Origin of the sequence: Aeromonas sp. RU39B (genome assembly GCF_900156095.1) — a bacterium.
Classification (GTDB): Bacteria; Pseudomonadota; Gammaproteobacteria; order Enterobacterales; family Aeromonadaceae; genus Aeromonas.
Map to the genome: position 1 here is coordinate 1 of NZ_FTMJ01000002.1, position 54139 is coordinate 54139.

61 protein-coding genes and 1 riboswitch (1 of these 62 cut by a window edge) are annotated in these 54139 nt (G+C 57.9%); of the genes, 36 read left to right on the forward strand and 25 right to left on the reverse strand.

All coding sequences use genetic code 11. The annotated features are described in order from the left end of the window. Positions 1 to 126 precede the first annotated feature (126 nt). Positions 127 to 711 (reverse strand): superoxide dismutase [Fe], encoded by a 585-nt coding sequence (gene sodB, locus BW958_RS02775; protein ID WP_076574137.1) that lies wholly within the window; start codon positions 709 to 711, stop codon positions 127 to 129. Between the two features lie 286 nt (positions 712 to 997). On the opposite strand from sodB, the gene BW958_RS02780 reads away from it, so the two are divergent. After that, positions 998 to 1333: a Grx4 family monothiol glutaredoxin gene (locus tag BW958_RS02780; protein WP_076574139.1), complete on the forward strand. Its 336-nt coding sequence runs from the start codon at positions 998 to 1000 to the stop codon at positions 1331 to 1333. Positions 1334 to 1388: 55 nt separating this feature from the next. Here the strand turns inward: BW958_RS02780 and BW958_RS02785 are convergent, their stop codons facing one another. Continuing rightward, positions 1389 to 2600 carry an RsmB/NOP family class I SAM-dependent RNA methyltransferase gene (locus tag BW958_RS02785; RefSeq protein ID WP_076574141.1) on the reverse strand — a complete coding sequence of 404 codons (1212 nt, stop codon included), beginning with the start codon at positions 2598 to 2600 and terminating at the stop codon, positions 1389 to 1391. A gap of 145 nt (positions 2601 to 2745) precedes the next feature. Between BW958_RS02785 and pdxH the strand changes: the two genes are divergently transcribed. The 3 genes from pdxH to BW958_RS02800 all read left to right on the forward strand — a co-directional run bounded on the left by pdxH (position 2746) and on the right by BW958_RS02800 (position 5260). After that, complete coding sequence (pdxH, locus tag BW958_RS02790) at positions 2746 to 3384, forward strand: pyridoxamine 5'-phosphate oxidase (protein ID WP_076574143.1); 639 nt, start codon at positions 2746 to 2748, stop codon at positions 3382 to 3384. Positions 3385 to 3476: 92 nt separating this feature from the next. Next, positions 3477 to 3998, forward strand: coding sequence for a GNAT family N-acetyltransferase (locus BW958_RS02795; RefSeq protein WP_076574145.1), 522 nt, complete (start codon positions 3477 to 3479; stop codon positions 3996 to 3998). A 245-nt stretch (positions 3999 to 4243) separates the two neighbouring features. Next, positions 4244 to 5260, forward strand: a complete 1017-nt coding sequence (locus BW958_RS02800) for a permease (protein WP_218641732.1) — start codon at positions 4244 to 4246, stop codon at positions 5258 to 5260. Between the two features lie 70 nt (positions 5261 to 5330). Here the strand turns inward: BW958_RS02800 and BW958_RS02805 are convergent, their stop codons facing one another. From BW958_RS02805 to rluE, 6 genes are all read right to left on the reverse strand, one after another. Next, positions 5331 to 6461 carry a ribosomal protein uL16 3-hydroxylase gene (locus BW958_RS02805; protein WP_076574147.1) on the reverse strand — a complete coding sequence of 377 codons (1131 nt, stop codon included), beginning with the start codon at positions 6459 to 6461 and terminating at the stop codon, positions 5331 to 5333. Positions 6462 to 6531: 70 nt separating this feature from the next. Then, positions 6532 to 7902, reverse strand: a complete 1371-nt coding sequence (gene purB / locus BW958_RS02810; protein ID WP_076574149.1) for an adenylosuccinate lyase — start codon at positions 7900 to 7902, stop codon at positions 6532 to 6534. Between the two features lie 125 nt (positions 7903 to 8027). After that, the gene (gene hflD, locus BW958_RS02815; RefSeq protein WP_076574151.1) at positions 8028 to 8642 is read right to left on the reverse strand and encodes a high frequency lysogenization protein HflD; all 615 of its coding nucleotides are present in this window, start codon (positions 8640 to 8642) and stop codon (positions 8028 to 8030) included. Positions 8643 to 8671: 29 nt separating this feature from the next. After that, entirely contained in the window at positions 8672 to 9778 is a 1107-nt protein-coding gene (gene mnmA, locus BW958_RS02820) for a tRNA 2-thiouridine(34) synthase MnmA (RefSeq protein ID WP_076574153.1), read from the reverse strand. A 97-nt stretch (positions 9779 to 9875) separates the two neighbouring features. Further along, entirely contained in the window at positions 9876 to 10325 is a 450-nt protein-coding gene (locus BW958_RS02825) for an NUDIX domain-containing protein (protein ID WP_076574155.1), read from the reverse strand. 3 nt (positions 10326 to 10328) lie between these two features. Beyond that, the gene (gene rluE / locus BW958_RS02830) at positions 10329 to 11054 is read right to left on the reverse strand and encodes a 23S rRNA pseudouridine(2457) synthase RluE (protein ID WP_076574157.1); all 726 of its coding nucleotides are present in this window, start codon (positions 11052 to 11054) and stop codon (positions 10329 to 10331) included. 223 nt (positions 11055 to 11277) lie between these two features. Here rluE and icd point away from each other — a divergent pair, with 223 nt between their 5' ends. The 6 genes from icd to arsC all read left to right on the forward strand — a co-directional run bounded on the left by icd (position 11278) and on the right by arsC (position 16694). Further along, positions 11278 to 12531, forward strand: a complete 1254-nt coding sequence (icd, locus tag BW958_RS02835; protein WP_076574159.1) for an NADP-dependent isocitrate dehydrogenase — start codon at positions 11278 to 11280, stop codon at positions 12529 to 12531. Between the two features lie 149 nt (positions 12532 to 12680). Continuing rightward, positions 12681 to 13049: an ArsR/SmtB family transcription factor gene (locus BW958_RS02840; protein WP_076574656.1), complete on the forward strand. Its 369-nt coding sequence runs from the start codon at positions 12681 to 12683 to the stop codon at positions 13047 to 13049. Between the two features lie 4 nt (positions 13050 to 13053). Then, positions 13054 to 13416 carry an arsenite efflux transporter metallochaperone ArsD gene (gene arsD, locus BW958_RS02845; protein WP_076574161.1) on the forward strand — a complete coding sequence of 121 codons (363 nt, stop codon included), beginning with the start codon at positions 13054 to 13056 and terminating at the stop codon, positions 13414 to 13416. Between the two features lie 8 nt (positions 13417 to 13424). Continuing rightward, positions 13425 to 15173, forward strand: coding sequence for an arsenical pump-driving ATPase (gene arsA, locus BW958_RS02850; RefSeq protein ID WP_076574163.1), 1749 nt, complete (start codon positions 13425 to 13427; stop codon positions 15171 to 15173). 35 nt (positions 15174 to 15208) lie between these two features. After that, complete coding sequence (gene arsB, locus BW958_RS02855; protein WP_076574165.1) at positions 15209 to 16276, forward strand: ACR3 family arsenite efflux transporter; 1068 nt, start codon at positions 15209 to 15211, stop codon at positions 16274 to 16276. Beyond that, positions 16269 to 16694, forward strand: a complete 426-nt coding sequence (gene arsC / locus BW958_RS02860; protein ID WP_076574167.1) for a glutaredoxin-dependent arsenate reductase — start codon at positions 16269 to 16271, stop codon at positions 16692 to 16694. Before arsB ends, arsC begins: the two co-directional genes overlap by 8 nt. Before the next feature lie 69 nt (positions 16695 to 16763). Here arsC and BW958_RS02865 read toward each other — a convergent pair whose 3' ends face one another. Beyond that, on the reverse strand, positions 16764 to 17954 hold the full coding sequence (locus BW958_RS02865) for an amino acid aminotransferase (protein ID WP_076574169.1): 1191 nt from the start codon (positions 17952 to 17954) through the stop codon (positions 16764 to 16766). A 176-nt stretch (positions 17955 to 18130) separates the two neighbouring features. Beyond that, on the reverse strand, positions 18131 to 19087 hold the full coding sequence (locus BW958_RS02870; RefSeq protein ID WP_076574171.1) for a hypothetical protein: 957 nt from the start codon (positions 19085 to 19087) through the stop codon (positions 18131 to 18133). Between the two features lie 103 nt (positions 19088 to 19190). Between BW958_RS02870 and BW958_RS02875 the strand changes: the two genes are divergently transcribed. The 4 genes from BW958_RS02875 to ltaE all read left to right on the forward strand — a co-directional run bounded on the left by BW958_RS02875 (position 19191) and on the right by ltaE (position 22380). Beyond that, on the forward strand, positions 19191 to 19886 hold the full coding sequence (locus BW958_RS02875; protein ID WP_076574173.1) for a TIGR01621 family pseudouridine synthase: 696 nt from the start codon (positions 19191 to 19193) through the stop codon (positions 19884 to 19886). After that, positions 19886 to 20533 carry a haloacid dehalogenase-like hydrolase gene (locus BW958_RS02880; protein ID WP_076574175.1) on the forward strand — a complete coding sequence of 216 codons (648 nt, stop codon included), beginning with the start codon at positions 19886 to 19888 and terminating at the stop codon, positions 20531 to 20533. The genes BW958_RS02875 and BW958_RS02880 overlap by 1 nt, the downstream gene beginning before the upstream one ends. A gap of 108 nt (positions 20534 to 20641) precedes the next feature. After that, complete coding sequence (maiA, locus tag BW958_RS02885) at positions 20642 to 21271, forward strand: maleylacetoacetate isomerase (protein WP_076574177.1); 630 nt, start codon at positions 20642 to 20644, stop codon at positions 21269 to 21271. 95 nt (positions 21272 to 21366) lie between these two features. Further along, the gene (ltaE, locus tag BW958_RS02890) at positions 21367 to 22380 is read left to right on the forward strand and encodes a low-specificity L-threonine aldolase (RefSeq protein WP_076574179.1); all 1014 of its coding nucleotides are present in this window, start codon (positions 21367 to 21369) and stop codon (positions 22378 to 22380) included. 52 nt (positions 22381 to 22432) lie between these two features. On the opposite strand, the gene BW958_RS02895 is transcribed toward ltaE, so the two are convergent. The 3 genes from BW958_RS02895 to BW958_RS02905 all read right to left on the reverse strand — a co-directional run bounded on the left by BW958_RS02895 (position 22433) and on the right by BW958_RS02905 (position 24868). Next, the gene (locus BW958_RS02895; RefSeq protein ID WP_076574181.1) at positions 22433 to 22864 is read right to left on the reverse strand and encodes a PAS domain-containing protein; all 432 of its coding nucleotides are present in this window, start codon (positions 22862 to 22864) and stop codon (positions 22433 to 22435) included. Positions 22865 to 22872: 8 nt separating this feature from the next. Then, positions 22873 to 23904 carry a response regulator gene (locus BW958_RS02900; RefSeq protein ID WP_076574183.1) on the reverse strand — a complete coding sequence of 344 codons (1032 nt, stop codon included), beginning with the start codon at positions 23902 to 23904 and terminating at the stop codon, positions 22873 to 22875. A gap of 70 nt (positions 23905 to 23974) precedes the next feature. Further along, positions 23975 to 24868, reverse strand: coding sequence for a LysR family transcriptional regulator (locus BW958_RS02905; RefSeq protein ID WP_076574185.1), 894 nt, complete (start codon positions 24866 to 24868; stop codon positions 23975 to 23977). A gap of 621 nt (positions 24869 to 25489) precedes the next feature. Here BW958_RS02905 and BW958_RS02915 point away from each other — a divergent pair. The 5 genes from BW958_RS02915 to BW958_RS02935 all read left to right on the forward strand — a co-directional run bounded on the left by BW958_RS02915 (position 25490) and on the right by BW958_RS02935 (position 31386). Further along, positions 25490 to 27436 (forward strand): putative bifunctional diguanylate cyclase/phosphodiesterase, encoded by a 1947-nt coding sequence (locus BW958_RS02915; RefSeq protein ID WP_076574189.1) that lies wholly within the window; start codon positions 25490 to 25492, stop codon positions 27434 to 27436. Positions 27437 to 27590: 154 nt separating this feature from the next. Next, on the forward strand, positions 27591 to 29156 hold the full coding sequence (locus BW958_RS02920) for an AbgT family transporter (RefSeq protein ID WP_076574191.1): 1566 nt from the start codon (positions 27591 to 27593) through the stop codon (positions 29154 to 29156). 71 nt (positions 29157 to 29227) lie between these two features. After that, positions 29228 to 29953, forward strand: coding sequence for an oxygen-insensitive NADPH nitroreductase (gene nfsA / locus BW958_RS02925; RefSeq protein ID WP_076574193.1), 726 nt, complete (start codon positions 29228 to 29230; stop codon positions 29951 to 29953). 125 nt (positions 29954 to 30078) lie between these two features. Continuing rightward, positions 30079 to 30846, forward strand: coding sequence for a DNA repair protein (locus BW958_RS02930; protein ID WP_076574195.1), 768 nt, complete (start codon positions 30079 to 30081; stop codon positions 30844 to 30846). A 3-nt stretch (positions 30847 to 30849) separates the two neighbouring features. Next, complete coding sequence (locus BW958_RS02935) at positions 30850 to 31386, forward strand: VOC family protein (protein ID WP_076574197.1); 537 nt, start codon at positions 30850 to 30852, stop codon at positions 31384 to 31386. 3 nt (positions 31387 to 31389) lie between these two features. On the opposite strand, the gene BW958_RS02940 is transcribed toward BW958_RS02935, so the two are convergent. Further along, positions 31390 to 32601 (reverse strand): MFS transporter, encoded by a 1212-nt coding sequence (locus BW958_RS02940; protein WP_076574199.1) that lies wholly within the window; start codon positions 32599 to 32601, stop codon positions 31390 to 31392. 93 nt (positions 32602 to 32694) lie between these two features. On the opposite strand from BW958_RS02940, the gene BW958_RS02945 reads away from it, so the two are divergent. Next, on the forward strand, positions 32695 to 33573 hold the full coding sequence (locus BW958_RS02945; RefSeq protein WP_076574200.1) for a LysR family transcriptional regulator: 879 nt from the start codon (positions 32695 to 32697) through the stop codon (positions 33571 to 33573). A 33-nt stretch (positions 33574 to 33606) separates the two neighbouring features. Here BW958_RS02945 and ribA read toward each other — a convergent pair whose 3' ends face one another. Next, positions 33607 to 34200 carry a GTP cyclohydrolase II gene (gene ribA, locus BW958_RS02950; protein ID WP_076574202.1) on the reverse strand — a complete coding sequence of 198 codons (594 nt, stop codon included), beginning with the start codon at positions 34198 to 34200 and terminating at the stop codon, positions 33607 to 33609. 234 nt (positions 34201 to 34434) lie between these two features. On the opposite strand from ribA, the gene cmk reads away from it, so the two are divergent. The 11 genes from cmk (at position 34435) to BW958_RS03005 (ending at position 42546) form a co-directional block, all read left to right on the forward strand. Beyond that, entirely contained in the window at positions 34435 to 35127 is a 693-nt protein-coding gene (gene cmk, locus BW958_RS02955) for a (d)CMP kinase (protein WP_076574204.1), read from the forward strand. A gap of 96 nt (positions 35128 to 35223) precedes the next feature. Further along, entirely contained in the window at positions 35224 to 36897 is a 1674-nt protein-coding gene (gene rpsA, locus BW958_RS02960; protein ID WP_076574206.1) for a 30S ribosomal protein S1, read from the forward strand. A gap of 87 nt (positions 36898 to 36984) precedes the next feature. Then, complete coding sequence (gene ihfB, locus BW958_RS02965) at positions 36985 to 37269, forward strand: integration host factor subunit beta (RefSeq protein ID WP_076574657.1); 285 nt, start codon at positions 36985 to 36987, stop codon at positions 37267 to 37269. A gap of 169 nt (positions 37270 to 37438) precedes the next feature. Beyond that, positions 37439 to 37726, forward strand: coding sequence for a LapA family protein (locus tag BW958_RS02970; RefSeq protein ID WP_076574208.1), 288 nt, complete (start codon positions 37439 to 37441; stop codon positions 37724 to 37726). A gap of 9 nt (positions 37727 to 37735) precedes the next feature. Continuing rightward, entirely contained in the window at positions 37736 to 38902 is a 1167-nt protein-coding gene (gene lapB / locus BW958_RS02975) for a lipopolysaccharide assembly protein LapB (RefSeq protein ID WP_076574210.1), read from the forward strand. A 24-nt stretch (positions 38903 to 38926) separates the two neighbouring features. After that, on the forward strand, positions 38927 to 39637 hold the full coding sequence (pyrF, locus tag BW958_RS02980) for an orotidine-5'-phosphate decarboxylase (RefSeq protein ID WP_076574212.1): 711 nt from the start codon (positions 38927 to 38929) through the stop codon (positions 39635 to 39637). 93 nt (positions 39638 to 39730) lie between these two features. After that, positions 39731 to 40336 (forward strand): tRNA-uridine aminocarboxypropyltransferase, encoded by a 606-nt coding sequence (locus tag BW958_RS02985; RefSeq protein WP_076574214.1) that lies wholly within the window; start codon positions 39731 to 39733, stop codon positions 40334 to 40336. Positions 40337 to 40359: 23 nt separating this feature from the next. Continuing rightward, positions 40360 to 41085: a 7-cyano-7-deazaguanine synthase QueC gene (gene queC, locus BW958_RS02990; RefSeq protein WP_076574216.1), complete on the forward strand. Its 726-nt coding sequence runs from the start codon at positions 40360 to 40362 to the stop codon at positions 41083 to 41085. Beyond that, positions 41085 to 41759: a 7-carboxy-7-deazaguanine synthase QueE gene (queE, locus tag BW958_RS02995; protein WP_083687221.1), complete on the forward strand. Its 675-nt coding sequence runs from the start codon at positions 41085 to 41087 to the stop codon at positions 41757 to 41759. Before queC ends, queE begins: the two co-directional genes overlap by 1 nt. Then, positions 41759 to 41989 (forward strand): DUF3820 family protein, encoded by a 231-nt coding sequence (locus BW958_RS03000; protein ID WP_143232998.1) that lies wholly within the window; start codon positions 41759 to 41761, stop codon positions 41987 to 41989. The genes queE and BW958_RS03000 overlap by 1 nt, the downstream gene beginning before the upstream one ends. After that, a complete protein-coding gene (locus BW958_RS03005; protein WP_076574218.1) occupies positions 41986 to 42546 on the forward strand; it encodes a cob(I)yrinic acid a,c-diamide adenosyltransferase in 561 nt (186 codons plus the stop codon). Before BW958_RS03000 ends, BW958_RS03005 begins: the two co-directional genes overlap by 4 nt. A 51-nt stretch (positions 42547 to 42597) precedes the next feature. Here the strand turns inward: BW958_RS03005 and BW958_RS03010 are convergent, their stop codons facing one another. Continuing rightward, positions 42598 to 42996: an H-NS family histone-like protein gene (locus BW958_RS03010; RefSeq protein ID WP_076574220.1), complete on the reverse strand. Its 399-nt coding sequence runs from the start codon at positions 42994 to 42996 to the stop codon at positions 42598 to 42600. Between the two features lie 293 nt (positions 42997 to 43289). Beyond that, positions 43290 to 43461, forward strand: a riboswitch (Lysine riboswitch). An 89-nt stretch (positions 43462 to 43550) separates the two neighbouring features. Between BW958_RS03010 and BW958_RS03015 the strand changes: the two genes are divergently transcribed. The 3 genes from BW958_RS03015 to mltB all read left to right on the forward strand — a co-directional run bounded on the left by BW958_RS03015 (position 43551) and on the right by mltB (position 46999). Continuing rightward, positions 43551 to 45125, forward strand: coding sequence for a Na+/H+ antiporter NhaC family protein (locus BW958_RS03015; RefSeq protein WP_076574222.1), 1575 nt, complete (start codon positions 43551 to 43553; stop codon positions 45123 to 45125). An 81-nt stretch (positions 45126 to 45206) separates the two neighbouring features. Beyond that, complete coding sequence (locus BW958_RS03020; protein WP_076574224.1) at positions 45207 to 45794, forward strand: thymidine kinase; 588 nt, start codon at positions 45207 to 45209, stop codon at positions 45792 to 45794. A 128-nt stretch (positions 45795 to 45922) separates the two neighbouring features. Beyond that, positions 45923 to 46999 (forward strand): lytic murein transglycosylase B, encoded by a 1077-nt coding sequence (mltB, locus tag BW958_RS03025; RefSeq protein ID WP_076574226.1) that lies wholly within the window; start codon positions 45923 to 45925, stop codon positions 46997 to 46999. 46 nt (positions 47000 to 47045) lie between these two features. Here the strand turns inward: mltB and BW958_RS03030 are convergent, their stop codons facing one another. The 4 genes from BW958_RS03030 to BW958_RS03045 form a co-directional block, all read right to left on the reverse strand. Then, a complete protein-coding gene (locus tag BW958_RS03030; protein ID WP_076574228.1) occupies positions 47046 to 47525 on the reverse strand; it encodes a hypothetical protein in 480 nt (159 codons plus the stop codon). After that, on the reverse strand, positions 47518 to 48249 hold the full coding sequence (locus BW958_RS03035; RefSeq protein ID WP_076574230.1) for a transcriptional regulator: 732 nt from the start codon (positions 48247 to 48249) through the stop codon (positions 47518 to 47520). Before BW958_RS03035 ends, BW958_RS03030 begins: the two co-directional genes overlap by 8 nt. Before the next feature lie 205 nt (positions 48250 to 48454). Next, the gene (locus tag BW958_RS03040; protein WP_076574232.1) at positions 48455 to 49030 is read right to left on the reverse strand and encodes a hypothetical protein; all 576 of its coding nucleotides are present in this window, start codon (positions 49028 to 49030) and stop codon (positions 48455 to 48457) included. A gap of 46 nt (positions 49031 to 49076) precedes the next feature. Next, a complete protein-coding gene (locus BW958_RS03045; protein WP_076574234.1) occupies positions 49077 to 49505 on the reverse strand; it encodes a hypothetical protein in 429 nt (142 codons plus the stop codon). A 442-nt stretch (positions 49506 to 49947) separates the two neighbouring features. Between BW958_RS03045 and BW958_RS03050 the strand changes: the two genes are divergently transcribed. Beyond that, positions 49948 to 50289 (forward strand): DUF805 domain-containing protein, encoded by a 342-nt coding sequence (locus BW958_RS03050; protein ID WP_076574236.1) that lies wholly within the window; start codon positions 49948 to 49950, stop codon positions 50287 to 50289. Between the two features lie 70 nt (positions 50290 to 50359). Continuing rightward, positions 50360 to 50842, forward strand: coding sequence for a hypothetical protein (locus BW958_RS03055; RefSeq protein ID WP_076574238.1), 483 nt, complete (start codon positions 50360 to 50362; stop codon positions 50840 to 50842). A gap of 25 nt (positions 50843 to 50867) precedes the next feature. On the opposite strand, the gene hisIE is transcribed toward BW958_RS03055, so the two are convergent. The 5 genes in view from hisIE to hisB are tightly spaced (at most 10 nt apart) and all read right to left on the reverse strand, a layout consistent with a single transcriptional unit that may run on beyond the window. Next, positions 50868 to 51485: a bifunctional phosphoribosyl-AMP cyclohydrolase/phosphoribosyl-ATP diphosphatase HisIE gene (gene hisIE / locus BW958_RS03060; RefSeq protein ID WP_076574240.1), complete on the reverse strand. Its 618-nt coding sequence runs from the start codon at positions 51483 to 51485 to the stop codon at positions 50868 to 50870. A gap of 10 nt (positions 51486 to 51495) precedes the next feature. Beyond that, a complete protein-coding gene (gene hisF, locus BW958_RS03065; protein ID WP_076574242.1) occupies positions 51496 to 52269 on the reverse strand; it encodes an imidazole glycerol phosphate synthase subunit HisF in 774 nt (257 codons plus the stop codon). Beyond that, positions 52269 to 53015: a 1-(5-phosphoribosyl)-5-[(5-phosphoribosylamino)methylideneamino]imidazole-4-carboxamide isomerase gene (gene hisA, locus BW958_RS03070; protein WP_076574243.1), complete on the reverse strand. Its 747-nt coding sequence runs from the start codon at positions 53013 to 53015 to the stop codon at positions 52269 to 52271. Before hisA ends, hisF begins: the two co-directional genes overlap by 1 nt. Positions 53016 to 53020: 5 nt before the next feature. Continuing rightward, positions 53021 to 53623, reverse strand: a complete 603-nt coding sequence (gene hisH / locus BW958_RS03075; protein ID WP_076574245.1) for an imidazole glycerol phosphate synthase subunit HisH — start codon at positions 53621 to 53623, stop codon at positions 53021 to 53023. Further along, positions 53624 to 54139, reverse strand: partial view of a bifunctional histidinol-phosphatase/imidazoleglycerol-phosphate dehydratase HisB gene (hisB, locus tag BW958_RS03080; protein WP_076574247.1) — the final stretch only. Its footprint extends 594 nt past the window's final position; the window shows 516 of its 1110 coding nt (coding positions 595–1110); its start codon lies off the right edge, out of view — the gene reads right to left on this strand; it ends in the stop codon at positions 53624 to 53626.

The following is a 54139-nucleotide window of genomic DNA, read 5'->3' on the forward strand; positions in this document are numbered from 1 at the left end:
CAAAATTGAAAGGCCTGAGTCCGGTGCAGTACCGAACTCAGGCCTTCTTGATTTAACCCGTATCTTTAACTGTCCAACTTTATGGGGTCAGTTCACTGGGCGGGGCGTTTTACATCAGCGTGGTATTCAGGCTGCCAGATTCTTGGCAACGAATTCCCAGTTGACCAGTGCCCAGAAAGTTTCCATGTACTTCGGACGCAGGTTACGGAAATCGATGTAGTAGGCGTGTTCCCACAGATCTACTGTCAAGAGCGGGGTAGTACCGGCTTCGGTCAGCGGGCAACCGGCGTTGGAGGTGTTGACGATAGCCAGCGAGCCATCGGCCTTTTTCACCAGCCAGGTCCAGCTCGAGCCAAAGTTGCCGATAGCGGACTTGGTGAAGGCATCCTTGAACGCAGCAAAGGAGCCAAACGCCTTGTTGATGGCATCAGCCAGGGCGCCGGTCGGCTCGCCACCGCCGTTCGGGGAGAGGCAGTGCCAGTAGAAGGTGTGGTTCCAGATTTGGGCAGCGTTGTTGAAGATGCCGCCGCTGGAGGTCTTGATGATCTCTTCCAGAGACTTGCCTTCAAACTCGGTGCCGGGCACCAGGTTGTTCAGGTTCACCACGTAGGTGTTGTGGTGCTTGCCGTGGTGGTATTCCAGAGTTTCCTGGGAGATGTGCGGTTCCAGTGCGTTAATTGCGTAGGGCAGAGCGGGAAGTTCGAATGCCATTGTCTACTCTCCATTGGCGATCGCCGGGGCGATGTGGTTGCACGACATTGCGGTTTCTTTTCCCCAGAGAAAAGAAATCTTATTAAAAATATTGGGATAACGTCTTGCTGGGATGACTGGATTGTAACAGCATAGCGCAGCCAGTCACAACTCCTGCAAGTCGCCATGATCCTGGTCAATCTTTGTCTTAAATGACAGGGTGGGCAATAACCGTACTCTTTGTACGTTTGTGGCGCCTCTGCCATGGGGTAGAATGACTGACAATAACGCGCAATGTGAGGCATTCATGGAAACTATCGATAAGATCAAGCAACAGCTCTCCGAAAATCCCATCATCATCTACATGAAAGGCTCTCCCAAACTGCCGAGCTGTGGTTTCTCCGCTCAGGCCGCTCAGGCGCTGATGTCGTGCGGTGAGCCGTTCGCCTATGTCGATATCCTGCAAAACCCGGATATCCGTGCCGAGCTGCCCAAGTATGCCAACTGGCCGACCTTCCCGCAGCTGTGGGTGGAAGGCGAGCTGATCGGCGGCTGTGACATCATGATTGAGATGTTCCAGGCCGGCGAGCTGCAGACTCTGATCAAAGAAGCGGCCGCCAAGCACAAGCAAGACGAAGCCTGATCGCCTGCGATAAAAAAAAGGAGCCGTGAGGCTCCTTTTTTGTGTCTGCTCGTTATCAGGCAATCCGCTCAAGGCGGGCCAGATAGAAGCCGTCAAAACCGGTGTCGGCCGGGCTGATGGTCTCGTCTTCAATCAGGCGGAAGCGATCGTTTTTTGCCAAAAACGCATCAATCTGATGGCGGTTCTCCATCGGCAGGATGGAGCAGGTGGCGTAAACCAGAATCCCGCCGACCTTCACCATGCGGCTATAGCTCTCCAGGATCTCGGCTTGCAGTTTGACCAGTGGCGCCAGGCGCTCGGCCGTGTCTTTCCACTTGGTATCGGGATTGCGCTTGAGCACGCCAAGACCCGAGCACGGCACGTCGAGCAGCACCCGATCTGCGCTCTCTTTGAGGCGCTTGATGGTTTTGCTGTCTTCAATCACGCGGGTTTCGATATTGTGCGCCCCGGCGCGGCGGGCGCGCTCCTTCAAGTTCTCCAGCTTCCACTGCTCGACATCCATCGCAATCAGGCGACCCTTGCCCTGCATGGCTGCGGCGATGTGCAGCGTCTTGCCACCGGCGCCGGCGCAGGCGTCGATGACGCGCATACCGGGCTCGACGGCGAGCGCAGCTGCGACCTTTTGCGAGCCGGCATCTTGCTGCTCGAACAAGCCATCTTTAAACGCCTTGGTCTTGAACAGGGCGGCATCGGAGGTGATCTCGAGCGCGCTTTCGACGCCCTCGACATCCGCTGCGGTCACGCCCTCTTTTTTGAACTGGGCCAGCAGCGCGGCCTTGTCACCCTTGAGCGTATTGATGCGCACAAACCGGCGCGGCGCTTGGGCCAGTGCAGCTCGCTCACGCGGCCAGGCATCGCCCAGTTGTTCGCTACCGAGCTTGTCGAGCCAGCTCGGGCAACCGTCCATCAGCGCCGGTAGCTTCTTGGCATCTTGCAGGCGGAAGCGGAAGGTCTCCTCCTTGAAGCGATCCAGACTGCGGTGATTGGGCATGGCAATGCGGTGGAAGGCGTGCCAGGCCAGCAGCAGCGGCCAGCCCATCTTGCCTGCCTGACGCACCTGAATGCCGGCCAGTGCGCAATACAGGTTGAGGCGACGCAGCAGATCGCCGGTCACCAGTGCGACGCGGGCCTGTTCAAATGGTTTGAGGTCCAGACCCGAGAAGCGACGGGAGTAGGCGCGATCAAGCGGCATGCTCTGGTTGAGCACGTCGTCGAGCAGGGCAGCAACCAGATCGCCGAGGCGAGGGTGCAAGGGGGCTTTGAGCATGAGAAAAACCTAGGCTTATGTTAACCGCGCAATGATAGTGACCCAGCCCTCGCGGTGCAACCGCCGTCCTGCTCTGGCTTGTCTCAAACCGGTGGTAAGCGCACAATGCCTGCTGTTTCGTGTTGTCACTGTGGGAAGTAGAACCATGATGGATGTTGCCGACCTGCGCCGTGAGTATACCCAGGGAGGATTGCGCCGTGCCGATCTGCCCGACGCACCGCTGGTATTGTTTGAAAAATGGCTGGCCCAGGCCTGCGAGGCGCGCCTCTCAGACCCGACCGCCATGGTGGTGGCGACGGTCGATGCCGACGGCCAACCCTGGCAGCGGACAGTGCTGCTCAAGCACTACGACGAGCAAGGCATGGTCTTTTACACCAACATGGGCAGCCGCAAGGCCCATCAACTGGATCACAATCCGCGCATCAGTCTGCTGTTTCCCTGGCATACCTTGGACCGTCAGGTGCATGTGACCGGCCGGGTCGAGAAGCTCGGTACGGTCGAGGTACTCAAATATTTCCACAGCCGTCCCAAAGATAGCCAGATTGCGGCCTGGGTCTCCCAGCAGTCGTCGCGGATCTCCACCCGTGGCGTGCTCGAAGCCAAGTTCCTCGAGATCAAGCAAAAGTTCGCCAAGGGTGAAGTGCCGCTGCCCAGTTTCTGGGGTGGCTACCGCGTTGTTATCGACACCGTTGAATTCTGGCAAGGGGGCGAGCACCGCCTGCATGACCGCTTCTTCTATAGCCGCTCCGAACGGGGCTGGCAGATCGAGCGGTTGGCGCCCTGAGTCATTTTGCCTCTCGCTTTTTGAGCTGGCTCCCTGCACGGGGCTGGCTGCTGTGAAATAATTCGACCATATCGGTCAATAGAGAGAGTGTCATGCTGAGAACCGAGAGACCGGGCGACATGCTGCCGGTTCAGGCCTTGCTTGAGGCGGCGTTTGGCCGCGAGGATGAAGCCGTGCTGGTCAACCGGCTGCGCGAATGTGGCGCGGCGGTGGTGACCATGGTTGAGGAAGAAGAGTACGAATTCATGGGGCATCTTCTGATGAGCCCGGTGACCATTAACGGTGAAGAGGGCCCCTGGCTCGGTCTGGCGCCGCTAGCGGTACACCCGGACTGGCAAGGGCAGGGGATTGGCTCGGATCTGGTGCGCGAAGGGCTGGATACGGCGCTCGAGATGGATTGGAAAGCGGTGGTGGTGTTGGGGGATCCGGCCTACTACCAGCGTTTTGGTTTTCGTCCCGCCAGCGAGTTTGGTTTGCACTGCATCTATGAAGTGCCGGCCGAATGTTTCATGGCGATGGAGCTTATTCCGGGCAGCCTCGCCACCCTGCGCGGAGAAGTGCTCTACCATCCGGTCTTTGACGAAGTGCCGCAAGAGCAACCCGAAGCGATGTAGTAAGCGTGTCGCTTGCTAGACGGCAGCCTTGGGCTGCCGTTGTTTTTTGCAGCAGCGTGGTCAGCAAGGGAGTTGTTTGAGCTCTGTTTGATTTTTGTCGTGGCAGTAAACCCCATGAAGTAAGCACGCCATGCTACCCTTCCTGCGCATTGATGGGCGCCGCAGAAGATGACGGTGCCTTTCTCTTTTCTGGTTGGCAAAAACAGGTAATCCATTTCATGTCTCAAACAGCAACGGTGTCCAGGATGAGCCTCACCTGGTGGAAGCCGGCTCTCTTCTTTGTGGTTCTGATCGCGGGTCTTTGGTTGGTTAAATGGCAGCCCTACTACGCTAAGGCGCTGTTGGCCGCCGACACGCACTCGATTGGCAACTCACTGCTGGCTGGGCTCGATAGTCAGCCACTTGCCTCGGCGCTTACCTATGCCCAGCTCTACTTCAAAGCTGTATGGAAAGCGGCGGTGCTCGGTATTGTGCTGGGCTCTTTAGTGCAGGTGCTGATCCCGCCAGCTTGGCTGGAGCGCACACTTGGCAGCGAGCGCGTTGGCAGCACCCTGTTTGGCACCCTGTTCTCTTTGCCCGGTATGATGTGCACCTGCTGTGCTGCGCCGGTCGTGGTCGGGCTTCGCAAGCAGTCGGTATCGATGGGCGGCGCACTGGCCTTTTGGCTTGGCAACCCTTTGCTCAACCCGGCGACGTTGATCTTTATGGGGTTTGTGCTGGGCTGGCAGTTTACCCTGCTGCGGTTGGTGGCCGCAGTGGTCATCGTGTTTCTGACTGCCGCCTTGGTGGGCAAGCTGGTGCGTGACCAACCGGCAGAGCAGAAAGTTGCACTTGCGGCCCTACAGCATGGAGTAGGGGTGCCGGAGGGCAGTTTCTGGCAGCGCTGGCTGCGGGCCCTGTGGCGGTTGTTCTTGGCCACCGTACCGACCTATGTACTGGCCGTGCTGGTGTTGGGGGCGGCGCAGGTCTGGTTGTTCCCTCATGGTGCTGGCTCGCTGGGAAATGGCGCGGGCTGGTTGATTGCCATGACACTGGCGGGCACTTTATTTGTGATCCCCACGGCTGCCGAGATCCCGATTAGCCAAGCGCTGATGGCGGCGGGTTTAGGTATGGGGCCGGCAGTGGCGCTGCTGGTCACGCTGCCTGCGTTGAGCCTGCCGTCACTGCTGATGCTGCGTAAAAGCTTTCCGGCTAAAGCGCTGTGGCTGGCCGCCGGCGTTGTGACTCTGGTTGGTCTGCTGACCGGGATGATGGCCGGCTAGGCATCTTATGCGGCAGTGCAAAACGAAAAGGGCGCCAGATGGGCGCCCTTTTGCATCACATCATCTGGTATCAGTCGAAGAACCAGTAGCCGCGGTTAACCAGACGGGTCAGCAGACTGATAAAGCCGGCCTGATCGGCAAGTTCGCTCAGATCGTCACGGCTGATCTCATCCTGGTCGCACAGCAGCGAAATGGCGGCGCTGTCGGCGGCCGGCAAGTTCCAGGCTTCACCGTCGATGTAGCAGGTCTGGCTGTCACCGGTAAACCAGATGCTGCGAAGGCCAGTCACCTTGAGGGCCAGCTCGCCCTGCTCCAGCAGATTTTGCACCTCTTCTTCGCTGTATTCCGGCTCGACCGGCGCCACGTCCATGTCGTGCTTGGCTTCGGTAATGCGCACGCCAAACCACTCTTTGAGCAGCGCCTCATCGTCGAGGGCTTGCTGCATCAGTTCGCGCAGGCGGTGCAGCTCATGGGGCTGGATTTCGCCGTGGCGATCGCGCGGCTTGAGGTCCGGATCGCCGTAGCGTTCGGTGGGCAGCTCGTTGTCGATAAGGTGGTCGGCAAACGAGGAGAGCAGGTCGCAGGCGTTGGGGGCGCGAAACCCCACCGAGTAGTTCATGGCCGGCTCGATGGCGTAGCCCTCATGGGGGAATCCGGGCGGAATGTAGAGGATGTCACCCGGCTCGAGCACGGCATCGATGATGGCATCGAACGGCTCACAGTGGCGCAGCGCCGCATGGGCGGCAAATTCGCGCAGCGGCAGGGCCTCACCCACTCGCCAGTGGCGACGGCCTATGCCTTGCGTAATAAATACGTCGTAGTTATCGATGTGCGGACCCACGCCGGCGCCCGGGGTGGAGTAGCTCACCATCACATCATCAAACCGCCAGCCGGGGATAAAGCGAAACGGCAGCGCCAGCTCGTTGACCTCATTGCTCCAGTGGTTGCATGCCTGAACCAGAATGGTCCAGTTCTCTTCGCCCAGATGGTCGTAAGATTCGAAGGGGCCGTGCTCGGCTTCCCATTTGCCATCAAAGCGGGTCACCAGACGGGACTCCACCTCCTGCTCCATGGCAAGACCCGCCAGCTCTTCCGGCGTGATGGGGTCGGCAAAGTCTTTGAAACCGCCCTTGATAAGAAGCGGACGCTTTTGCCAGTAGTGCTCAAGGAACTGGGCAATATCGAGATTGAGTGCGTACATGGTGTCTCTTTGCATGCAGGGTCGTGAAAACGGCAAAGGGGCCCGGCGGGCCCCTCTGAATAGGAACGGCTTATTTTAGCTCGTCTACCAGGCGCTTAGCAGCACCAATGTAGTTGGCCGGGGTCAGTTTTTTCAGCTCAACCTTGACCTCTTCCGGCAAGGCCAAGGTATCGATAAAGGTGCGCATCCCTTCGGCATCCACGCGGCGGCCACGGGTCAGCTCTTTGAGCTTCTCGTAGGGCTTCTCGATACCGTAGCGGCGCATCACGGTCTGGATCGGCTCAGCCAGCACTTCCCAGTTGGCATCCAGATCGGCGGCCATGTTGGCGCTATTGGCTTCGAGCTTGGAGATCCCCTTGAGGGTTGCCTGATAGGCGATCAGCGAATAACCCACGGCCACACCGAGGTTACGCAGTACGGTCGAATCGGTCAGATCGCGCTGCCAGCGGGAGATGGGCAGCTTGCTCGCCAGATGCTGGAACACGGCGTTGGCCAGTCCCAGATTGCCTTCGGAGTTTTCAAAGTCGATCGGGTTGACCTTGTGCGGCATGGTCGAGGAGCCGATTTCGCCGGCGATGGTGCGCTGCTTGAAGTGGCCCAGCGAGATATAACCCCAGACGTCCCGGTCAAAGTCGATCAGGATGGTGTTAAAGCGCGCCATGGCATCGAACAGCTCGGCGATGTAGTCGTGCGGCTCGATCTGGGTGGTGTAGGGGTTCCAGGTCAGACCGAGCGAGGTCACGAACTCCTCGGAGAAACGGTGCCAGTCCACTTGTGGATAGGCGCTGATGTGGGCGTTGTAGTTACCGACCGCGCCGTTGATCTTGCCGAGCATGTCGACGGCCATGATCTGCTTGAGCTGGCGCTCCAGGCGATATGCCACGTTAGCCATCTCTTTGCCCATGGTGCTCGGGGTGGCGGGCTGGCCGTGGGTGCGCGAGAGCAGCGGCAGGTCACGATAGTCATGAGCCAAACGTTTTACTTCGGCGATCAATTTTTCACAGTAAGGCTGGATAACCTGCTCGCGGGCGGTTTTCAGCATCAGACCGTGGGAGTTGTTGTTGATGTCTTCCGAGGTGCAGGCAAAGTGGATGAACTCGGAGACGGCTGCCAGCTCCGGCAGACCGGCCACTTTTTCCTTCAGGAAGTATTCTACCGCTTTCACGTCATGGTTGGTGGTGCGCTCGATGGCCTTGATGCGGGCGGCATCGGCTTCACAAAAGCCACTGACGATCCCGTCGAGCAGTGCGTTGGCTTCGTTGCTGAAAGCGGGAACTTCCGGGATGCCGGCATGACTGGCCAGTTTTTGCAGCCAGCGCACTTCCACTTCAACGCGAAAACGCAGCAGACCGTATTCGGAGAACAGGGGGCGAAGCTCTGCCGCCTTGTCGCCGTAACGGCCATCGATGGGGGAAACAGCAGTCAGCGCTGACAGTTCCATGTGGTGAACTCCTGATGGTTTGTGTGGGGGATTGCTGTCCACTCACGCGGCTAGCAAGGCGCGTTGGCAAGGTATTGCGCGGTGTGCACCTTGCCTGCCGCCACGCCAGCGCGTGAGCCGATCTATTAAAAACGCTTGGCCAACTCCACCATCTTCTTGCGCGAGAAGATGATCTGGGTCCGGCTACCGCCGAGCTGGCGCCACAGCACCACGGCGCGGATACCGGCCAGCAGCAGGGCGCGCACCTTGTGCTGCACCATGGGTTGCTGCAGGTAGAGCGGGGTGCCCGCCACCTGGATACGCGGCCCGATGGGGCTGATAAGGTCGCTGTAGATGCTGGCCAGATTGGCCAGGATCTGTTCGTCGAGCAGATCAAAGTGGGCCTGCTGGCGATGCACTTGCGTGATGCGCTCGCCGAGCATGGCCAGAATATCCTTGCGCTTGGCCAGCTTGCGTTCGAGGGCAATCAGGCTCACCACGTAGCGGGTCAGCTCGGCATTTTTCTGGCTGCCATCGGCGCCCAGCTGCTCAACCAGAGTACGGTAACCGTCACGCACCGCCAGGTGGGTGTTGTTATACACCTCCAGCGGATGGGTCGGGTCGGTGATCAGAATGCTGGAGAGACTCTCGCGCAGTGAGGCCTCGTCACAGCTGCCGTTACGGGCAACCTGCTGAACCAGATGCGCTGCCTGGCAGATGCCGGCAAATGCCAGGGTACGGTCTTGATACTTGTCGCTCACGTGGTACGCCTTCTCGATTCGGATGATGATCAGCCGTGCTGGCTGAAACGCTGCTCGATAACCCCGCCGCCCAAGCACACTTCCCCGTCGTAGAAGACGGCGGACTGGCCCGGTGTGACCGCTGCCACCGGCTCATCGAAGGTGACACGGATGGTCAGATCGTCGATGGGCTCAATCAGGCAGGGGATGTCCTGCTGGCGGTAACGGGTTTTGACGCTGACCCGGCGCGCGGTGCGGATCGGGGTGCGATCGACCCAGTGCAACTGGCTGGCAATCAGGCCGTCGGAGTAAAGACGCGGATGCTCGCCCTGCGCCACGATAAGCGTGTTGCGCGCCACGTCCTTGTCGACCACATACCAGGGCTCTTCGCCGGCGTCTTTCATACCGCCGATGCCAAGGCCTTTCCGTTGGCCGAGGGTGTGATACATCAACCCCTGATGCTCACCGATGATCTTGCCATCCACCGTTTCGATGGGGCCCGGCTTGGCCGGCAGATATTGCGCCAGAAAGTCGCGGAACTTGCGCTCGCCGATAAAGCAGATGCCGGTGGAGTCTTTCTTTTTGGCGGTGATGAGGTCCAGCTCTTCGGCAATGCGGCGCACTTCGGGCTTTTCCAGATTGCCGACCGGGAACAGGCTCTGGCCGACCTGGGCTTCGCTCAAGGTGTAGAGGAAATAGCTCTGGTCTTTGTTGCCGTCGAGCCCGCGCAGCAGACGCGGGTGGCCACTGCTGTCGTCACGGCGCACATAGTGGCCGGTGGCGATGTAGTGGGCGCCGAGCTCCTCGGCGGCAAATTCCAGGAACGCCTTGAACTTGATCTCCTTGTTGCACAGGATATCCGGGTTCGGCGTGCGGCCCGCCTTGTACTCTTCGAGGAAGTGCTCGAACACGTTATCCCAGTACTCGGCGGCGAAATTGATGGTGTGCAGTTCGATACCCAGTTTGTCGCACACGGCCTGGGCATCGGCCAAATCCTGGGAGGCAGAGCAGTACTCGTCCGTGTCATCCTCTTCCCAGTTCTTCATGAACAGGCCTTCGACCTGATAGCCCTGCTGCTTGAGCAGGTAGGCCGAGACGGAAGAGTCAACGCCGCCGGACATGCCGACGATCACCTTGATTTGGCTGTTGTCTGTCATCAGTTGTGAAAATCCTTGGAAATAACGGGGCGCATTCTACCAGAATTTTGCGCCCCGGGTCACATGGCTGGCAGCCGGTTAAAACGGCATCAAATGGCTACAAATAAGCGTGTAGCGCAGAGAGTGGCAAACGGATACCGGCCAGATATTGTTCGAGGGTCTGCCATACCACCGGGGTGCGCAGCTTGCGTTTGCGCTCGGCAATCTCGCTCTTGCTCCACCAGTGACAGGCCAACACATCCCCGTCCGGATCATCTGGATGGTGGTCGCCGGGCGGATTTTCAAGCTCGAACACAAATCCGACCCGCACATAGGTCGGCGCGCCGGGTCTTGGGCGAAACAGGCTGACCCCGAGCCAGGCGGTGGGGGTGGCGATAAGGCCGCTCTCTTCTTTGAGTTCGCGGCAGACCGCTTCGACCAGGGTTTCGCCCTCTTCCACGTGGCCGGCGGGTTGATTGAAACGGCGCTTGCCGCCAATTTCCTCTTCCACCATCAGAAAACGGCCCTGCCAATGGACCAGGGCGGCCACGGTCAATCGAGTATGCATGCTTTAGGCTCCTTGCTTGGTGCCGGGGCGGCGGGCAGTTCGGCGAGCCGGGCGGCGAGGGGATAAATCAGAACGGTTGCGCGTGGGCGGCTCGGCGGGCCGGTCACGGCGCGCCGGCAGGGCGGGCGCATCCACCTGCCGCCACTGGCCGGGGGCGAGATCATCGAGCGTCCAGTCACCGATGGCGTAGCGGATAAGGCGCAACGTCGGAAAGCCGATGTGGGCGGTCATGCGGCGTACCTGACGGTTGCGCCCCTCAACAATGCGGATCTCGAGCCAGCTGGTGGGAATGGCTTTGCGCTCGCGAATGGGCGGCACTCGCTCCCACACCGAAGGCGGCGCCATACGGCGCACCTCAGCCGGCAGGGTCGGGCCATCGGCCAGCATTACTCCGCTGCGCAGGGCTTCCAGTGCGCTATCATCGGGCTCGCCCTCCACCTGCACCCAGTAGGTTTTCGGCTGTTTTTCACCGGGCTGGGTCAGGCGTGCCTGCAACATTCCGTCATTGGTGAGTAGCAGCAACCCTTCGCTGTCACGGTCGAGCCGGCCAGCAGCATAAATTCCCGGCTCTTTGATGAAATCCTTGAGGGTTTGCCTGCCCGCCTCATCAGTGAACTGGCACAGCACCATATAGGGCTTGTTAAACAGAATGATCTTCCGCTGTGCCGGCGCCGGGCGCGGCGAACGGTCGGGCCGGCGGGCTGCTGGCCGGGAGGAGAACGAAGCCATGAGGGGGTGCCATCGGGATGCAAGAAAACGATGGCGCCCAGTGTATCAGAAGTGGCACAGTAGCGGCTAACCTGCTGCGCCCACTTAGGTTTATGGTTCGGGCAAGCGTCTGGTGCCAGCCTGGTTGCTGACACACTTTGGTCGCATTTCTTTTCTGACGGGGAGTGGCTAACATGGACCCGTTTTTCACACAATGATAACAATCGGATGTTAGGAGATACCGATGGACAGCAAAGTAGTTATCCCCTCTCAAGGTCAAAAGATCACTGTCGCTACCGGCGGCAAACTGAACGTGCCGGATAATCCCATCATCCCCTATATCGAGGGTGACGGTATCGGTGTGGATGTGACGCCTGCCATGCTCAAGGTGGTGGACGCTGCTGTCGAGAAGGCGTATCAGGGCAAGCGCAAGATTGCCTGGATGGAGATCTTCACCGGCGAGAAATCCACCCAGGTCTATGGCGAAGGTGTCTGGCTGCCAGCCGAGACACTGGATTTCATCCGCGAATATTGCGTGGCCATCAAGGGCCCGCTGACCACGCCGGTCGGCGGCGGTATCCGCTCTTTGAACGTGGCCCTGCGCCAGGAGCTCGATCTTTACGTTTGCCTGCGTCCGGTTCGTTACTACGAAGGCACCCCGAGCCCGGTCAAGCGCCCGGATCTCACCGACATGGTGATCTTCCGTGAAAACGCCGAAGACATCTACGCCGGTATCGAGTGGAAGGCCGACAGCGACGAGGCCAAGAAGGTCATCGCCTTCTTGCAAAACGAGATGGGCGTGAAGAAGATTCGCTTCCCGGATGCCTGCGGTATCGGCATCAAACCCATGTCCAAGGCCGGCACTGAACGTTTGGTGCGCGCGGCCATCGAGTACGCCATCGACAACGATCGCGATTCGGTGACCCTGGTGCACAAGGGCAACATCATGAAGTTCACCGAAGGTGCCTTCAAGGATTGGGGTTATGCCCTGGCCCAGAGCGAATACGGTGCCACCCTGATCGACGGCGGTCCGTGGTGCTCGTTCAAGAACCCCAAGACCGGCAAAACCATCGTGGTCAAGGACGTCATCGCTGACGCTTTCTTGCAACAGATCCTGCTGCGTCCGGCTGAGTATGACGTGATTGCCTGTATGAACCTCAACGGTGACTACATCTCTGATGCACTGGCCGCTCAAGTTGGTGGTATCGGTATTGCACCGGGCGCCAACATCGGTGACGGCGTTGCCCTGTTTGAGGCAACTCACGGCACCGCGCCCAAGTATGCCGGCCAGGATAAGGTGAACCCGGGTTCGCTCATCCTCTCTGCCGAGATGATGCTGCGCCACATGGGCTGGGTCGAAGCGGCCGATCTCATCGTTAAGGGGATGGAAGCGGCGATCCGCAACAAGACCGTCACCTATGACTTCGAGCGTCTGATGGAAGGCGCGACGCTGCGCTCTTGCTCCGAGTTCGCCCAGGATATGGTTGACCAGATGTAAGCCGATAGGCTGATAACAAAACCGGAGCGTCTGCTCCGGTTTTTTTTTGATCTTTTTTAGGGAGACGCTGGCCGTGAATTGATCATTTCAATATTTCTTGTATAGTTGAATTATTCATTGTGGCGAGAGGAATGTTCATGAGCGAGCCCATGCAATCAGAGCATGCCGTCAAGGTACTCGAGTCGCTGGCATCGCCGGTGCGTCTGGCTGCCTGGCGCCAATTGGTGCGAGCCGGACTCGATGGCATGGTGGCTGGCGAGCTGGCCACGGCGCTGGCGGTGGCCCCCAATACTCTCTCGTTTCATCTCAAAGCGATGCTGGGTGCTCAACTGCTCAGTGTGGAGCCAGAGGGGCGCTTTCTTCGCTATCGCGCCAATATTCCCCTGATGCTCGGACTTATCGCCTATCTCACCGAAGAGTGCTGCGCGGGTCACCCAGAGGCGTGTCAGACCTTGCGTGCCGATTCGCTCTGCTCGCCGGCGGTGCTGCCGGACAATTCCTGCTGCAACAAGGAGTGATCGTATGTTGATTCAAGTCTTTGACCCGGCCCTGTGCTGCTCGACCGGTGTGTGTGGCACCGAGGTTGATGAGGCACTGGTGACGTTCGCTGCCGATGCAGATTGGCTGCGCGCACAAGGCGTTACGCTGGAGCGCTATAACCTCGCGCAGCAACCGCTGGTGTTTGCCGAGACGCCGGCAGTCAGTGCCTTCTTGTCCCTATCCGGTGAAGAGGGGCTGCCGCTGGTGCTGGTGGATGGGCAGGTGGCATTGACCGGCCGTTATCCGAGCCGCAGCGAGCTGGCCCGTTTTGCCGGATTAAGCGCCGCAGCCAGTATCAAGAAAGTGAGCAAAGCAGGGTGCTGCCCGGGCAGTGGCTGCTGCTAGGAGGCGTTATGTTGCCATTTTTGCGCAATCCCCCGCCCTATCTGTTTTTTACTGGTAAGGGTGGGGTGGGGAAGACCTCGCTGGCCTGCGCCAGTGCCGTGGCGCTGTGCGATACCGGGCGGCGGGTGCTGCTGGTGAGCACTGACCCTGCCAGCAACGTCGGGCAGGTGTTTGGCTGTGCAATTGGTCATCACATCACGGCCATTGAAACGGTGCCGCACCTTGCGGCGCTGGAGATCGATCCGCAAGCCGCTGCCAGCGCCTATCGCGAGCGTATCGTGGGGCCCGTGCGTGGCAAGTTGCCCGAGCGGGTGGTCAGCAGCATTGAAGAGCAGCTCTCTGGCGCCTGCACCACCGAGATCGCCGCCTTTGACGAATTTACCGCCCTGCTGACCGATGAGAGTCTGCTGGCCCGGTACGATCACATCGTGTTTGATACTGCGCCGACCGGGCACACCATTCGCTTGCTGCAACTGCCCGGTGCCTGGAGCGATTTTCTCGAGCACGGTAAGGGGGATGCCTCTTGTTTAGGGCCCTTGGCCGGGCTCGATAAACAGCGTGAGCAGTATCATGCGGCGGTGGCGGCGCTGTGTTCGGCGGATAAAACCCGGCTGGTGCTGGTAGCGCGTGCTCAAGCGTCGACGCTAAGAGAAGTGGCGCGCACCCGCGCCGAGTTGCTGGCCATTGGCATGCATCATGCCGAGCTGGTGATCAATGGCGTGATGCCTTGCGATGAGAAAAGCGATTTGCTGGCCAGTGCCATTGCCCGCCGTGAGCAGGCCGCGCTGGGTGATTTGCCGGCGTCCTTGGCTGATTTACCGCAAAGCCGGATGCCGCTGCTGGGTGCGCCGTTGATGGGGGTGGCGGCCCTTCGTGCCATGATCGCCGGTGAAGCTGTCGAGGCCGCCAAGTCTTCGCCATTAATCCCTCCGAACTCTCCCTCTTTGCGCGAGCTGGTCGATGCCCTGGAGGCTGACGGTCACGCTCTGGTGATGCTGATGGGCAAAGGCGGGGTGGGTAAAACGACGCTGGCTGCGGCGATTGCCCTCGAACTGTCCCGCCGCGGTCATTCGGTGCATCTTTCGACCTGCGATCCTGCGGCTCACCTGACTCAGACGCTGGCCGATGAGCAGAGCACGCTGACGGTCAGTCGAATCGATCCTGAGGTTGAGACCGAGCGTTATCGCGCCGAGGTGCTGCGCACCAAGGGCGCCGCGCTGGATGCATCGGGTCGGGCACTGCTCGAAGAGGATTTGCGCTCACCCTGCACCGGTGAAATCGCGGTATTTCAGGCGTTCTCCCGGATCATCAGTGAGGCCGCTGAGCGCTTTGTCATCATGGACACGGCGCCCACCGGCCACACGCTACTCCTGCTTGATGCCACCGGTGCCTATCACCGGGAGGTGGCACGCCAGATGGGTCGCCGGGGCGAGCAGGTGACCACGCCGCTGATGCAGTTGCAGGATCCGCAGCAGACCAAGGTGCTGATTGTGACGCTGCCAGAGCCTACCCCGGTGCTGGAGGCTCAATCGCTGCAGGCGGATCTGCGCCGCGCCGGCATTGAGCCCTGGGGCTGGCTGGTCAATCAGCTGCTGCCGGCCAACGTGCAGGCGCCGCTGCTTAAGGTGCGGGCTGTATCGCAATATCAGCAATTGGCGGGGGTCGCAGCACTGACGGCGCGCCATGCCTGCGTGCCTTTGCAAGGGGATGATCCGGTGGGCCGTCAGGCGCTGCTTGCCTTATGTCAGCGCCCTTGATAGCCAGGTTTGTATGACTGTTTATTGGAGTGGGTATGTCGAGTTCTCAAAGCGCCATCGGCTTTTTTGAGCGTTATCTAAGTCTGTGGGTGGCGCTTTGTATTGTGGTCGGGATCGGCTTGGGTCAAGGCCTGCCTGATCTCTTCAAGGCCATCGGGGCGCTGGAAGTGGCCCGGGTGAATCTGCCGGTCGGGCTGCTGATTTGGGTGATGATCATCCCTATGTTGCTGCGCATCGATTTTACGGCGCTGCATCAGGTGCGCCAGCACCTCAAGGGGATCGGGGTGACGCTCGCGATCAACTGGCTGGTCAAACCCTTTTCCATGGCGCTGCTTGGCTGGCTGTTTATCCGCCAGCTGTTTGCCCCCTGGCTGCCAGCCGGTCAGATTGACAGCTATGTGGCGGGGCTGATTTTGCTCGCGGCCGCGCCCTGTACCGCCATGGTGTTTGTCTGGAGCCGACTGACCAACGGCGATCCCTATTTCACCCTCTCGCAGGTGGCGCTCAACGATCTCATTATGGTGTTTGCTTTTGCTCCCTTGGTGGCACTGCTGCTGGGGGTCTCGAGCATCACCGTGCCCTGGGATACCCTGCTCACCTCGGTGGTACTCTATATCGTGGTGCCGGTGCTGATTGCCCAGTGGCTGCGACGGCGCGCCCTGGCACAGGGGCAGGCTCATCTGGATGGGTTGCTGACCCGTATCGCCCCGTGGAGTATTGCGGCCTTGCTGCTTACCCTGGTGCTGCTGTTTGCGTTTCAGGGGGAGGCCATTTTGGCCCAACCGCTGGTGATTGTGCTGTTGGCGGTGCCGATCCTGATCCAGGTATTTTTTAACGCGGGGCTGGCCTATTGGCTTAACCGCCGCGTCGGTGAGAAGCACTCGGTGGCGTGCCCGTCGGCCCTTATCGGTGCATCCAACTTTTTCGAACTGGCGGTCGCTGCAGCCATCAGCCTGTTCGGTTTCCATTCCGGGGCGGCGCTCGCTACCGTGGTTGGCGTCCTTATCGAGGTGCCGGTCATGTTGCTGGTGGTGCGCATCGTCAATCGCAGTAAAGCCTGGTACGAACAACCCTTACATCGTGAGAAAGCCTGTCATGACTAACATCACCATCTATCACAATCCCCAGTGCGGTACGTCGCGCAATACTCTGGCGCTGATCCGTAACAGCGGCATCGAGCCGACCGTGATCCACTATCTGGAGACCCCACCGAGCCGCGATACGCTGGTCGCTCTGATTGCTGCCATGGGGATGTCGGTACGGGCGCTGCTGCGCACCAATGTGCCGCCCTATGAGGAGTTGAGTCTCGCCAACCCGAGCGTCAGCGATGATGAACTGCTGGCGGCCATGCTGGCACACCCCATTCTGATTAACCGCCCGATCGTGGTGACACCCTTGGGTACCCGTTTGTGCCGCCCCTCTGAAGTGGTGCTCGATATTCTGCCCGATCAGCAAAAAGGCGCGTTTAGCAAAGAAGATGGCGAGCAGGTCGTGGATGAGCAGGGGCAACGGCTGAAATAAACCACCTCCATGCCGAACGAGGCCCGCAGTTGCGGGCCTCTGATTTATCGGCATGAGTCAGTGGGTGAGTTACAGCACCTTGGCAATGGCGTCACACAGGGGATCGATGTTGGCGCGGGTGATACCGGCCACGCTGATCCGGCCAGAGCCGACGATGTAGATGGCAAACTCTTCCTTCATGCGGGCTACCTGCTCCTTGGAGAGACCGGAGAAGGAGAACATGCCGTTTTGACGGGCAATAAAGGAAAAGTCCTGGCTCACACCACGCTCGGCCAGCTTGGCAACCAGCAGCTCACGCATTTCGCGGATCCGCACCCGCATCTCGGCCACTTCGCTCACCCACAGCTCATAGAGCGCCGGATCGTTGACCACGGCGGTCACTACCGCAGCGCCGTGTGACGGCGGGTTGGAGTAGTTGGCGCGGATCACGGTCTTGACCTGGGTGAAGGCCGTATCGGCCACAGCCTTGCTGTCACACACCAAGGTAAAGGCGCCGACACGCTCGTTGTAGAGCCCGAAGTTTTTGGAAAACGAGCTGGCGATCAGTAGTTCACGGTTGTACTGGGCGAAGATACGCAGACCTTCGGCATCTTCTTCAATCCCGCGGGCAAAGCCTTGGTAGGCGAAGTCAAACAGCGGCAGCCAGCCGGCGTCGGCACTCTGTTTGGCCAGCGCTTCCCACTGCTCGGCGGTAGGATCGATACCGGTCGGGTTGTGGCAGCAGCCGTGCAGCAGCACCAGATCGCCACGGGCGGCGTCACGCAGGGAGGCCTGCATGGCAGCAAAATCGAGATCCTTGGTGGCGGCGTCGTAATACTTGTACCACTTCACCTCAAGGCCGGCGGCCTGAAAGACGCTGACGTGGTTGGCCCAGGTAGGATCCGAGATCCAGATGGTCTTGGCCAGATGATTACGGGCGATGAATTCGGCGGCAATACGCAGGGCACCGGTACCACCCGGCGCTTGGGCGGTCTTGGCACGGCCCGAGGCGATGAGCTCGGAATCTTTGCCAAACAGCAGCCCCTGCACAATGCGGGCATATTCCTGATTACCCTCGATCCCGAGGTAGTTCTTGGTTTTCTCGTCAGTCAGCAGCTTCTGCTCGGCTTGCTTGACGCACTTGAGGATGGGGGTGGCTCCCGATTCGTCCTTGTAGATGCCGACACCCAGGTTGATCTTGTGGCTGCGAGCGTCGCTGCGAAACGCTTCAGTCAGGCCAAGAATAGGATCGGCGGGGGCGGCTACAACCTTTTCAAACATGATAGTCCCTGTGTTTTTTGCGTGGTTCTTGATGGTGGCGTTCCGATGGCAAACAAACGCGCCCGAGAGCAAGGCAATGGGCGCATCGTCGATTCTTTATACCACTGCGTAGGTATGGGGAAAACCGCTATTTGTCCGCCGAATGGGGGCCGCTGCTCTGGCGCGACAAAAGAGGGCTAGCTGATTGCGCTCCAGCCACTGGCCAGCGCCAGTAATTCACCGGGCAGGCCCATCCCTTGCTCTATGAGTGGCGCCAAACGGGTGCGCAAGGTGGGGGATAGCCGGCTCGGCTCCCAGCTGGCGCCTTCCAGCGGCCGGGCATAGTGGCGCAGGTGCGCCGAGAGATCATCGGGCAGCCAGCAGGAGAGCGGACGTCCGGTGCGCTCGGCCAGCGTGCGGATTCGCTCGACTCCAGCTGGTTCGAGGTCGGTCAGATGGCTCCACTGCACCGCACCTGGCAAGGCGCTGCACAGTGGGCTAAGGAGTCCAGGGGCGGCAGCCGGTAACCAGACCAGCAAGCTGGCGGGGGGCAGGGGAAGGGTGGTGAACACGCCGGTGCGATCGGTGGTGATGAGTCGCTCGATGGGGTCGCCCTGACTGATGATCTTGCCAAGGGTAGGTAGGCTGCGCTCTGGCAGAACGATCTCACCTAATGTATCGAGCAGCGGCGCGCCATCGATGAGACGCCCCCCCTGAAAAAACAGGCTGATGGGTAATGAGGCGCGCAGGCGAACAAGGTGATCCGGGCAGGTCTCTACGCCGCGCTCGGCCAGATGGATCTGCTCGCTGGGCGAGAAGGCCGGTTGTCCCCCTTGCAGCGGTCGGCGATAGAGGGCGGCGAGCAGACGCAGATTCACCGGGCTGGGTAAGCGGATACCCAGTTGCTGCAGCCAGCTTTCCGGATCGAGCGGGGCCTGCTGCAGATCGCCCAGCGCCAGAGCTCGGGTCAGGTAGCGGCGGCCGGCATCGGTCAAACCATAGTGGTGAGGGCGGAGCTGATGCAGCAGGCTATTTTCCAGCATCAGACTGACCAGAGGCTGCAAATTGCGTGAACGGATCAGGACCGACTCTTCGGCCAGCAACTGCTGCGCCACCTCTTTGAGCATTCCGGAAGAAAAATCGATCGCTGCCATGGTCCCTCACCTGCAAGGCTGAACACTCTACTGTCAAGCCGCAGACACGCCAAGTGCAGTGTTTGCGCGTCGTGATCTGACGCGGGTTTGAGGGGCGCGCGCGATGCCGTACAATCGCGCCATTATTCTGGCTTGTGTGAGGGTGACTGTGTTCGAGTTTCGCGAAGTGCTGCGCCATCGTGATTTTCTGCTGATCGACAAACCCGCGGGGATCGGCATGCATGAGGAGAACGGCGCGCCGGGTGTGGTGACCTTGCTGCGCGATGCCACCGGCCTTGAACTCTATCCGGTGCACCGCCTCGACAAGATGACCTCAGGGCTGCTGCTGCTTGCTCGTCACCCCGAGGCTAACCGGGTGCTCAGCCAGGGCTTTGCCGAGCGGCGGATGAAAAAGCAGTATCTGGCGCTCTCTGATCGGCGCCCGCTCAAAAAGCAGGGTATGGTCAAAGGGGATATGAAAAAAGGGCGTGGTGGCAGCTGGATGTTGACGCGTACCTTGGACAATCCCGCCGTCAGCCGCTTTGACTCGGTGCTGGTGCGCGAAGGATTGCGTCTGTTTCGTATCCGTCCCGAGACGGGCAAAACCCACCAGATCCGCGTGGCACTGAAAAGCGTCAGTGCGCCGATTCTGGGTGATGAGCGTTATGGCGGCAGCGCGGCCGATCGCGGTTATCTGCACGCCTGGCGCCTGAGCTTTGAGCATGACGGTGAGCTATTTGATATCGCGCTGCCACCGGCAGAGGGGGCGCTGTTTTTACTGCCTGAAACCCGTCTTGCCATCGATGCGCTGGCGCCCTGATGGTGCCTGAATCCGGCCTGATCCTGGCCGATTATGACGGCACGCTCTGCCCGGGGGACAGCCATGCCCGGCTGCTACGTCATATTCTGCTGGTACGGCGTTGGCCGTTACTGCTACTGCTGGCGCTCTCTCCCCTATTGCTCCTGCTGTGTGTACCCTGCCGGACTCTGACCGTCAGGCTCGTGTGGTGGTGCGCGACGTTTGGCGCGACGGCGTGGCAGTGGCGCCGCTGGGTGGTTGCACTCGCGCACCGGGCGCCGCCGCTGTATGGCGAGGCAGCCAGCCTGCTGGCCCACGTTCAAGCTCATGCTCATGCCCGGCTGTGGGTGGTGAGTGCCTCGCCACAGGCGCTGGTGCGCCGCTCACTCTCTTGTCAGTGTGAAGGCAGCATTCGGATGAGTGAAATGCGCGTCTACGCAACCAGAATGGCTCGGCGCTTTGGCGCCATTGTGCCGCGACATTACGCCTATGGGGCGGCCAAATTGACCCGCCTGCCGCCATTGTCTGCGCCGGTCACGCTGGCGCTTTCTGACTCAGTGAGCGATCTGCCGTTGCTGGCGCTTGCATCCCGCGCTTGGCTTATCAACCCCAAACAGTGGCCACTTGCCAAGGCACCAAGGCATCTTGAGCCGCGGGTGTGGCGCTGATCGTCCATGCCCACCCCTTTACCTCTTTCCCGTTGATGATAGAGTGACCAGCAAGCAAAAACGGGTCTGGTTTGATGGCGCAAGGACGACGCGCCTTTGGGGAGCAACATGCTGAAGCTGTATGGATATGAGCGTTCGCCGGCAACCTTCCGGGTACGTATCGTGCTGGGGCTCAAGGGCATCGCCTGCGAACAGGTTGCAGTGGATCTGCCCGGTGACGAACACAAGAGCAGGGCCTATCGCCGCATCAATCCGCAAGGAGTGGTGCCCTATCTCGAAGAGGGAGAGTGGGGCGTTGGCCAGTCGCTCGCCATCATGGAGTACCTCGACGAGACCTACCCGGCCTATCCTCTGCTACCGTCCTCGCCCGAGGAGCGGGCGCTTACCCGCCAGATTGTCAACATGCTTGCCTGCGACCTGCATCCGCTGGCCAGCGAGCGGGTACACACCTATCTGACGCAGCACTTTTCCCTGCGTGATCCCCAATGCGACGCCTGGTATCAGCACTGGGCGCAGGAGACGTTTATTGCGCTGGAGAAGGTGCTTGGATCCTGCTCGGGGCTGTTTTGCGTCGGTGATGAGGTAACGTTGGCCGATTGTGTGCTGATCCCCGAGCTCTATGTGGCTCGGCGTAACGGGGTTGATGTGACTCACTATCCCACGTTGCTGCGGATTTTTGACCACTGCATGAGCCTGCACGCATTTGCCGATGCAGCCCCCGCCACGTCGGCCGTATAGGCCTGACTAAATGGTACTCTTCACATTACTGTAAACGCCTGCTTGCCAGCATGCTGGAGGCTTTGTAGTGTCGTGACGCGAGCAAGGAGGGAGCTATGCGTTTTATTGATTTAAGAAGTGATACCGTGACCCACCCCACCGATGATATGCGCCAGGTGATGCTGCGTGCGCCGGTGGGTGACGATGTGTATGGGGAAGATCCCACCGTCAATGAACTGGAAGCGACTGTCGCTCAGTTACTTGGCAAGGAAGCAGGGTTGTTTGTGCCAAGTGGAACCATGTCTAATCTGCTCGGCGTACTCTCGCACTGTCAGCGTGGTGAAGGGGCCCTGGTTGGCAATCATGCCCATATCTATCGCTATGAAGCCGGTGGGAGCGCCGTGCTAGGCTCGGTGGTGCTGCAGGCGATTGCGATGCAAGATGACGGCCAACTGCCCATTGCCGAGCTGGAAGCGGCCGTGGCCCCTGATGACGCGCATTTCGCACCAACCCGTCTGCTCTGTCTGGAAAATACCCACAATGGTCGGGTTTTGCCGCAGGCGTATCTGCGCGATGTTACCCAATGGGCGCGGCACAAGGGATTGGCGCTGCATCTTGATGGCGCTCGGCTGTTTAATGCAGCGGTAGCGCAAGGCATTGCTGCCAAAGAGATCGCGGCTCATTTTGACAGCGTATCGGTGTGCCTCTCCAAGGGGCTGGGGGCACCTGTTGGCTCTGTGCTGGTGGGGCCTGCCGCCTTTATCCAGCGTGCCCGGCGTCTGCGCAAGATGGTCGGTGGTGGTATGCGCCAAGCGGGCATCCTGGCTGCGGCCGGCAAGTTTGCTCTCGAGCGTCATGTTGAGCGTTTAGCCGACGATCACCGCCGTGCTGCGCGGCTGGCCGAAGGGCTGGGGGCACTGTCGGGGCTGCGCGTTCTTAGCGTTGAGACCAATATGCTGTTTCTCGAGATTGAGGGTATCGACATGGCCGATGTGCTCGGTTTTATGAAAGAGCGCGGCATTCTCTGCTCGGGTTATGGCTCGCTGCGCTTGGTTACCCATCTGCAGATCAGCGATGACGATGTGGAAGAGGTGATCGACGCGTTCAAAGAGTTGATGGATACCGTCTGATCATCACGAGAAAGGGCGCCGATGGCGCCCTTCTTTATTCAATTGCGGATGATTATGACTGATGGGTGAGCGAGGCGAGGGTCGCTTCGTCGGTCACGTCATAGATCATGATGGCGATATGGCTCACCTGTCCGCCAAAGTCGCACAGCGGAACCAAGGTCAGGTTCTGAAACATGTGCGGCGCCGCACCCGTGATGGGGCGGTAGTTGGAAAAACGCAGCAGATAGGGTTTTTGCTCCCAAGTGCTGAAGGCGCGGTTGTTGAGCTTGAACACCATGTTGCCCTTGCGTCTGAGCCAGCGCTCGTCCACTTCGGGAAACAGTTCAAACAGATTGCCATCGCGCACTTCATGGGTAAAACGGCCGCTGTGGCTCTCCATGAAACCATTCCAGACCTGAATGCGGTAGTCACGATCCAGCACGACCAGCCCGACATCCAGATTCTGAACGATGTTCATCAACCAGTGAAATTCACGGATATCCATGGGCGCTCCTACAGCATGTGCATGATCTTGTTATTCATTGTGCCTATCGAGTCTTCCGTGAAGAGCAGTAACAGATCGCACTGCACGGCATACCCATCGACCCGATAGTTGATCTCGATGGCCAACGTCCTGCGCCAGCGGCTCTGATTGGTTCGTATCAGCTCCTGTATGGGGCGGTGTTGGCCCAGCACCACGGGGTGGCCCTGGCTGAAGGGCGTATCAAGCTGGTTGGCATAACCACGCAGGAAGGCACCGATGAGCGCATTGGCGGTGTCCATCAGCAGCTCCAACTCGGTGGCCCGATCCAGCTCCCCCTCGATTTTCATCAAGCTGGCAAGGTCCTGGAAGCTGGAGTCGTGAAACAGCAGCAGTGCCTCACCGGCGATGCCGGCACCGATAAAGCCCTGGCAGACCGCAGACAAGGTCTCCTGCTCGGCGGCAGCATTGAGCGCCATATGTAGCTCAGAGACTTCCAGCACGTTGACGTTCGGAATGGGGAGCACCACAAACACGTCGAGCATGCGTGCCAGCAGGTCGGCAGCTTGGCCCATCGCTACGTTGGCGATCTCCTGATAGGCATCGCGGGTTTCACCGCTTAAGGTCAGTCCGCCTGAACCCGCGTCACTCTGGGTGGGCGCGATGGATTCAACCGCGCGGGTCGCCTGCTTAAACCCGCCAGGCTGCCACAGCTGGTGCTTTTTGAGCAGCGCCAGCAGTTGGTCGGCGGTGGCCGGTTTTTTGATGAAGTCGATGGCGCCAAGTGCCATCACTTTTTGGTGTGCTTCTGGCTGAATATCACCGGAGACCACCACAACCTTGCTTTTGAGTCCTTCGCGCTTAAGCGTTTCCAATACGCCATAGCCATCGAGCTCGGGCATGGTGAGGTCCAAAAAGATCACCTCGCCATTGCCCATCAATACCTGCTCAACACCGGCGACACCGTGCTCGGCAAAGTGCACGGTGACCGGCCAATCTGCTGGCAAAGAGCGGGCTAGCTGTTTGCGGGCCAGAGCCGAGTCATCACATATCAATACGTTCATGGTCATCCTTGCAGCGTGAAGTAGCGCTCGACCTATATTGTGGACTGTGCAGCGGCAGACGCAAATCGGATCAGAGTGCGGGTTGGAGCAGCGGTGAATGTTTGAGAATGAAATCAACCAGCAGGGTCACTCGCAGCGGTGCAAAATCCCGGTTATTGATAAGCAGATGGAACGAGCGTTGACCGGCCTGCCAGTCCGTCAGCACCGGCACCAGTTGACCGCTTTTGAGCTGTGTCATGGCTGAGTGGCGCGGCACATTGATGATGCCCAAGTGACGACACGCCGCCTGCACGGCCGCCTGGGATTGGCTCACGGTAAAACGGGCCTGCTCGCCAATATCGACCGACTCCCCGTCGCGGTTACGCATCTGCCAAATCGAATAGGGCCAGCAGTAAATGAGGTCATGCTCGGCCAGTTGCGCCGGATGATGGGGGGTGCCGCGCTGCTCCAGATAGAGCGGTGAGGCATAGAGGGAGTAGTGGATCTGGCCGATGCACTGGGCGTGAGGCACCCGCTTGGGCAGATCGCCGTTAAACAGCACCAGGTCCCATTCACTATCGAACAATCGCTGGTGATCGTTGGTCTGCTCGAGCTCAAAGCGGATCATTGGATAGGCGCGACTGAACTCGGCCAACAGATCGATAAGCAGGGTATTGGAGAGTGAAATGGGGGCGGCAATCTTGATAAGGCCGTGCAAGTCCGGCTCTTCTCCGCGGATTTCACCGGTGGCCTGCTCGAGTTGTTGCAGCGGTCCACACAGGCGCTGGTAGTAACGCAGCCCCTCGTCGGTCAGGCGCAGTTTGCGGGTAGATCGCTGCAGCAGGGAGTAGCCAAGGGCCTCTTCGAGCTGAGTGATCCGCCGGCTGATGGTGGCAGTCGGCATTCCCAATGCCGCGGCCGCATGTGAAAAGCCCCCTTCCTGGATGACTTTGACAAACAGATAGAACTCTTCAATGTGTTTCATGGGTAACCACAAGCCAATCCATCAAGAGACCGACCTTAGGGGCTTGGTTCAGGCTTGGCAAGTATTAAGCGAATCTTAATTGATCTGATCCCAGAGTGGCTTATCGCGGTGTGCGTCAAAGAATGTCGCACAATGGCGCCATTGAGGATCGTCGGTTAATTGGCTCGTTGGAGTAAAACTCCGCGCTAGTAAGGCGTTGCCGATATCGCTTTCAGTTACAAAAGAGTTGTTGATTTATAAGTAAATAACTGAAAAATAAGACACGACGTCAATGTTATTCTGACAAAAATTCTTGATAAGACTGACTTGGAACCATTGTTGTTCAAAAGCTCATCAATAGTATGGGGAATTCTCGTCCCAAGCTCATAAAGAGAATGATAACTGCTTGTCGATAAATAAAAAAAAGTATAAAAAACAGATGAATGGCAAAATTGATCACGACTTGGGCTGGCCGTCAGGCTTTTCCTGTCACAAGGGTATGAATTCTGAGTTTGTCCTGGTGCGCCAGGGTGATGAAACAGAGCAAGTGTGCGAAGCTGGTGGTTTATGGTCGCAAGGCGGCCTCGACCTGTTATTTTGGCCTGTGTGTGATACCCGGTGATAGCATTAGACGAACGAGGCTTGGCCTCTCTTCAACTCCTCAATACTCCGCTCTGGATCTATGACATCCAGCATCATCATATTTTCTGGGCTAACCGTGCGGCGCTACACGTGTGGGAAGCCAACTCCTTGGATGAGTTGCAGCTAAGAAATTTTACCAGCGACATGACACCTGTTGTGGATACGTTATTGCAGCGCTATCTGAAGGAATTTCAGGCCGGGCGTACCTTTAACGAGTGGTGGAGTATTACCCCGCGCGGAATTAAAAAGCAGGTCTATTTGCGTATCTCCGGCATTGATATCGCCGGGCGACTGATGATGCTTTGCGAAACGGTGCTCGATGCCGACACGCTCTATCATGAAGCGGCTATGGTGCGCGGTGATACCCTGGCTTGTCTGTTTGATGAGCGTGGTCATCTGGTCAGTGCCAACCGCTATTTTCAGAAATGCTTTGGAACCCGTATCTGGCGGCTTGGCCAGATCTTTGCTGCTGACGATGGCGCTTTTTATCAGCGTTTACGTCAATACGACGAATGGATCAGTGAGGGAGAGAGCCGCACCCTCAAAGGCATGCGTTGGTTTCAGTTCCAGTTTCGTTATGTCCAGCAGCGCGAGCAGATCCTGCTGACGCTGCGTGATATCACCGACCGCAAGCTCGAAGAGCTGGAGCATCGCCATCTGGCCCGCCATGACTCCATGACCGGCCTGCTCAACCGCTATGGTCTGATGAAATCCCTTGAGGTCAACTGCAGCATGGGCTCGCGCTTTGCCCTGCTGTTTATGGATCTCGATAACTTCAAACTGATTAACGACAACTTTGGCCACCGTGCCGGAGACCGCCTGCTTGAGCGGGTGGCGAGTCGTTTGAAAGAGCTCTGCCCCCATGATGTGGAGCTGGCGCGCCTTGGCGGTGATGAGTTTACCGTTCTGGTTCCCCTTGGCCAGGAGAGCGAGCGGGCGCAGCAATTGGCCGAGCTGATGCTGGCCCAGATGGAGCGGCCGTTTAATCTCAGCGGTCTGCCCGAGGTGACCATCGGTGGCAGTATCGGTATTGCCATCTACCCGGATGATGCGGACGATGGCGATAACCTGATTACTCGTGCTGACATGGCGATGTATCAGGCCAAGCAGATGGGGCGCCTCACCTGGCAGCGTTTTACGCCAAGCCTGCAGCAGGCGCTGCAGCGCAAACTGACCCTCAAGCAATATCTCGCCAAGGCCATCGGCCGTGGTGAGCTGTCACTGGTGTTTCAGCCCAAGGCCGATTTGCAGCGCTCGGTGATCGATTGCTGCGAAGCACTGCTGCGCTGGAACAGTCCGGTGCTCGGCGCCGTCTCGCCGGCTGAATTTATCCCGCTGGCCGAAGAGATGGGGCTGATTCGTGACATTGGTGCCTGGGTGATGCGCACGGCGCTGGCGCAGATTGCAAAGTGGCGCGAGCGCTTTGGCCTGGATGTGCCGCTCGCGGTCAACCTCTCCGGTATGCAGGTCACCCGTGATCTGCCGGGTTGGGTGGCCGAACAGCTTTTCCAGCATGATCTGCCGCCGCATCTGCTCACGCTTGAGCTCACCGAAACCGTGTTGATGAGCGATCTGGAAGGGGGCAGCCGGGTGCTTGAGGAGTTGGGCGCGCTGGGTATCAATATTTCCATCGATGATTTTGGCACCGGCTATTCGTCGCTGGCTTATCTCAATCGCCTGCCCATTCACGAAATTAAACTCGATCGCTCTTTTGTGGTCGGCCTCAACCTGCCAGTGATCCGCGCCACGGTAGCAATGGCGGCGAGTCTGGGGTTGACCCTGATTGCCGAAGGGGTCGAGACCGGGGAAGAGCTGGCTGCGCTGCGGGCGCAGGGTTGCCAGCGTATCCAGGGTTATCTAATCAGCCGACCACTCACGGCAGAGCAGCTCGAAGGGTGTGGGTTCGTGATTGATTCACCGGTAGGCACTTATCCACTTATTCGCTGAGTTTTCCATCAATTAAGGGTTAAGTTCACATTTTCGCGCATTAATATCGAATTTTGTTCGTGGTTTTCTCGGTTTTTGCAGTTAATCAACGTTTGAATAATTGTAATCATTAAGCTGTGTCGCTGACACAAGAGTAACCACGGAGTATCGATTGATGGAACACACGTCCACCAGTGTGCTGGAAGCCCCGCGTCAGGGGTGGTTGAACCGCTTTTTGAATGGGGTCGAAAAGGCCGGTAACAAACTGCCCGAGCCGGCCATGCTGTTTCTCTATGCCCTGGGCTTGGTCTGGGTTGCCTCAGCGATCCTCTCTCAGTTCAGTTTTGATCTGGTTAACCCGAGAACCGGTGCGCCGGTTGCGGTGAACAACTTGCTGACCGGTGCGGGCTTGGCCGAGTTTTTGGCCGGTATGGTCACCACCTTTACCAGCTTTGCGCCGCTTGGGATTGTGCTGGTTGCCATGCTCGGCGTGGGTGTTGCCGAGCAATCCGGCTTTATCAATACCGGTCTGAAAAAGCTGCTGCAGGTCACTCCGGCCCGTTTTCTGACCCCCATGCTGATCCTCGTGGCTATCATGAGCCACACCGCAGCCGATGCCGGTTATGTGCTGGTTATCCCGATTGGCGGGATCATCTTCCACGCAGCCGGTCGTCATCCGCTGGCCGGTATCGCTGCCGCCTTTGCCGGCGTCTCGGGCGGTTTTGCTGCCAACTTCCTGCCCTCCGGCGGTGATGCGTTGCTGCAAGGCTTTACCCAAACCTCCGCACAGCTGCTTGATCCGGAGTACATGGTCAACACTCTGTGCAACATCATCTTTACCGGTGCATCCTCGCTGTTGATCATCGTGGTGGGTTGGTTTGTGACCGAGAAAATTGTCGAGCCGCGCCTGCGTGATGTGGCACTCGATGATGATGCCGAGAGCAGCGAAGAGATGGGCAGCTATACCGCGCAGGAAGGCCGTGCCTTTAACCGCGCCGGTCTGGCCATGTTGGGCGGCCTGGTGCTGCTGGTGATGGCGCTGTGGCCGGCCGATTCGCCGCTGCGTGCCACTGACGGTTCGCTGACCACCTTTGCTGCGCCGGTCATGAAGTCGATTGTGCCGCTGATCTTCTTGTTGTTTATCCTGCCTGGCATCGTTTATGGCTTCGTGGCTGGTACGTTCCAAAAGAGCCGCGACGTGATTGATGCCATGTCCTCGACCATGAACAAGATGGGCTCCTACATGGTCATGGCGTTCTTCTGTTCGCTGTTTATCAAGGCGTTTGGCGATTCCAACCTCGGTACCCTGCTGGCGCTGGCCGGTGCGGAGGTGCTGCAGGCCATGGCTCTGCCGGGCCAGATCACCATAGTCGGCATGATCCTGTTGACCGCCTCTGTAAACCTGGTGGTGGGCTCGGCGTCGGCCAAATGGGCCCTGATCAGCCCGATCATGGTGCCGATGCTGATGGCGGTGGGGATCTCTCCGGAGCTGACTCAGGCGGCTTATCGTGTGGGTGACTCGGCCTCCAACATCATCACGCCGCTGATGGTTTTCTTCCCGCTGGTCGTAGTCTATTGCCAGCGCTATGTAAAGAGCACCGGTATCGGTACCCTGGTCTCCATGATGCTGCCGTACTCTCTGGCCTTCCTGGTCAGCTGGACTCTGTTCCTGCTTATCTACTGGGCGCTGGGCTTCCCGCTTGGGTTGCAGGCTCCGTATGTCTATCCGGCCCCGATGTAAGGCTGGTGCGGGGGAGGCTTGGGCCTCCCCGCTTTTTTAGTTAGAGTGATGCCTCACTCGAGGAGACGCTCATGAACCTTGTCATCGACCTTATCTGCCAACACCGCTCCATCCGTCAGTATCGTGACGAGCCTATTACAGCGCAGCAGCTGGATGCCATTCTCAATGCCGCACAGGCCGCGTCCAGCTCCAGCTTTTTGCAAGCCAACTCTGTTATTCGGGTGACAGACCCTCTACTTCGCGCCGAGCTGGCTGAATGCGCCGGTCAGCAGGCCTATGTGGTCAGCGCCGCCGAGTTTCTGGTCTTTTGCGTCGATTTTCACCGCCACCAAGCAGTGGTACCGGAGGCCAAAACCGGTTACACCGAGCAGTTACTGATTGGTGCCATTGATGGCGCCTTGATGGCGCAAAATGCGCTGCTGGCGGCCGAGTCACTTGGCCTTGGCGGTGTTTACATCGGTGGACTGCGCAATCAGCCGCTACGGGTAGTTGAACTGCTGGGGCTGCCTAGCGAGGTGTTTCCGCTATTCGGTCTGTGCCTTGGTCACCCGGCGCAGGAGCCTGAATGCAAGCCGCGTCTGCCACGGGCATTGGTGGTGCACGAAAACCATTATTCAGAGCCGTTTGATCACGCTCTGCTGGCCGCTTACGACCAGACCATGGCGGAGTATTACCGCTCGCGTGGCAGCAATCAGAAGCAGCAGACCTGGAGCGGACAAATTCGCGCCATTCTTGGCAAAGAGGCGCGCCCGTTTATGCAGGATGCGCTGCGTGCTCAGGGTTTTTTGCTCAAATAAGGTCGTGAAAGCGACGTATCGGCCGATGATCACAGGTAGCCCGTGCCCGCGACCGGTGCAGGCTACCTAAATTGGACCTCATGTTGTAGGATCAAACAATTAGCTGAAGCTGGACGGGGAATGTCATGATTTTAACCTTGGTACTGCTGTCGATAGGCGCACTGCTGTTTCTGGTGATCGCCTATAACGTGGTGCAGCAGTACAAGCAGAAGGTCGAGTCCGATAAGCGGGCATCGATTACCCGTCATAAGGCTATTGCTGACGAGACCGAGGAGATCCTGCTCAACGTCAACATGCTGCCGTTTTCCAAGGCCATGGTGCTGATCCTGCAGCACCGTATCTTGGATTCTTACCGCGCCATGGCTCAAGTGTCCCCGCATCTGTCCCAGCTTAAGCAGCGCATTGCGGATACCCAGTCGCAAATTACCAATGTGCAGGAAAATTACCGCAGCCCGGAAGAGGGCGGCTTTCGCGCTCCCGACTCCGACCGGCAAGCGATTCAGATGCTGCAGATCATCAAGAAGATGCGCGCCGTGCTGCGCGTTGAGCACAATAAGGGCAAGATCGATCCGCAAGGATTTGCCCAGGAAGATCGTCGCCTCGAGCTGATGCAGCTTAAAGTGAATATTGCCAACCTGACCCAGCGAGCGCGCGACGCCATGATTGGTAGCCAGTTTGGTACCTGCCGTCAGCTGCTTGGCAAGGGGTTGGCCGTATTGGGGGCGGTGGCTGACAAAGACCCTTACCTGCTTGCGCGTGAAGAGGACCTTCGCCAGGCACTGCAGGAGCTCGACTCTCGGATTCAGCAAGAGAGCCAAAAAGAGATGCAGACTATCAAGGACAAAGAGGCCGACGAGCTTGATGTCCTGTTCCAGCCCAAGAAGAAGTGGTAATTCATGTCTCATCCTCTTGATTCGATTCTGGGGCCGCAGGCCCCGTTTGCTGTCTCCCTGCTTGAGCAACTCTCGGCGTTGGGTATCGACACCGCTTATCCCATTGATCATCTCTGCTACCGCGCCGCCAGCAATGCTGAATATCTCGCACTGAAAACCGAGCTGGAGCGCGCTGGCACCTTGCTGGTGGAGGGGATGATTGGTGGCAGACCGATTGCGACTTATCGCTATCATCAGCCAGTCTGCACAGGAAATACCCGTATTGCCTGTATCGAACTGGCTGCACCTAAAAAGGGCCGCAATCATCAATCGGGCCTTGAGCATATCGAAATGGTGGTGCCATCGCTGAGCGCACTGGTGGCGGCGCATCCTGAACTTGCCTTCAAGACCGACAATCAATTTGACACGCGCAATCCGGATGTGGCGCTGATGCTCGATGGCGGGCAAGTGAAATTTCACCTGCGCACCCTTGACGCAGTGATTGCCGAAGAGAAAGAGACCGGCGCCGTGACGCCGGTCCCCACCGATTACTGGGGGTGAGTGTCAACGCTGACAGAGTCCTGGCTCAGGGCGCGTCTGCGCCTTGCGCTTACCCAGCCACACGCTGATCGCAGCAGTCAGCGCCAGCACCAGCAGCATGCCTCCCACCATTCCCGGCACTTGAGCGGCCTCCCAGAAGGGGTGCAGATAAATCCCACCTAGGCTCGCTCCAAGATAGTAGGCAATCAGATAGAGTGATGACGCCACGGCCCGGTGCCTCTGCACATGTTGGCCGACCCAGTGACTGGCACTGGCGTGGGTTAGGAAAAAGCCAAAGCTTGAGATCAGCAGGCCTCCCAACATTGCGCTGATAGACCCCAGCAGTAACAACAACGCCCCGGCCATCATGATGACAATGCCGCAAGTCATGGCTTGAGCACTGCCTACACGCTGGCTGACTCTGCCGCTTAATGACGAGGCCAGGGTACCCGGCAGATAGGTGAGAAACAGCAGCCCAAGCCATTGAGCCGGCAGGGAAAACGGTGCCTGGCTCAGTAGAAAGGTGAGATAGCTGTATTGGTTGAGAAACACCATGAAGTTAAGGCCGCCAATCAGATAGGCGCCAACCAGCAGTGGCTCTTTAAGGTGCATTGCCAAGGCGCGAAACAGCTCGCCGCGCCGTGGCTCACTGACCACAAACCCTTGCTGGGCCGGTAGCAACCAGGCCACCACCGGCAGCAGCAGTGCGCTGACCAGCGCAATGCCCCAAAACGCATCCTGCCACTCCCCTTGCCAGCCGGCCAGGAGCCCGGCCACCACCCGACCGGCGATGCCACCCAGCGAGTTGGCCGCGATATAGATACCCACCGCACTGACCATGGCTTTCTTGCTGAACTCTTCGCCCATATAGGCAATTGCGGTTGCAGGTAGACCCGCCAAGAAGATGCCTTGCACAAAGCGCAGGGCAAGCAAAGCATCAAAACTGCGGCACAGAGGAATCAGCGGCGAGATGGCAATGGCGCCGAGCAGTGCGCCCAGCATCACCTGACGGCGACCGACCTGGTCGGCAAGGCTTGCCGCCGGTAGCAGACCCACCGCCAATCCGGCGGTACAGGCAGACAGCGCCGCTGCGGCGCGCAGCGACGAGACCGAAAACGCCTCGGCTAGCAGAGGCAGCAGGGGGTGCGCCTGATAGAGATTGAGAAACACCAGAATTGAGCCGAGGCACAGGGCCAAGGTCGCCCGCCACCAGAGGCGGCTACCGCTATCGATCATAATTGCACTCCACTTGCATAACCACAGGGTAGAGCGCCTGTTTGCATAAGAATAGTATAGTTAAATGATGGTTATCATCACAGGAAGTGATAGATGGATTTGAAGCAGCTGAGTTATCTGGTGGCGGTTGCACAAACCGGCTCGTTTACCGCGGCCGCCGAGCGACATCATGTCGCCCAGTCGGCGGTCAGCATGGCGATTGCCCGTCTCGAGCAGCGCCTCGAGCTCAAACTGTTCGAGCGACAAGATCGCAAAGTACGGATCACCGCTGAGGGGGAGGTACTGCTGGCCCATGCGCGCCGTCTGCTGCAGCAATCCGAGCGTGCCGAGCGGGAGATGGAAGAGCTTAAAAGTCTGGTGAGTGGTGAGGTGCGCATCGGCATCCCGTTCATGATGGGCTCATACTTTTTTCCACCGATCCTGATGGCATTCAAGCACCGCTATCCGGGATTGCGTATTGCCGTGGAGGAGGCGGGGACGCGCGAGCTGCTATCACGCATGTCAGATGGTGTGCTCGATCTGGCTATCCTGATAGCCTCTGATTTGCCCGAGCAGGTGACCGGTCAGCGGTTGGTCCGTGAAGAGATGGTGGCGGTGGTGGGGGATGAGCACCCCTGGCAGGGGCGAGCGAGCATTTCACTGACGGAATTTTTTACCGAGGAGCTGGCGCTGTTTCGGCGCGGTTTTTATCACCGCGAGCACATGGAGTTGTTGGCGGCCCAAGCCGGTATGACGCCCAACATTGCCTTTGAGAGCAATTTGATCCCTCTGCTCAAGGCGGTGGTGCGTCAGGGCTTTGGGGTGACTACCTTGCTGCGCATGGCCATTGAGGAGGACAGGGATCTGTTTGCCGTGCCGTTTACGCCACCCATTTATCTCGATCTTTGCATTGCCTGGCGTAAGGAAGATCCCTTGTCGCGGGCCAATCGTACCTTGCGCGATTTTTTGCTGGAGCAGTGCTGCCCGCCATAAACAACAAGCCCTTCACGAGGAAGGGCTTGCGGGTCACTCTTTAAGCAAATGGTCGAGTTTGCTTGCCTTGGTGGAGAGATAGAACTCGTTGAAGGGGTTGCGACCCTCTTGCAGGGGCACCCGCTCGGCCACCGGAATACCGAAGGACTCCATGGCTTTGAGCTTGCGCGGGTTGTTGGTCATCAGCTTGATCTGCTTGACTCCCAGCAACTTGAGCATATCGGCACAGATGGTGTAATCACGCATGTCGGCAGCAAAACCGAGTGCCACGTTGGCTTCCACGGTATCAGCGCCCTGATCTTGCAGGTGATAGGCGCGGATCTTGTTAAGCAGACCGATGCCACGACCTTCCTGGCGGACGTAGAGCAAAACGCCACGGCCTGCCTTGGCGATATTCTGCAGGGCGGCCTGCAGTTGGAAACCACAATCACAGCGCAGGCTGAACAGGGCATCGCCAGTCAGACACTCAGAGTGAATACGACCGAGCACCGGCTCATCGCCCGTGATATCGCCCATTACCAGGGCGACATGATCCTTGCCGGTTCCTGCCTCCTGAAAACCGACCATGGTAAAGGTTCCCCAGGGGGTGGGAAGTTTGGATTGCGCTACCAGCGTCACACTGCTCACAGGTGGCTCCTTACTGCTGCCAGTTCGTTGAGGTGGGACAGTGTAGCGCGCTCGCAACAGGCTAGCCACCACAACAAGTCCATGAAATAAACCCGGTTTTTTCCTTACTTATGAGTAATTTTTCAGCACTTGCTCGTGCCACTGCACTTTCCTGCTCACCTGCCTGCGGGAGTTTCGATATAATTGCGCCCCGTTGAACGCCACAGCCCGCACCGGCACTTTTGAGGAGGATGTATGCTTAACCAGGCTCCCGTGATGACCATAGACGGCCCCAGTGGGGCAGGCAAGGGAACCCTTTGCCAAGTGCTCGCCGAGCGTCTTGGCTGGCATCTTCTCGACTCCGGTGCCATTTACCGCGTGTTGGCGCTGGCCGCGTTGCACCATGATGTCGAGCTCGATTCGGAAGAGTCCTTGGTGCCGCTCGCCGCTCATCTGGATATCCAGTTTGTGGTGGAAGAGGGGCAGGTTCGTGCCGTACTGGAAGGGGAAGATGTGTCCCGCGCCATTCGCACCGAAGAAGTGGGCAATGCCGCGAGTAAAGTAGCTGCATTTCCGCGGGTGCGTGAGGCGCTGCTGCGTCGTCAGCGGGCGTTTCGTAAAAGCCCCGGACTCATCGCTGACGGACGCGATATGGGAACAGTGGTGTTTCCCGACGCAGAGGTCAAAATTTTCCTCGATGCGAGTGCCGAGGAGCGTGCCAGACGGCGCTATAAGCAGTTGCAAGACAAGGGTTTTGATGTTAGTTTTGAGCGTCTTTTAACCGAGATCCAGGAACGTGATGATCGTGACCGCAACCGTGCGGTGGCGCCGTTACGTCCGGCACAGGATGCGCTGGTGGTCGATTCGACTAGCATGACCATTGATGAGGTGGTCGAGCACGTCCTGTCTTATGCTATCAACAAACTAGGTGATGCCAGCTCGCGCTGACATCGGTTGTCTGCTCCAAGGATTGGAACAGATTGGTAAAAACAGCCCCGCTTGTGCCGGAATGCCAAGTGGATGTTTATATTTGTGACATTAACAATGACTGAATCTTTTGCTCAACTCTTCGAAGAGTCCCTGAAAGCCGTTGAAACCCGTCAGGGCTCCATCGTTAAGGGTACTGTAGTAGCCATCGAGAACGGTTTCGTTCTGGTTGACGCTGGTCTGAAATCCGAATCTGCCATCCCGGCAGAAGAGTTCAAGAACGCCATGGGCGAGCTGGAAATCAACGTGGGTGACCTCGTTGACGTAGCTCTTGACTCTATCGAAGATGGCTTCGGCGAAACCAAGCTGTCCCGTGAAAAAGCCAAGCGCCACGAAGCCTGGCTGCAGCTGGAGAAGGCCTACGAAGAGCAGGCTACCGTTATCGGTGTCATCAACGGCAAGGTCAAGGGTGGTTTCACCGTTGAACTGAACGGCATCCGTGCCTTCCTGCCGGGTTCCCTGGTTGACGTGCGTCCGATCCGTGACACCGCCCACCTGGAAAACAAAGAGCTGGAATTCAAGGTCATCAAGCTCGACCAGAAGCGCAACAACGTTGTTGTTTCCCGTCGTGCCGTGATCGAAACCGAAAACACCTCTGAGCGCGAAAGCCTGCTGGCCAACCTGCAAGAAGGCCAGGAAGTCAAGGGTATCGTTAAGAACCTGACCGACTACGGCGCATTCGTGGATCTGGGTGGTGTTGACGGTCTGCTGCACATCACCGACATGGCTTGGAAGCGCGTTAAGCATCCGTCCGAGATCGTGAACGTTGGCGACGAAATCACCGTTAAGGTTCTGAAGTTCGACCGCGAGCGTACCCGTGTATCCCTGGGCCTGAAGCAACTGGGTGAAGATCCGTGGGTTGCTATCGCCAAGCGTTACCCGGAAAGCACCCGCCTGACCGGCCGCGTGACCAACCTGACCGACTACGGCTGCTTCGTTGAAATCGAAGAAGGCGTTGAAGGCCTGGTACACGTTTCCGAAATGGACTGGACCAACAAGAACATCCACCCGTCCAAGGTTGTTAACGTTGGTGACGTGGTTGAAGTTATGGTTCTGGACATCGACGAAGAGCGTCGTCGTATCTCCCTGGGTCTGAAGCAGTGCAAGTCCAACCCGTGGCAGCAATTCGCTGAAACCCACGCTAAGGGCGATCGCGTTTCCGGTAAGATCAAGTCCATCACTGACTTCGGTATCTTCATCGGTCTGGACGGCGGTATCGACGGTCTGGTTCACCTGTCTGACATCTCCTGGAACAACCAAGGCGACGAAGCTGTTCGCGAGTTCAAGAAGGGTGACGAGATCGAAGCCGTTGTTCTGCAAGTTGATCCGGAGCGCGAGCGCATCTCCCTGGGCGTGAAGCAAATCGAAGAAGACCCGTTCAACAAGTACCTGTCTGACAACAAGAAAGGTGCTATCGTGAAGGGTAAGGTTACCGAAGTTGATGCCAAGGGCGCAGTGATCGAGCTGGCCGATGGCGTTGAAGGTTACCTGCGTGCTTCCGATGCTTCCCGTGACCGCGTCGAAGACGCTACCCTGGTTCTGGCCGTGGGTGACGAAGTCGAAGCCAAGTTCATGGGCGTTGATCGCAAGAACCGCACTGTCAGCCTGTCCGTTCGTGCTAAGGACGAAGCTGAAGAGCGTGTTGCCATCGACAACCTGAACCAGCAACAAGATGATGCCGTGTTCAGCAACGCAATGGCCGAGGCTTTCAAAGCCGCCAAGGGTGAATAATCCTTGAAGCCATGAAAGGGCGGCGCTCTGCCGCCCTTTTTCTTCTTGGCATCTGTTTTAAGCATGTGATTGTAAGGAGAGGTAATGATGACTAAATCAGATCTCATCGAACTGCTGGCGGCCAACCGCATGCACATGCCGGCCAAGGACGTCGAAGCTGCTGTGAAAGAGATCCTGGAACAGATGGCGACCACTCTGCAGGAGGGGGACCGCATCGAAATCCGTGGTTTTGGCAGTTTTTCCCTGCATTACCGTGCGCCGCGCGTCGGTCGTAATCCCAAGACCGGTGACAAGGTTGAACTGACGGGCAAGTATGTGCCGCATTTCAAACCGGGCAAAGAGCTGCGCGAACGGGTCAATATCGACGAATGAGAATCAGTGTTGCAGAAACGGCATACCCAGGTATGCCTTTTTTGTCTCTGCCTGCTGTAATTTTGTCCCATCACGACGTTATCCCGGCATCTAAGCGGCTTTCTCTCTAGAGTCCGCTCCCTTTTTTGGCGATAATCAGCGGGTTAACCGCATGCAATGGGGAATACCTATGAAACGGATTGTGGCCCTGCTGGTACTGGTCTTGGTGTTTGTTGCTGCCCTGGCGCTGGGCTCGCAAAATGGCCAACTGGTACAGTTCAATTATCTGGTCGCCCAAGGCGAGTTTTCCCTGGCCGCTCTGCTCGGTCTGTTCTTCGCGGTCGGTTTCGTGGTCGGCTGGGCTGTGTTTGCCCTGCTGCTGCTGCGTCTGAAGTTACAAAACCGCGCCCTCAATCGCAGCGTGCGTCGTCAATCCCGCGAGCTTGATACCTTGCGCAGTGGTACCAGCGGAGAATAACGCAGCCACATGCTAGAACTTCTCTTCCTGCTGCTGCCCATCGCTGCCGGTTATGGCTGGTACATGGGGCGCAGGAGTGTTCGTCAGGACACCCAGAAGCAGAGTAACGAGTTCTCCCGCCAGTACGTGGCGGGTTTGAATTATCTGTTGTCGGATCAATCCGACAAAGCGGTCGACCTCTTTATCCAGCTGCTCGAGGTCGACAGCGAAACCATCGAAACCCACCTCTCTCTTGGCAACCTGTTTCGTCAGCGCGGCGAAGTGGACCGAGCCATCAAGTTGCACCAAAACCTCATCACCCAGCAGCTCACCATTGAGCAGCGCCAGCTCGCGCTGCAAGAGCTGGCGCGCGATTTTCTGGCGGCAGGTCTGCTCGATCGCGCCGAAAAGCTCTGGCTTGAGCTGACTGAAGACAGTGATTTTGAAGAGACGGCGCTTGGCCAGTTGCAACTTATCTATCAGCAACTGCGTGATTGGGACAAAGCCATCGCCATGGCCGAGCGACTGCAACGCTTTGTTGGTAAGAAGCTTGCGCCCACGATTGCCCATTATCACTGCGAGTTGGCTGATATTGCCCAGCGGGAAGGGGAGCGCAAGCAAGCCAATGCCCGTTACCGCAAGGCCCTGTCGGTGGACCCTGGCTGCGTGCGCGCCTCCATAGGGCTGGGTTGGCTGGCGATTGCCGAAGGGGAGCACCGCCAGGCCGCGCGCGAATTTGAGCGGGTGCTGACACAGGATATCGACTTTGCCAGCGAGGTGCTGATGCCCCTGTGCGAGAGTCTGGAGAAAGGCGGTGAGAGCGAGCGCATTGCGCCACTGCTGACCGATGCGCAGGAAAAACGGGCCGGGTTTTCGGTGACCATGCGTTTGGCTGACTCGCTGGAGCGCAGTGAAGGGCCGCAAGCCGCCTCAAATCTGGTGTTGCGTCAGCTTAAACGCAACCCTTCCATGCGCGGATTTCATCATCTGGTTGGCCTGCAACTGCGGGCAGCCCAAGAGGGGCAGGGACGCGAAAGTCTGGCGATGTTGCAAGAGCTGGTTGGCGAGCAGCTCAAGCTCAAAGCGTCGCACCAGTGCCGCCAATGTGGTTTTGCCAGCCACTCTTTGTTCTGGCAATGCCCCTCCTGTCGCCAGTGGGGCACCATCAAGCCGGTCCGGGGTCTGGACGGCGAATAACGTCAAACGGGAGAGACACACACCATGACCGATCCGAAAGTAGTTGTAGCGCTCGATTTTGCGCGTGAGGAAGAGGCCCTGGCCCTGGTGGCACAACTCTCGCCGACCGAATGCCGCCTGAAAGTGGGTAAAGAGATGTTTACCCTGTTTGGCCCCCAGTTTGTTCGTCAGCTGGTTGGCCAGGGCTTTGAGGTGTTTCTGGATCTGAAATTCCACGATATTCCCAATACGGTGGCGAAGGCCGTCGCAGCCAGTGCCGAGCTTGGCGTCTGGATGGTCAATGTCCACGCCAGCGGTGGCCGGCGCATGATGGAGGCGGCCAAGGCGGCGCTGGCGCCCTATGGCGATAAAGCGCCGTTGCTGATTGCCGTGACCGTATTGACCTCCATGGAGCAAAGCGATCTGGCCGAGCTGGGGGTGACCTTAAGTCCGGCCGAGCAGGTGCTGCGGCTGGCACGCCTGACCAAACAGTCGGGTCTCGATGGGGTTGTCTGCTCGGCGCAGGAGGCCGAACTGCTCAAGCGCGAACTGGGCGATGAGTTTGTGCTGGTCACGCCGGGGATCCGCCCAAGCGGCAGCGCTCAGGGTGATCAGCGCCGCATCATGACGCCCGCTGAGGCAGTGACGGCGGGCGCCGATTATCTGGTAGTGGGGCGTCCCATTACACAATCGGGCGAACCCGCTGCGGTGCTGGCTGCCATCAATCATGAACTGGCAGGTGCTGCTGCGCACTGATGCCGCGAGCGTTGGCGTGGGCGCGACATCTTGTTATGATGCGCGCCCTGTCATGATGCCCCGACCGGTATCATTACCCGTCGTGAGGAGCCTGTGAGTCAGCCAACCCGTTCCCTTCGTTCAGCGCGTTATTGCCCCTCCTGCGGTCGGGCGCTGCGTGCGTGTCTGTGCGAAGCGCTGGTAAAGCTTGAGAACCGCACCCCCTTGCTGGTGTTGCAGCACCCTAACGAGCAGCATCATCCCAAGGGCACCGCGCATCTGCTGACCGGTAGTTTGCAGCGCGCCGCGCTGCGAGTAGGAAGCAACTGGCAAGACGATGCCGACGTGGCTGAATTTGTACGAACGCCCCATTGCTATCTTTTGTGGCCGGGGGAGGACGCCGTGCCTTTGGCATCGTTGCCAGCTAATGCGCAAAGCCGCTTTGTCCTGCTCGATGGCACGTGGCGAAAATGCTATCGCATGCTGATGGAAAACCCGTTGCTGGCAGCATTACCGCGGGTCGCGCTCACGGCGCAGCAGGGGCACTATCATATACGCAAGGCGCCGTTTGCCGGCGCCTTGTCAACGCTCGAGGCAGGTTACCACCTGCTGTGTGAGTGGGAAAGCGAGCCAGCACGTTACCAGCCACTGTGGACGCTGTTTGAACGTTTCAATCAGCAGTGGCAGTCGTTTTGTCGCGGTGATATCGCCCATCCCTAATCCGATTCAAGAGGAGCAACACCATGGCAACTGCCGTTGTGGTCTTCAGTGGTGGTCAGGACAGTACCACCTGTCTGGTGCAGGCCCTGCATCACTATGATGAAGTACATGCCATCACCTTCGATTATGGCCAGCGCCATGTGGCTGAGGTCGAGGTGGCTCGTCAGCTTTGCCAGCAACTCGGGGTTAAGGCTCACAAGGTGCTGGATGTGTCGCTGCTCGGTGAGTTGGCGCTCTCGTCGCTGACCCGCGATGATATCCCGGTTAGCCGCGAGCTGCAGGCCAACGGCCTGCCTAATACCTTCGTGCCGGGGCGCAATATTCTGTTTTTGACGCTGGCTGCGATCTACGCCTATCAGGTCGGCGCCGAAGCGGTGATCACCGGTGTGTGCGAGACGGATTTCTCCGGTTATCCCGATTGCCGTGACGAGTTCGTCAAGGCCCTTAATCGTGCCGTGGTGCTTGGTATGGATCGCCCGGTACGTTTTGAAACGCCGTTGATGTGGCTTGATAAGGCTGAGACCTGGGCGCTGGCCGATCGCTATGGGCATCTTGATACGGTGCGCCGCCATACCCTGACCTGCTATAACGGCATTCAGGGCGATGGCTGTGGCGAGTGTCCCTCCTGCCTGCTGCGCGCGCGCGGTCTGGAGCACTATCTTGCCCAGCGCGAGCAGATCAATGCCAGACTGGCAGCCAAACAAGCGCAGGGATGCGACGTGTCACCTTCCAATCCCGAAGCAGAGTAATGATTCACTACCCGATCAACGAAATTTTCCAGACCATTCAAGGTGAGGGGTGTTACACCGGCTTGCCCGCTATCTTTGTGCGTTTGCAGGGCTGTCCGGTGGGGTGCCCCTGGTGCGATACCCGTCATACCTGGGTGGTCGATCCGGCGCGGCAAGTGCCCAGCCGTCAGGTGATGGATCGCTCCAATGAGTCGGATGCCTGGAGCAGCATGAGTGCCGGCGAGATCCTCGATGCGTTTGCACGGCTCGGCTATACGGCCCGTCATGTGGTGATCACCGGCGGTGAGCCGTGCCTGTATGACTTGCGCGAATTGAGCCGTTTACTGCTGGCCAATGGTTATACCGTACAGGTTGAGACCAGCGGTACCCACGCCATCCTGGTGCAGGATGAGGCCTGGGTGACGGTATCGCCCAAGATTGGCATGAAGGGCGGCTTGCCCGTGTTGCCCGAGGCATTGGCCCGCGCCAATGAGATCAAGCATCCGGTGGCAACCGCGCGGCACATCGATGAGCTTGATGAATTACTCCATTTTGCCTCGTTGCGCCCGGATGTACAGATTGCACTGCAGCCCATCAGTCAGAAAAAACATGCAACTGAGCTGGCGATGCGTGTTTGTGTAGAGCGGCACTGGCGTTTATCAGTGCAGATGCACAAATATCTGGATATCGACTGATGGATCCGCTGTTTGAACCGGCAATATTGCAATATCTGAATTTGCGTATGCCGTTTGGTAAATATCAGGGACGGCGACTCATCGAATTGCCGGAGCCCTATCTGGTCTGGTTTCACCAGCGCGGCTTTCCGGCGGGAAAACTGGGTCAGGCACTGGCGCTGGCCTATGAAGTCAAACTCAACGGACTTGAGTCACTGTTAAAACCCATATTGGATAAGGATCAGGGATGAGAATTTATACCCGGCAGGGTGATGCAGGAATGACCCGTCTGGCAGATGGCTCGGCATTGGCCAAAGTTCACTGGCGGGTGGAGAGTTATGGGCAAGTCGATACGCTTAATTCACATATTGGCTTACTCGTCACCTGTTTACCTGACGGGAGTGATGATCTGGCAGGCAAGCTGCAATTGATCCAGCAGGAGATGTTTGATCTTGGCAGTGAATTGGCATTTCCCGCCGATGCTCAAAATGAAACGTTGTGGCAAGTTTCAGAGCAATGGACGCTGCGTCTTGAAGCCGAGATGGATGCCTTTAGCGAAACCTTGCCGGCGCTGCGTCATTTTATTTTGCCGGGTGGCTCACTCGCGGCGGCTCAGGCGCATGTCGTGCGCACATTGGTGCGTAGCTGTGAGCGGCAGCTGGTGGCGCTCTCCCATCAGGAGCCGCTCAATCCTGCCGTGTTGCCTTACATGAACCGGTTGAGTGACTGGTTTTTTGTGCTGGCCAGAGTGCTGCTGCAGCGGGAAAACAAACCAGAGCTGCGCTGGAAAAAACCTGCGGAGCGATAAAAACAGGCCGCCTCAGAGGAGGCGGCCTAATTATTCGGAAAAGAATAAAACTCAGATCGAGAAATCTTCTAAACTCTTTCCTTCTTCATTGACGGCTTTGGCAATGACCGAAGGCATGCGACCTTGGCCAGTCCAGGTTTTCATAACCCCGTTTTCTTCATAGCGATATTTTGGCGGACGTGGTGCGCGTTTACTGCCTTTGCTTTCGCCACCCGTTGAGCCGACCAGTTCGTTTGGATCAATCCCTGCTGCTTTTAGCATTTCACTGTATTCAGCAATTTTACGTTGTCGCTCTTCTACTGCGGCTCGCTCGGCTGATTCTGCTTGTTGTCGCTCTGTGACGATGGATGTCAGTTTTTCCAGACCTTCCTGCAATTGCTCGAGTGTCAATTCACGGCAAGTTGCACGCAGGCTACGAATATTCAGCAGAATTTTCAAAAACTCGTTCATATCGATACCACGCAGGCAGTGAGTGAAAAGAAAAAGTTATTTGAAAGGAAATATAAATGGTGGTTTTTAAATATGTCAAGGCAACTGGAAATATTGTGCAAATAATGCGACCTGCTCCGCTAAATGTCGAGTTGCTGCATTGAATTTGATAATCATTATTGATCTGAGGAAGTGACTATTTATGCTGTTTTGGTGGTTTATACTGCATTGGTGTGTGTTGTTGGTGACTCATGTGGCAAAACCTGCATTGAAGTTGCAATAAATATTCAATCAAGTAGAATCCGCGGCGAATACCTTTAAGTAGAGGCGCGCTGCCTAAGAGTAGCCGAGCGGAGGGTGATGCCTGCGATGCTCGGGGAAAGGAGTCAGCGCCGAAGTGGCCAGGCCATCATACCGGGCTGCTGGTTCTGCATCTAACAGGTGCAGGACTGCCATAGTCATCCACTATGGAGCGCTACCTGAAGGGTGAGAAGTCTGTCCGCCTGTTCGGGGCGGTGCTTGTTTCTTTATCCTCTCGGTAGATCTCCACCTGTCTTTTTAGGTGTAAAGAGATCATGGACATAGCTCATTTCGCGGACTCCCCCTGGTCCGTTGTTCCCCCCCTGTTAGCCGTTGCTCTTGCGATCTATACCCGTAAGGTGCTGATTGCGTTGGGTACCGGTATCCTTGCCGGTGCGCTGCTGCTCAATCACCTTTCGCCGCTCAATGCCTTGCACTATCTGCTAGCGACCGTGCTCAAGATCTTCTGGGTCGACGGTGATTTGAACCGCGATAACATCAACATGATTCTATTCATGTTCCTGCTCGGTGGGCTCATCAGTTTGATGACCGTGTCCGGAGCCACCCGCGCGTTTGCCGAGTGGGCCGAGCGCCGCGCCCGCTCACGCCGTGGCGCCAAGATCCTGACCGGGATGATGGTGTTTGCGTTTTTTATCGATGACTTCTTTCACAGCCTATCGGTGGGGGCCATCTGCCGTCCGGTGACGGATCGCTTCCAGATCTCCCGTGCCAAGCTGGCTTATCTGCTGGATTCCACGGCAGCGCCGGTGTGTGTGCTGATGCCGGTCTCCTCATGGGGCGCCTACATCATCGCGCTGGTAGGTGGCATCATGGCCGCACACGGGGTCACCAACTTAAGCCCGATCGCTGCGTTTGTTGAGATGATCCCGATGAACCTCTATGCGGTCTTCACGCTGCTGATGGTGCTGGTGGTGATCGGCTTTCAGCTCGATATCGGTTCGATGCGCCAACACGAAGAGTGGGCATTGCAGGGCAAGCTGTGGGATGAGTCCAAGGGCCGTCCGCTTGGTCTGGATATGGAGTCACCCGAAGAGAGCAACGGCAGCATGATCGACATGGTGCTGCCCATCCTGACCCTGACATTGAGCACTGTTTATTTCATGATTCACTCCGGTGCCGAGGTATTGGCCGCGCAGGGTGAACCGTTCAGCGTGCTCGGTTCGTTTGAAAATACCAATGTGGGCTCCTCGCTGGTGTATGGCGCCCTGTGCAGCCTGGTCGTGTCGATTGCGCTGGCTCTGCGTCTGAACCTCGGCGTGGGCAACTGGCTGCGTGCCGCGCCGCAAGGGGTGGTGGCCATGCTGCCGGCTATCAACATTTTGCTGTTTGCCTGGACCATCGGTGCCGTGGTGCGTGATGTGGAGACCGGTAAATACCTGGCGAGCCTTGCCAATGGCAACCTGCCGATTGAGGTGCTGCCTGCCGTGGTCTTTATTCTCTCTTGCGCCATGGCGTTTGCGACCGGCACCAGCTGGGGGACCTTTGGCATCATGCTACCGCTGGCCGGTGACATGGCCGCTGCCAGCGATATCGGCCTGATGCTGCCGATGCTGGCTGCCGTTCTGGCCGGTGCGGTGTTTGGCGATCACAGCTCTCCCATCTCCAGCACCAGTATCCTGTCGGCGACCGGCGCCGGCTGTCACCACATCGACCACGTGATGACCCAGCTACCCTACGCCCTGTCGGTGGCTTTTGGTGCCGCCCTTGGCTATCTGGCGCTTGGGTTTACCCATTCGACTCTGATGGGGGTGCTGGTCAGTGGTACCTGGTTCGCACTGTTCTGTATCTATCACGTGCGGCGCAATCAGCCTGTATTGGCCAATGCCTAAATATGACGGGGGTCCTTAAGGGCCCCCGCTTTTTTGTGGTAGTATCGCCGCCGTTTTCAGCCTTCTTGGGACGTGCACCTCATGGCCTCTCTTCATTACAAATTTGCCGCGATGAACTCCGGTAAATCGACTCAGCTTATTCAGGCTCATTTCAACTACTGCGAGCGCGGTATGAATCCGCTGGCCATGACCCCGGCCATTGATGATCGCTTTGGCGTGGGCGTGATTGCCGCGCGGGTGGGTCTTGAGCTTAAAGTCGAGGTGTTTGCCGATAGTACCGATCTGTTTGAGTTGCTGGCTGCTCGCCATCAAGTAAAACCTATCGATGTGTTTATCGTCGATGAAGCCCAGTTTCTGACCCGGGAGCAGGTTTATCAGTTGGCGCGCATCGTCGATGAGCTCAATATTCCCGTGATTGCTTATGGTCTGAAGATAGACTTTCGCGCCGAGATGTTCCCAGGCTCCTATCATCTGCTCTGTCTGGCCGACAAAGTGGAAGAGCTCAAGAGTATCTGCTGGTGTGGCAACAAGGCGCACATGAACGCCCGCGTCAACGAGGCCGGAGAGGTGATGCGTGACGGTGCCCAGGTCGAAATCGGTGGCAATGATCGTTACGTGTCGCTGTGCCGCAAACACTATCTGGCCGGTCGGGCATTTCCAGACGCCTGAAGGGTGAACCTGTCCTGCTGTGGGTCCGCGCCGGTCAGAATATGGCAGGCCAGGACTCACAAGCGTTTGTTCCATCCCCGTGATGGATTAACATGACTGCTTTCCATTCGCTCTTCTCTGGATTTGCCATGCGTTATTCGGCTCTGCTCTCTCCTCTGGTTTTACTTCTCTCTGCCTGTAGTCATGATGCGGCGGCACCCGCTCCCTCATCAGCCACCGCGTCACCGGTGAAAGGGGGGTTTTTGCTTGATCCCCAGCATACCGGGCAGCCTTTGCAGGGCGATTTTGCGTTTAACGACAATACGGCCCGTTTTGTTGATCGTATGGTGCGAGAGCATGGCTTTGACAAGCAGCAGCTGCATGATGTGCTGGCGCAGGCTCGCCGGTTGGATTGGGTTATCCGGTTGATGGACAAGCAGGCGCCGGTTGGTCGTCCGGCGGCCGGTCCGAATGGTGCCTGGATTCGTTATCGCAGCCAGTTCATTACCCAGGATAACGTGCAAAACGGGGTCGCCTTCTGGGACCAATATCAAGATGCCCTTGAGCGAGCCTATGAACGCTACGGGGTGGCGCCCGAGGTGATTGTCGGGATCATCGGGGTAGAGACCCGCTGGGGCCGGGTGATGGGTAAGACTCGCATCATTGATGCGCTCTCGACGCTGGCCTTTGACTATCCGCGCCGCGCCAAATTCTTTGAATCCGAGCTGGAGGTCTTCCTGCTGATGTCACGCAGTGAAGGCTATGATCCGCTTGATCTTAAGGGCTCATTTGCCGGCGCCATGGGCTATGGGCAATTTATGCCCTCGTCGTTTAAATCCTATGCCGTTGATTTTAACGCAGATGGCCACACCAATTTGTGGGATCCGGTGGATGCCATTGGCAGCGTGGCGCACTACTTCCAGGCTCATGGCTGGCAGCATGGTGATGCGGTGGCCGTGCCGGCGCAAGGGCAGGCACCGGGTCTTGAGAACGGCTTTGCAACCCGCTACAGCCTCGCCACGCTCTCGGCTGCCGGTTTGCAACCCACGGCGTCGCTTGGCCGCTATCGTGAAGCCAGTCTGCTGCGCCTCGATATGGGCAATAGCTATCAGTACTGGTACGGGCTGCCGAATTTCTATGCCATTACCCGCTATAACCACAGCACCCATTATGCGATGGCGGTGTGGCAACTGGGCGAGTCCGTCAAGCAGGCTCGGGGCGGATAATCCGGGTCGTTAAAACCAACAAGGGTCGCCACGGCGACCCTTGTTGTTATTGAGGATGAACCGGAGTAGCCGGCCAGAAACGGTGATAGAAATCGAGCCAGCCTTCGAAATGCCCTTGGGTGATTTCCGGGTGCGGTGAGTGCTGGAAAATGGCGATATGGCTTGGCGTGATCATCTTCCAACCATAATTGAGCGGCATATTCAGGCTGCTTTGTACCTGATTGTAATCCTCCAGATTGGAGGGTTTGACGGCATGTTGTATCGGCGTTCTGTCGGTGACCCAGAAGATCAGTTGATCACCGATCACCGCTTGGTAAGCACTGACACGCCATAGTGCCTTGGTGTGATGGTCGCGCTCCAGCACCGTGAGTTTGCCAAAACGGCAGACGCCATAATAATCAGACTCCTTGGAGCTGACCCTCATTTCGTAATTGCAGCCAATGCTGTTGATGGTGACGAGCAGGATGGCGAGCGCCCCCAAGCTACTCACCCAGCCGAGTAGCAGTTGCAGGTGACGATTATTCATGGCTAACCCCCTCAAGCTTTTGCTGATCATCGTTACCGATCACCAGCCAGGTCTCTCCTGCCTGGGGTTGCGGCAGTTTGGTAACGGGGAGCTGGGTTTGGCACACGGTTCCATCCCCGACCGCTGAACAGCGCACCGAGATCCAGTTGGAAGATAGATTGACGGCGAGTAACAGCAAGATGGCAATGAATACGAGCATCACTGTGGTCAATAGTCGCTGTTGCCAACGAGGCAGTGGAATGGGCTGCTCCATCGGCGCCGTAATCATCTGCCCGGCATTGCTGAGGTTGACCGCCAAGGGCTCGGCGACTGGCTCCTGGCGCTCCTCCACAAGCGGGGTCTTTGCATCGGCATCCGGCTCTGAGACCACCTCTTGGGCCGCCGTGGTCGCGGCTGCAGAGCGCACAAACAGATAACCTTGGCGGGGGAGGGTACGGATCAGCGCTTCCTGCTCCGGGGTATCGAGATAGCGGCGCAAGTTGGCAATGGCCACCGGCAGTGAGCTGGTGCTGACCGGCCGGCCGGCCCAGCCTTCGGCGAGCAGCGTCTCTTTGCTGTGCAACGTACCAGGGTGGGTCAGGAAAAACAGCAAAAGACGCGTTTCTGCTGCAGACAAACGAATCGTGGTGGTATCGCCATCTTGTTCCCGGCTCAGGTTGAGCTGCTGGGTGTCCAGCACAAAGCTGCCAAACGGGATTAAATGCGGAGTGTCGTCCTTATCCATTACGCGGTCATCGCCTTTAGAATCAATCATTATGATGGCTAACGGTTGAACGCAGAAATGTGACTGGGGACAGACTTTTTGTCAAGGAGTCACTCGTGGCTGATGGCGGCTTATGCCCCTTCTTTGCGCAGAGACAAAAAGCGGGTGAAAAGAATAAGAATAAAAAAAGAGCCCGACCAGCGGGCTCTCGGGGTAAGGGACAACGCTATCGTTTGATAGCCATCCCAAGAAAATGGCCATCTCGGCTGAAATTGCACTCAAAGAAGACATCATCGCTCTGACCCGGTACCACGAATTGTCCGTGAGTACGCTCGGCCGGCAGGGTGGTGACGTCGTTTTTGTACTTGCCCATGTCTTTGGCGGCATAATTCAGGCAGTAGCCCGGCATTTGCCCCACAGAGAGTTGCTCGCCACGATCATCGTCATCTCGATCATCATAAGCGCGGTCGTTATTGGGGCGCTCGTCATTGAAACGGGAGTGGCGGTGGCTGCGGCGCACAACCGAGCCACACTCGTCGGACATTTCGTCACTGACATCACTGATCTTGTCGTGTTGAATTTCCAGACGAACGCACTGTTGATCGTCGGCATTCCACCAGTATTCAATCTTATTACTCGGTGCTGCGCCTTTCACAAAGCCACGATCTCGTAATTCCTGTTTAGCCCAGGTTACGTCTTGATAGTTCAGATCGGAAGTATCCGCGGCCATTGTGGAATAACTAAATGCGTAGACACCACACAGGGCTGCTGCAGTAATACAATGTACCAGCTTCTTTTTCATGAAAGGTTCACCTGATAATTAAAGCCTGAGAAAGTTATCTGTTTTATTAAGCGCGGCAGTTGTCGTTGCGAGTGTCAGATGCGCTATCAATATCGCCTTCAATGCTCTTTAATTTCAGGCATTGACCGGAGCTCTCATTGAACCAGACCGTATAAGAGGCATGGCTACCATGATCATTTTGCCAGCCATCCACCATATGGAACCCATCATGCTCCAGGGTGCGGTTGGCCTGGTTCTCACTTTCACCGACCAATGAGTTGGCATTAATGCGGTTGTCACGGTCATCACTCTTGTTATTGTCGTGATGGTCACCTTTCTTGTGGTGTCCGGCGTAATAACCGATGGCACCAGCAGCACCAATCGCAGTGGCACCCAGCAACATGTCTTTGGTGTCCATATTTTGGCAACCGGTTAGCGTCAACGCGCTGGCCAGCATGACAATAAAGCCCAAACTCTCTTTACCATGTTTACGCATGATGTCTTTCCGTTATGTCGATGAAAGGTGAGGCAGTGATGCCGTGTGGTCAGACTAGGTGCACGGGTGTGGAGAGGCCAGTGAAAAAGAATTATTAAAAACTATTAAAAAGCATTAAATCATGAGGTTAGTCGCAGGTTTGCAGGCATTTAGCCATGTAGCAGAGGGGGCGAGGGGGGCGCCAAGGTCTTTTTGACGAGGTTTTTAGAGATGAAATGGGATAGCAATAGAATGGGCGGCTACAGCACAAGGTTGATGAGTGAATACTGTTACCACCAGGTTGAACAATGACGGCAGTTTTTAATTATTTTTAATAATGGTATTTGCATTGCTTCTTTGAGTGTCGAGAAACTATATTGAAGCTGTCACGAAGTGTGTGGCATTTCAATTAATGAATTCAAAAATATGAATTCCATTCCCTAAAGAGAGTTAGGAGCTTGCTATGAACTGGTATCTTCGTGCCATTCAACACTATGCTGATTTTAAAGGACGGGCTTCTCGCCAAGAATACTGGATGTTCATGATTATCAATGCTGTTATTTTTGCAGTGTTGACATTTATCGGTGCCTATATTGGTCATAAGCTTGAAGTACAGGCTGTCTATGGTCTTTTTATTCTTATTCCCGGTATTGCATTGAGCGTGCGCCGTCTGCATGACACGAATCGCAGTGGTTGGCTTCTGTTGCTTGGTCTGTTGCCCATCATTGGTCAATTGATTGTTCTGTTTTTCAAAATCCAGAAGGGAAATGAAATGCCCAACCGGTTCGGTGTCACACCGTATTAAGTTGGCCCCCTTTTCCGAAGGCCCAGGGACGGGCCGACGGATTTTTATCGTGATCCATTAAGGAGCATGAGTGCCTGCAAAAATTCTGGTTCTGGGATTATTTGCCTCGCTCTTCATGTGGTGCTCTGCACGCTGGATCAATCGCTTCTCGCACTCCACCCCTTCACTCTGGATGCTGCAACGCCATATTGGCGGGGTGGATCTGCTGTCTGTTGCCGAATTGAACCAGGGCGTCGCATCATTTGTCGTGACGGCAGCAGGAAGTGTCCTGCTGGCCCTTTACCGACATGAAGAGACCTTGTTATCACCGCTACCAGCCTGTCCGCCGTATCAATCCGACTGCCTGCTGATCAATGGCATACCGCAGTTGGCAATCGCCTATCACTGGTCACAGACTGAGTGCCTGTGGCTGTTTTGCAACCCGGGCGCGCTGCTGGCTGCGTTAGAGGGGGGATGGGTGAGGTTAAGCGGCCCTTTGGGCGATCTACTGCTGGATGTCCGGGGCTTTGGTGACTATCGGGGCGCGCAGTTAGCGGCGCGGCCTCTTCAATGAAAACGGGCCGTGCGGCCCGTTTTTATCATTTCTGATGGCGCTCATAGAGGCGCTGCACCACATCGTGAAGCTCCAGCCCCTCGTTTTGCAGCAGCACTGTCAGGTGATAGAGCAGATCGGCTGACTCGTTGATAAGCTCTTCCCGATCTTTGGCCATGGCCGCCAGGGCCACTTCTACCCCCTCTTCGCCCACTTTCTGGGCAATGCGCTTGGTGCCCTTGCCATAGAGACGGGCGGTGTAGCTGGTCTCTGGATCGGCGCCTTTACGCCCCGCCAACACCTGCTCGAGTTCGGCCAGAAAGCCGAGCGGCGGCAGTGGATGACCATCAAAGCAGGAGGTGGTGCCATTGTGGCAAGTCGGCCCTACCGGCAAGGCGGCTACCAGCAGGCTGTCACGGTCGCAATCGGTGGTAATGGCTTTGAGATGCAGCACATGGCCCGAGCTTTCACCCTTGGTCCACAGGCGCTGCTTGCTGCGGCTAAAAAAGGTGACCTGGCCGGTGGCGAGGCTCTTTTCCAGCGCCGCGCGATTCATAAAGCCCTGCATCAGCACTTGGCCGCTGCGCTCGTGCTGCACGATGGCGGGAATAAGATCATCGCACTTGGCCCAGTCCAGGCTGTCGATATCAAAGGAAATAGTCATCAGAAGGCTCCTAACTGCGAATGGCGATGCCCTGACTGCTCAGCCAGGCTTTGAGTTCGGGAATGGGGATGATCCCCTTGTGAAACACGGAAGCGGCCAGTGCGCCGTCTACGTCCGCATCCACGAAGGCATCGCGAAAGTGCTCCATGGCACCGGCGCCGCCCGAGGCAATCAGCGGTACCTTGCACAAGGCGCGCACGGCCTTGAGCTGGGCAATGTCATAGCCTTGTCGCATGCCGTCCTGGTTCATGACGTTGAGCACAATTTCTCCTGCGCCACGGCGCTGCACTTCCTGCACCCACTCGGGGGTGGTCCAGCGAGTGGTCAGGGTGCGGCTCTCGTCACCGGTAAATTGCTTGACCTGATAGTGACCGGTGGCGGCATCGAAGTATGAGTCGATCCCCACCACCACACACTGCACGCCAAAGCGTTCGGCCAGACGGGTGATCAGGGTCGGGTCGGCCAGCGCCGGCGAGTTGACAGAGACCTTGTCGGCACCAAACTCAAGCACCTGGCGCGCGTCTTCCACACTCTTGATGCCGCCAGCGACGCAGAAGGGGATGTCAATCACCTCGGCGACCCGGCTGACCCAGCTTTTATCGACCACGCGACTGTCACTCGAGGCGGTGATGTCATAAAACACCAGCTCATCGGCCCCTTCGGCGGCATAACGGCGCGCCAGATCGACGATATTGCCCATCACCTCGTGGTTACGAAACTGAACCCCCTTGACCACCACGCCATCTTTGACGTCCAGACAGGGAATAATGCGACGTGCCAGCATCAGCGCACCTCCTGTTCGGCCCAGCAGGCAATTGCCTCGGCCACGCTAAATTTTCCCTCGAGCAGGGCCCGGCCCAGAATGATGCCGCCCACGCCAGAGCCTTTGAGCGCCTCAATGTCGGCCAGCGAGCCGATGCCACCGGAGGCCTGGAAGGCGACGGACGGAAAACGGGCACAGAGATCCCGGTAGAGGGCCACGTTGGTGCCTTGCAGGGTACCGTCGCGGCTGATGTCGGTACAGAGCACATGCTTGAGCCCTGCCGGCAGGAAGGTTTCGATGAGTGACTCGATGGTGGTGTCGCTCTCTTCTTGCCAGCCGGCCACTGCAATGCGGCGCACACCGTCGGCGCCGATGTTGACATCCAGCGCCAGCACGATGCGCTCTGGGCCATATTTCTCCATCCAGCCCATCACAATGGCCGGGTGTTTGACCGCCGTGGAGCCCACCACCACCCGGTTGGCGCCGGCGGCCAGCAGATCAGCCACGTCTTGCTCGCTACGCACACCGCCACCGACTTGCACCGGAGCGGCGGTGTGGCTGAGAAGCTGGCCAATCAAGGCCAGTTGACGGGCCGTGGTGTTCTTGGCGCCATCCAGATCGACCAGATGCAGCTGGGTGGCACCTTGCGCCACATAGTCGTCAAAGCGCCCCTGCGGATCGCTGGAGTATTCGGTTTTCTGGCCGTAGTCGCCCTGATAAAGACGCACCACCTGGCCGTTAATCAAATCAATTGCCGGAATAATCATGCCAGTCACAGCTCCAGAAAGTTTTGCAGAAGGCGGGCACCCACGGCGCCGGAGCGCTCGGGGTGGAACTGGGCACCGAAGAAGTTCTCTTTGCCGGCAATGGCGGTAAAGGGAGCACCGTAATCGCAGGTGGCCAGGGTCGCATCCGTCACCTCAAGGGCGTAGGAGTGGACGAAATAGAAGTGGCTGCCACTTGGGATACCTTTGAGCAGCGGGTGGGTCTCGTCGTGCCAAATCTGGTTCCAGCCCATGTGTGGCAAGCGCAGATCGCCCACCTGCATCAAGCGGATCTTGCCCGGAATAATGCCCAGACAGCTAATCTCGGGATCATCATTCATGCTCTCTTCGGAGGCTTCGGCCAGCATCTGCATGCCGAGGCAAAAGCCGAGTAACGGCTGTTTGGCGGCGCGAATAAGCGGCACCAGCGCGCGCTCATTGAGATTTTTCATGGCGGCCACCGCCGTGCCGACACCCGGCAGGATCAGCTTATCGGCCGACTCAATCACGCTCGCCTCACGGCTGACGACGGGGTTGACCCCCAGCCGCTCGAATGCCATCCGCACCGATGCCAGGTTGGCGCAGCCCGTGTCGATAATCACCAGCTTCATTTACAGCACTCCTTTGCTCGAGGGGAGATCAGTGCCCTCGATCCGCACTGCCTGGCGCAGCGCACGGCCAAAGCCCTTGAACAGCGCCTCGACCTGATGGTGGGTGTTGCCGCTACCGACCTTCATCTGCAAGGTGATGGCCATGGCATCGGAGAGCGAGCGAAAGAAGTGCGGCACCATTTCGGTAGCCAGCTCACCGACCTGATCGCGGCCAAACCCACTCGGGCAATCAAACACAAAGTAGGGACGACCGCTCAAATCCATGGCGGTGCCGACCTCTTGCTCGGTGAGCGGGCGGGCGTCGATCACGGCTTGCACCTCATCCATGGCCAGCACAAAGCCGAACCGGCCAATGCCGCGCTTGTTGCCGAGCGCCATTTTCAGCGCCTGACCGAGCGCGATGCCGGTGTCTTCCACCGTGTGGTGATCATCGATGTGCAGATCGCCGCTCACCTCAACCTCCATCTGGATACCGGAGTGGGTGGCAATCTGGTCGAGCATGTGATCAAAAAAGCC

Excerpts from the sequence above, each read along its gene's own strand:
- sodB (WP_076574137.1), bottom strand. The coding sequence starts at position 711 with ATGGCATTCGAACTTCCCGCTCTGCCCTACGCAATTAACGCACTGGAA.
- BW958_RS02780 (WP_076574139.1), top strand. The coding sequence starts at position 998 with ATGGAAACTATCGATAAGATCAAGCAACAGCTCTCCGAAAATCCCATC.
- BW958_RS02785 (WP_076574141.1), bottom strand. The coding sequence starts at position 2,600 with ATGCTCAAAGCCCCCTTGCACCCTCGCCTCGGCGATCTGGTTGCTGCC.
- pdxH (WP_076574143.1), top strand. The coding sequence starts at position 2,746 with ATGATGGATGTTGCCGACCTGCGCCGTGAGTATACCCAGGGAGGATTG.
- BW958_RS02795 (WP_076574145.1), top strand. The coding sequence starts at position 3,477 with ATGCTGAGAACCGAGAGACCGGGCGACATGCTGCCGGTTCAGGCCTTG.
- BW958_RS02800 (WP_218641732.1), top strand. The coding sequence starts at position 4,244 with ATGAGCCTCACCTGGTGGAAGCCGGCTCTCTTCTTTGTGGTTCTGATC.
- BW958_RS02805 (WP_076574147.1), bottom strand. The coding sequence starts at position 6,461 with ATGTACGCACTCAATCTCGATATTGCCCAGTTCCTTGAGCACTACTGG.
- purB (WP_076574149.1), bottom strand. The coding sequence starts at position 7,902 with ATGGAACTGTCAGCGCTGACTGCTGTTTCCCCCATCGATGGCCGTTAC.
- mnmA (WP_076574153.1), bottom strand. The coding sequence starts at position 9,778 with ATGACAGACAACAGCCAAATCAAGGTGATCGTCGGCATGTCCGGCGGC.
- BW958_RS02825 (WP_076574155.1), bottom strand. The coding sequence starts at position 10,325 with ATGCATACTCGATTGACCGTGGCCGCCCTGGTCCATTGGCAGGGCCGT.
- rluE (WP_076574157.1), bottom strand. The coding sequence starts at position 11,054 with ATGGCTTCGTTCTCCTCCCGGCCAGCAGCCCGCCGGCCCGACCGTTCG.
- icd (WP_076574159.1), top strand. The coding sequence starts at position 11,278 with ATGGACAGCAAAGTAGTTATCCCCTCTCAAGGTCAAAAGATCACTGTC.
- BW958_RS02840 (WP_076574656.1), top strand. The coding sequence starts at position 12,681 with ATGCAATCAGAGCATGCCGTCAAGGTACTCGAGTCGCTGGCATCGCCG.
- arsD (WP_076574161.1), top strand. The coding sequence starts at position 13,054 with ATGTTGATTCAAGTCTTTGACCCGGCCCTGTGCTGCTCGACCGGTGTG.
- arsA (WP_076574163.1), top strand. The coding sequence starts at position 13,425 with ATGTTGCCATTTTTGCGCAATCCCCCGCCCTATCTGTTTTTTACTGGT.
- arsB (WP_076574165.1), top strand. The coding sequence starts at position 15,209 with ATGTCGAGTTCTCAAAGCGCCATCGGCTTTTTTGAGCGTTATCTAAGT.
- arsC (WP_076574167.1), top strand. The coding sequence starts at position 16,269 with ATGACTAACATCACCATCTATCACAATCCCCAGTGCGGTACGTCGCGC.
- BW958_RS02865 (WP_076574169.1), bottom strand. The coding sequence starts at position 17,954 with ATGTTTGAAAAGGTTGTAGCCGCCCCCGCCGATCCTATTCTTGGCCTG.
- BW958_RS02870 (WP_076574171.1), bottom strand. The coding sequence starts at position 19,087 with ATGGCAGCGATCGATTTTTCTTCCGGAATGCTCAAAGAGGTGGCGCAG.
- BW958_RS02875 (WP_076574173.1), top strand. The coding sequence starts at position 19,191 with ATGCCGTACAATCGCGCCATTATTCTGGCTTGTGTGAGGGTGACTGTG.
- BW958_RS02880 (WP_076574175.1), top strand. The coding sequence starts at position 19,886 with ATGGTGCCTGAATCCGGCCTGATCCTGGCCGATTATGACGGCACGCTC.
- maiA (WP_076574177.1), top strand. The coding sequence starts at position 20,642 with ATGCTGAAGCTGTATGGATATGAGCGTTCGCCGGCAACCTTCCGGGTA.
- ltaE (WP_076574179.1), top strand. The coding sequence starts at position 21,367 with ATGCGTTTTATTGATTTAAGAAGTGATACCGTGACCCACCCCACCGAT.
- BW958_RS02895 (WP_076574181.1), bottom strand. The coding sequence starts at position 22,864 with ATGGATATCCGTGAATTTCACTGGTTGATGAACATCGTTCAGAATCTG.
- BW958_RS02900 (WP_076574183.1), bottom strand. The coding sequence starts at position 23,904 with ATGAACGTATTGATATGTGATGACTCGGCTCTGGCCCGCAAACAGCTA.
- BW958_RS02905 (WP_076574185.1), bottom strand. The coding sequence starts at position 24,868 with ATGAAACACATTGAAGAGTTCTATCTGTTTGTCAAAGTCATCCAGGAA.
- BW958_RS02920 (WP_076574191.1), top strand. The coding sequence starts at position 27,591 with ATGGAACACACGTCCACCAGTGTGCTGGAAGCCCCGCGTCAGGGGTGG.
- nfsA (WP_076574193.1), top strand. The coding sequence starts at position 29,228 with ATGAACCTTGTCATCGACCTTATCTGCCAACACCGCTCCATCCGTCAG.
- BW958_RS02930 (WP_076574195.1), top strand. The coding sequence starts at position 30,079 with ATGATTTTAACCTTGGTACTGCTGTCGATAGGCGCACTGCTGTTTCTG.
- BW958_RS02935 (WP_076574197.1), top strand. The coding sequence starts at position 30,850 with ATGTCTCATCCTCTTGATTCGATTCTGGGGCCGCAGGCCCCGTTTGCT.
- BW958_RS02940 (WP_076574199.1), bottom strand. The coding sequence starts at position 32,601 with ATGATCGATAGCGGTAGCCGCCTCTGGTGGCGGGCGACCTTGGCCCTG.
- BW958_RS02945 (WP_076574200.1), top strand. The coding sequence starts at position 32,695 with ATGGATTTGAAGCAGCTGAGTTATCTGGTGGCGGTTGCACAAACCGGC.
- cmk (WP_076574204.1), top strand. The coding sequence starts at position 34,435 with ATGCTTAACCAGGCTCCCGTGATGACCATAGACGGCCCCAGTGGGGCA.
- rpsA (WP_076574206.1), top strand. The coding sequence starts at position 35,224 with ATGACTGAATCTTTTGCTCAACTCTTCGAAGAGTCCCTGAAAGCCGTT.
- ihfB (WP_076574657.1), top strand. The coding sequence starts at position 36,985 with ATGACTAAATCAGATCTCATCGAACTGCTGGCGGCCAACCGCATGCAC.
- BW958_RS02970 (WP_076574208.1), top strand. The coding sequence starts at position 37,439 with ATGAAACGGATTGTGGCCCTGCTGGTACTGGTCTTGGTGTTTGTTGCT.
- lapB (WP_076574210.1), top strand. The coding sequence starts at position 37,736 with ATGCTAGAACTTCTCTTCCTGCTGCTGCCCATCGCTGCCGGTTATGGC.
- pyrF (WP_076574212.1), top strand. The coding sequence starts at position 38,927 with ATGACCGATCCGAAAGTAGTTGTAGCGCTCGATTTTGCGCGTGAGGAA.
- queC (WP_076574216.1), top strand. The coding sequence starts at position 40,360 with ATGGCAACTGCCGTTGTGGTCTTCAGTGGTGGTCAGGACAGTACCACC.
- queE (WP_083687221.1), top strand. The coding sequence starts at position 41,085 with ATGATTCACTACCCGATCAACGAAATTTTCCAGACCATTCAAGGTGAG.
- BW958_RS03000 (WP_143232998.1), top strand. The coding sequence starts at position 41,759 with ATGGATCCGCTGTTTGAACCGGCAATATTGCAATATCTGAATTTGCGT.
- BW958_RS03005 (WP_076574218.1), top strand. The coding sequence starts at position 41,986 with ATGAGAATTTATACCCGGCAGGGTGATGCAGGAATGACCCGTCTGGCA.
- BW958_RS03010 (WP_076574220.1), bottom strand. The coding sequence starts at position 42,996 with ATGAACGAGTTTTTGAAAATTCTGCTGAATATTCGTAGCCTGCGTGCA.
- BW958_RS03015 (WP_076574222.1), top strand. The coding sequence starts at position 43,551 with ATGGACATAGCTCATTTCGCGGACTCCCCCTGGTCCGTTGTTCCCCCC.
- BW958_RS03020 (WP_076574224.1), top strand. The coding sequence starts at position 45,207 with ATGGCCTCTCTTCATTACAAATTTGCCGCGATGAACTCCGGTAAATCG.
- mltB (WP_076574226.1), top strand. The coding sequence starts at position 45,923 with ATGCGTTATTCGGCTCTGCTCTCTCCTCTGGTTTTACTTCTCTCTGCC.
- BW958_RS03030 (WP_076574228.1), bottom strand. The coding sequence starts at position 47,525 with ATGAATAATCGTCACCTGCAACTGCTACTCGGCTGGGTGAGTAGCTTG.
- BW958_RS03035 (WP_076574230.1), bottom strand. The coding sequence starts at position 48,249 with ATGGATAAGGACGACACTCCGCATTTAATCCCGTTTGGCAGCTTTGTG.
- BW958_RS03040 (WP_076574232.1), bottom strand. The coding sequence starts at position 49,030 with ATGAAAAAGAAGCTGGTACATTGTATTACTGCAGCAGCCCTGTGTGGT.
- BW958_RS03045 (WP_076574234.1), bottom strand. The coding sequence starts at position 49,505 with ATGCGTAAACATGGTAAAGAGAGTTTGGGCTTTATTGTCATGCTGGCC.
- BW958_RS03050 (WP_076574236.1), top strand. The coding sequence starts at position 49,948 with ATGAACTGGTATCTTCGTGCCATTCAACACTATGCTGATTTTAAAGGA.
- hisIE (WP_076574240.1), bottom strand. The coding sequence starts at position 51,485 with ATGACTATTTCCTTTGATATCGACAGCCTGGACTGGGCCAAGTGCGAT.
- hisF (WP_076574242.1), bottom strand. The coding sequence starts at position 52,269 with ATGCTGGCACGTCGCATTATTCCCTGTCTGGACGTCAAAGATGGCGTG.
- hisA (WP_076574243.1), bottom strand. The coding sequence starts at position 53,015 with ATGATTATTCCGGCAATTGATTTGATTAACGGCCAGGTGGTGCGTCTT.
- hisH (WP_076574245.1), bottom strand. The coding sequence starts at position 53,623 with ATGAAGCTGGTGATTATCGACACGGGCTGCGCCAACCTGGCATCGGTG.